The organism is Microbacterium sp. EG9, assembly GCF_059759475.1.
Window position 1 is genome coordinate 1748867 of the sequence record NZ_CM186217.1, and the last position, 55556, is coordinate 1804422.

At 72.2% G+C, this 55556-nt stretch carries 53 protein-coding genes and 1 tRNA gene (1 of these 54 cut by a window edge); 14 read left to right on the plus strand and 40 right to left on the minus strand.

Annotated elements, in window-relative coordinates; translation table 11 throughout:
- Nucleotides 1–14: 14 nt before the first annotated feature.
- A complete protein-coding gene (locus AC6CQV_RS08270) occupies nt 15–800 on the minus strand; it encodes an isoprenyl transferase (RefSeq protein WP_060959232.1) in 786 nt (261 codons plus the stop codon).
- Nucleotides 801–921: 121 nt separating this feature from the next.
- Here AC6CQV_RS08270 and trhA point away from each other — a divergent pair, with 121 nt between their 5' ends.
- Entirely contained in the window at nt 922–1626 is a 705-nt protein-coding gene (gene trhA, locus AC6CQV_RS08275) for a PAQR family membrane homeostasis protein TrhA (protein WP_060959231.1), read from the plus strand.
- 25 nt (nt 1627–1651) lie between these two features.
- Here trhA and AC6CQV_RS08280 read toward each other — a convergent pair whose 3' ends face one another.
- Nucleotides 1652–1966, minus strand: a complete 315-nt coding sequence (locus AC6CQV_RS08280) for a hypothetical protein (RefSeq protein ID WP_498259200.1) — start codon at nt 1964–1966, stop codon at nt 1652–1654.
- A gap of 63 nt (nt 1967–2029) precedes the next feature.
- Here AC6CQV_RS08280 and AC6CQV_RS08285 point away from each other — a divergent pair, with 63 nt between their 5' ends.
- Nucleotides 2030–2434, plus strand: coding sequence for a DUF4307 domain-containing protein (locus tag AC6CQV_RS08285; RefSeq protein ID WP_082734118.1), 405 nt, complete (start codon nt 2030–2032; stop codon nt 2432–2434).
- Between the two features lie 143 nt (nt 2435–2577).
- Nucleotides 2578–3066, plus strand: a complete 489-nt coding sequence (greA, locus tag AC6CQV_RS08290) for a transcription elongation factor GreA (protein WP_060959230.1) — start codon at nt 2578–2580, stop codon at nt 3064–3066.
- A 90-nt stretch (nt 3067–3156) separates the two neighbouring features.
- On the opposite strand, the gene AC6CQV_RS08295 is transcribed toward greA, so the two are convergent.
- The 8 genes from AC6CQV_RS08295 to AC6CQV_RS08330 form a co-directional block, all read right to left on the minus strand.
- The gene (locus tag AC6CQV_RS08295; RefSeq protein WP_498259201.1) at nt 3157–3417 is read right to left on the minus strand and encodes a putative endonuclease domain-containing protein; all 261 of its coding nucleotides are present in this window, start codon (nt 3415–3417) and stop codon (nt 3157–3159) included.
- A complete protein-coding gene (locus AC6CQV_RS08300; protein ID WP_498259202.1) occupies nt 3414–4037 on the minus strand; it encodes a hypothetical protein in 624 nt (207 codons plus the stop codon). The genes AC6CQV_RS08295 and AC6CQV_RS08300 overlap by 4 nt, the downstream gene beginning before the upstream one ends.
- Nucleotides 4038–4183: 146 nt before the next feature.
- Entirely contained in the window at nt 4184–5410 is a 1227-nt protein-coding gene (ilvA, locus tag AC6CQV_RS08305; protein WP_498259203.1) for a threonine ammonia-lyase, read from the minus strand.
- A complete protein-coding gene (locus AC6CQV_RS08310; protein WP_191008354.1) occupies nt 5407–6606 on the minus strand; it encodes an AI-2E family transporter in 1200 nt (399 codons plus the stop codon). Before AC6CQV_RS08310 ends, ilvA begins: the two co-directional genes overlap by 4 nt.
- A 16-nt stretch (nt 6607–6622) precedes the next feature.
- Entirely contained in the window at nt 6623–7510 is an 888-nt protein-coding gene (locus AC6CQV_RS08315) for a M48 family metalloprotease (RefSeq protein WP_060959793.1), read from the minus strand.
- Between the two features lie 13 nt (nt 7511–7523).
- Nucleotides 7524–8090 (minus strand): LemA family protein, encoded by a 567-nt coding sequence (locus AC6CQV_RS08320; protein ID WP_005052555.1) that lies wholly within the window; start codon nt 8088–8090, stop codon nt 7524–7526.
- Between the two features lie 120 nt (nt 8091–8210).
- Nucleotides 8211–9524 (minus strand): D-arabinono-1,4-lactone oxidase, encoded by a 1314-nt coding sequence (locus AC6CQV_RS08325; protein ID WP_498259204.1) that lies wholly within the window; start codon nt 9522–9524, stop codon nt 8211–8213.
- Nucleotides 9521–10753, minus strand: a complete 1233-nt coding sequence (locus tag AC6CQV_RS08330; protein ID WP_498259205.1) for an alanine racemase — start codon at nt 10751–10753, stop codon at nt 9521–9523. The genes AC6CQV_RS08325 and AC6CQV_RS08330 overlap by 4 nt, the downstream gene beginning before the upstream one ends.
- An 88-nt stretch (nt 10754–10841) precedes the next feature.
- Here AC6CQV_RS08330 and AC6CQV_RS08335 point away from each other — a divergent pair, with 88 nt between their 5' ends.
- Nucleotides 10842–11750, plus strand: coding sequence for an alpha/beta hydrolase (locus AC6CQV_RS08335; RefSeq protein ID WP_498259206.1), 909 nt, complete (start codon nt 10842–10844; stop codon nt 11748–11750).
- Between the two features lie 14 nt (nt 11751–11764).
- On the opposite strand, the gene AC6CQV_RS08340 is transcribed toward AC6CQV_RS08335, so the two are convergent.
- The 13 genes from AC6CQV_RS08340 to AC6CQV_RS08400 all read right to left on the minus strand — a co-directional run bounded on the left by AC6CQV_RS08340 (nt 11765) and on the right by AC6CQV_RS08400 (nt 23482).
- Nucleotides 11765–11837: transfer RNA gene (locus AC6CQV_RS08340), tRNA-Leu, on the minus strand.
- Nucleotides 11838–11920: 83 nt separating this feature from the next.
- Nucleotides 11921–13402, minus strand: coding sequence for an NAD(P)/FAD-dependent oxidoreductase (locus tag AC6CQV_RS08345; RefSeq protein WP_101306025.1), 1482 nt, complete (start codon nt 13400–13402; stop codon nt 11921–11923).
- A gap of 19 nt (nt 13403–13421) precedes the next feature.
- Complete coding sequence (locus AC6CQV_RS08350) at nt 13422–14759, minus strand: S8 family serine peptidase (RefSeq protein WP_498259207.1); 1338 nt, start codon at nt 14757–14759, stop codon at nt 13422–13424.
- On the minus strand, nt 14756–15226 hold the full coding sequence (locus AC6CQV_RS08355; RefSeq protein WP_082734169.1) for a DUF501 domain-containing protein: 471 nt from the start codon (nt 15224–15226) through the stop codon (nt 14756–14758). Before AC6CQV_RS08355 ends, AC6CQV_RS08350 begins: the two co-directional genes overlap by 4 nt.
- Before the next feature lie 85 nt (nt 15227–15311).
- Entirely contained in the window at nt 15312–15845 is a 534-nt protein-coding gene (locus AC6CQV_RS08360; RefSeq protein ID WP_060959800.1) for an FtsB family cell division protein, read from the minus strand.
- 64 nt (nt 15846–15909) lie between these two features.
- Entirely contained in the window at nt 15910–17190 is a 1281-nt protein-coding gene (eno, locus tag AC6CQV_RS08365) for a phosphopyruvate hydratase (protein WP_060959801.1), read from the minus strand.
- Nucleotides 17191–17299: 109 nt separating this feature from the next.
- The gene (locus AC6CQV_RS08370; protein ID WP_498259208.1) at nt 17300–17968 is read right to left on the minus strand and encodes an O-methyltransferase; all 669 of its coding nucleotides are present in this window, start codon (nt 17966–17968) and stop codon (nt 17300–17302) included.
- 31 nt (nt 17969–17999) lie between these two features.
- The gene (locus AC6CQV_RS08375) at nt 18000–19004 is read right to left on the minus strand and encodes a DUF1648 domain-containing protein (protein ID WP_498259209.1); all 1005 of its coding nucleotides are present in this window, start codon (nt 19002–19004) and stop codon (nt 18000–18002) included.
- Nucleotides 19001–19366, minus strand: coding sequence for a GntR family transcriptional regulator (locus tag AC6CQV_RS08380; protein WP_498259210.1), 366 nt, complete (start codon nt 19364–19366; stop codon nt 19001–19003). Before AC6CQV_RS08380 ends, AC6CQV_RS08375 begins: the two co-directional genes overlap by 4 nt.
- Before the next feature lie 67 nt (nt 19367–19433).
- Nucleotides 19434–20219, minus strand: a complete 786-nt coding sequence (locus AC6CQV_RS08385; protein WP_492491994.1) for an SGNH/GDSL hydrolase family protein — start codon at nt 20217–20219, stop codon at nt 19434–19436.
- Between the two features lie 101 nt (nt 20220–20320).
- Entirely contained in the window at nt 20321–21592 is a 1272-nt protein-coding gene (hisS, locus tag AC6CQV_RS08390) for a histidine--tRNA ligase (protein WP_232784052.1), read from the minus strand.
- A 31-nt stretch (nt 21593–21623) separates the two neighbouring features.
- Nucleotides 21624–22367: a nucleoside triphosphate pyrophosphohydrolase gene (locus AC6CQV_RS08395; protein ID WP_498259211.1), complete on the minus strand. Its 744-nt coding sequence runs from the start codon at nt 22365–22367 to the stop codon at nt 21624–21626.
- Nucleotides 22331–23482, minus strand: coding sequence for a Na+/H+ antiporter NhaA (locus AC6CQV_RS08400; RefSeq protein ID WP_498259212.1), 1152 nt, complete (start codon nt 23480–23482; stop codon nt 22331–22333). The genes AC6CQV_RS08395 and AC6CQV_RS08400 overlap by 37 nt, the downstream gene beginning before the upstream one ends.
- A gap of 163 nt (nt 23483–23645) precedes the next feature.
- On the opposite strand from AC6CQV_RS08400, the gene AC6CQV_RS08405 reads away from it, so the two are divergent.
- Complete coding sequence (locus AC6CQV_RS08405; RefSeq protein ID WP_498259213.1) at nt 23646–26318, plus strand: phosphoenolpyruvate carboxylase; 2673 nt, start codon at nt 23646–23648, stop codon at nt 26316–26318.
- 30 nt (nt 26319–26348) lie between these two features.
- On the opposite strand, the gene AC6CQV_RS08410 is transcribed toward AC6CQV_RS08405, so the two are convergent.
- Nucleotides 26349–26948: a gamma carbonic anhydrase family protein gene (locus AC6CQV_RS08410; RefSeq protein WP_101306018.1), complete on the minus strand. Its 600-nt coding sequence runs from the start codon at nt 26946–26948 to the stop codon at nt 26349–26351.
- Nucleotides 26949–27064: 116 nt separating this feature from the next.
- On the opposite strand from AC6CQV_RS08410, the gene gdhA reads away from it, so the two are divergent.
- Both gdhA and AC6CQV_RS08420 read left to right on the plus strand, forming a co-directional pair.
- On the plus strand, nt 27065–28423 hold the full coding sequence (gene gdhA, locus AC6CQV_RS08415) for an NADP-specific glutamate dehydrogenase (protein WP_498259214.1): 1359 nt from the start codon (nt 27065–27067) through the stop codon (nt 28421–28423).
- An 80-nt stretch (nt 28424–28503) separates the two neighbouring features.
- Nucleotides 28504–29859 (plus strand): basic amino acid/polyamine antiporter, encoded by a 1356-nt coding sequence (locus tag AC6CQV_RS08420; RefSeq protein WP_498260692.1) that lies wholly within the window; start codon nt 28504–28506, stop codon nt 29857–29859.
- Between the two features lie 11 nt (nt 29860–29870).
- Here AC6CQV_RS08420 and mfd read toward each other — a convergent pair whose 3' ends face one another.
- A complete protein-coding gene (gene mfd / locus AC6CQV_RS08425) occupies nt 29871–33497 on the minus strand; it encodes a transcription-repair coupling factor (protein WP_498259215.1) in 3627 nt (1208 codons plus the stop codon).
- 102 nt (nt 33498–33599) lie between these two features.
- Here mfd and AC6CQV_RS08430 point away from each other — a divergent pair, with 102 nt between their 5' ends.
- Nucleotides 33600–34343 carry a hypothetical protein gene (locus AC6CQV_RS08430; RefSeq protein WP_498259216.1) on the plus strand — a complete coding sequence of 248 codons (744 nt, stop codon included), beginning with the start codon at nt 33600–33602 and terminating at the stop codon, nt 34341–34343.
- A gap of 43 nt (nt 34344–34386) precedes the next feature.
- Here the strand turns inward: AC6CQV_RS08430 and pth are convergent, their stop codons facing one another.
- The 7 genes from pth to AC6CQV_RS08465 form a co-directional block, all read right to left on the minus strand.
- Nucleotides 34387–34971: an aminoacyl-tRNA hydrolase gene (gene pth, locus AC6CQV_RS08435; RefSeq protein ID WP_498259217.1), complete on the minus strand. Its 585-nt coding sequence runs from the start codon at nt 34969–34971 to the stop codon at nt 34387–34389.
- 82 nt (nt 34972–35053) lie between these two features.
- Nucleotides 35054–35677, minus strand: a complete 624-nt coding sequence (locus tag AC6CQV_RS08440) for a 50S ribosomal protein L25/general stress protein Ctc (RefSeq protein ID WP_060959812.1) — start codon at nt 35675–35677, stop codon at nt 35054–35056.
- Between the two features lie 441 nt (nt 35678–36118).
- Nucleotides 36119–36535, minus strand: a complete 417-nt coding sequence (locus tag AC6CQV_RS08445) for a shikimate kinase (protein WP_191008341.1) — start codon at nt 36533–36535, stop codon at nt 36119–36121.
- A 114-nt stretch (nt 36536–36649) separates the two neighbouring features.
- Nucleotides 36650–37156 (minus strand): gluconokinase, encoded by a 507-nt coding sequence (locus tag AC6CQV_RS08450; RefSeq protein ID WP_498259218.1) that lies wholly within the window; start codon nt 37154–37156, stop codon nt 36650–36652.
- A gap of 2 nt (nt 37157–37158) precedes the next feature.
- Nucleotides 37159–38187, minus strand: a complete 1029-nt coding sequence (locus AC6CQV_RS08455; RefSeq protein WP_498259219.1) for a zinc-binding dehydrogenase — start codon at nt 38185–38187, stop codon at nt 37159–37161.
- A gap of 16 nt (nt 38188–38203) precedes the next feature.
- Nucleotides 38204–38971, minus strand: a complete 768-nt coding sequence (locus AC6CQV_RS08460) for an SDR family oxidoreductase (RefSeq protein WP_060959816.1) — start codon at nt 38969–38971, stop codon at nt 38204–38206.
- Nucleotides 38964–40349 carry a GntP family permease gene (locus AC6CQV_RS08465; RefSeq protein WP_060959817.1) on the minus strand — a complete coding sequence of 462 codons (1386 nt, stop codon included), beginning with the start codon at nt 40347–40349 and terminating at the stop codon, nt 38964–38966. The genes AC6CQV_RS08460 and AC6CQV_RS08465 overlap by 8 nt, the downstream gene beginning before the upstream one ends.
- 166 nt (nt 40350–40515) lie before the next feature.
- Between AC6CQV_RS08465 and AC6CQV_RS08470 the strand changes: the two genes are divergently transcribed.
- Nucleotides 40516–41220, plus strand: coding sequence for a FadR/GntR family transcriptional regulator (locus tag AC6CQV_RS08470; RefSeq protein WP_060959818.1), 705 nt, complete (start codon nt 40516–40518; stop codon nt 41218–41220).
- A gap of 14 nt (nt 41221–41234) precedes the next feature.
- On the opposite strand, the gene AC6CQV_RS08475 is transcribed toward AC6CQV_RS08470, so the two are convergent.
- The 4 genes from AC6CQV_RS08475 to AC6CQV_RS08490 all read right to left on the minus strand — a co-directional run bounded on the left by AC6CQV_RS08475 (nt 41235) and on the right by AC6CQV_RS08490 (nt 45505).
- Complete coding sequence (locus AC6CQV_RS08475; protein ID WP_498259220.1) at nt 41235–41969, minus strand: fumarylacetoacetate hydrolase family protein; 735 nt, start codon at nt 41967–41969, stop codon at nt 41235–41237.
- 52 nt (nt 41970–42021) lie between these two features.
- Nucleotides 42022–43443 (minus strand): MFS transporter, encoded by a 1422-nt coding sequence (locus tag AC6CQV_RS08480; RefSeq protein WP_060959820.1) that lies wholly within the window; start codon nt 43441–43443, stop codon nt 42022–42024.
- A 121-nt stretch (nt 43444–43564) separates the two neighbouring features.
- On the minus strand, nt 43565–44362 hold the full coding sequence (locus tag AC6CQV_RS08485) for an IclR family transcriptional regulator (protein ID WP_498259221.1): 798 nt from the start codon (nt 44360–44362) through the stop codon (nt 43565–43567).
- A 39-nt stretch (nt 44363–44401) separates the two neighbouring features.
- Entirely contained in the window at nt 44402–45505 is a 1104-nt protein-coding gene (locus AC6CQV_RS08490; protein ID WP_492491549.1) for a D-2-hydroxyacid dehydrogenase, read from the minus strand.
- A gap of 99 nt (nt 45506–45604) precedes the next feature.
- On the opposite strand from AC6CQV_RS08490, the gene AC6CQV_RS08495 reads away from it, so the two are divergent.
- Together AC6CQV_RS08495 and gnd are read left to right on the plus strand one after the other, a co-directional pair.
- Nucleotides 45605–46534: an NAD(P)-dependent oxidoreductase gene (locus AC6CQV_RS08495; protein WP_498259222.1), complete on the plus strand. Its 930-nt coding sequence runs from the start codon at nt 45605–45607 to the stop codon at nt 46532–46534.
- A gap of 29 nt (nt 46535–46563) precedes the next feature.
- Entirely contained in the window at nt 46564–48057 is a 1494-nt protein-coding gene (gene gnd / locus AC6CQV_RS08500) for an NADP-dependent phosphogluconate dehydrogenase (RefSeq protein WP_498259223.1), read from the plus strand.
- A 108-nt stretch (nt 48058–48165) separates the two neighbouring features.
- Here the strand turns inward: gnd and AC6CQV_RS08505 are convergent, their stop codons facing one another.
- From AC6CQV_RS08505 to AC6CQV_RS08515, 3 genes are read right to left on the minus strand one after another with little or no spacing between them, the layout of a single operon-like run.
- Nucleotides 48166–49179, minus strand: a complete 1014-nt coding sequence (locus AC6CQV_RS08505; protein ID WP_101306010.1) for a magnesium and cobalt transport protein CorA — start codon at nt 49177–49179, stop codon at nt 48166–48168.
- Nucleotides 49180–49216: 37 nt separating this feature from the next.
- Nucleotides 49217–49942, minus strand: coding sequence for an ABC transporter ATP-binding protein (locus tag AC6CQV_RS08510; RefSeq protein ID WP_492491554.1), 726 nt, complete (start codon nt 49940–49942; stop codon nt 49217–49219).
- A 50-nt stretch (nt 49943–49992) separates the two neighbouring features.
- Complete coding sequence (locus AC6CQV_RS08515; RefSeq protein WP_492491556.1) at nt 49993–51489, minus strand: ABC transporter permease; 1497 nt, start codon at nt 51487–51489, stop codon at nt 49993–49995.
- 183 nt (nt 51490–51672) lie between these two features.
- On the opposite strand from AC6CQV_RS08515, the gene AC6CQV_RS08520 reads away from it, so the two are divergent.
- The 3 genes from AC6CQV_RS08520 to AC6CQV_RS08530 all read left to right on the plus strand — a co-directional run bounded on the left by AC6CQV_RS08520 (nt 51673) and on the right by AC6CQV_RS08530 (nt 54499).
- Nucleotides 51673–52407: a response regulator transcription factor gene (locus AC6CQV_RS08520; protein WP_060959825.1), complete on the plus strand. Its 735-nt coding sequence runs from the start codon at nt 51673–51675 to the stop codon at nt 52405–52407.
- A gap of 83 nt (nt 52408–52490) precedes the next feature.
- Nucleotides 52491–53969, plus strand: a complete 1479-nt coding sequence (locus tag AC6CQV_RS08525) for a sensor histidine kinase (RefSeq protein WP_191009669.1) — start codon at nt 52491–52493, stop codon at nt 53967–53969.
- 71 nt (nt 53970–54040) lie between these two features.
- Nucleotides 54041–54499, plus strand: coding sequence for a GNAT family N-acetyltransferase (locus tag AC6CQV_RS08530; RefSeq protein WP_498259224.1), 459 nt, complete (start codon nt 54041–54043; stop codon nt 54497–54499).
- Between the two features lie 60 nt (nt 54500–54559).
- Here the strand turns inward: AC6CQV_RS08530 and AC6CQV_RS08535 are convergent, their stop codons facing one another.
- Nucleotides 54560–55556, minus strand: the 3' portion of a protein-coding gene (locus tag AC6CQV_RS08535; protein WP_498259225.1) for an FAD-dependent oxidoreductase. Its footprint extends 554 nt past the window's final position; the window shows 997 of its 1551 coding nt (coding positions 555–1551); its start codon lies beyond the right edge, outside the window — the gene reads right to left on this strand; the stop codon is at nt 54560–54562.

The following is a 55556-nucleotide window of genomic DNA, read 5'->3' on the forward strand; positions in this document are numbered from 1 at the left end:
GCGGGGCCGGGTGCTCAGCCGCCGTAACGGCGGTCGCGGGTGGCGTAGTCGCGGATGGCGCGGAGGAAGTCGACCTCGCGCAGGTCCGGTCCCAGCGCCTCCACGAAGTAGAACTCCGAGTGGGCCGACTGCCAGAGGAGGAAATCGCTCAGCCGCTGCTCGCCGGAGGTGCGGATGACGAGGTCCGGGTCGGCCTGGCCGCCCGTGTAGAGGTGCTCGCCGATCTGCTCCGGCGTGAGGCTGGCCGCCAGCTCTTCGAGCGAGCCGCCGCGCTCGTGATGCTGCGCGATGATGCTGCGCACCGCATCCACGATCTCCCCGCGCCCGCCGTAGCCGACGGCGAGATTGACGTGCAGCCCGGTGTTGCCGGCGGTCCGCTCCTCCGCCGTCCGCAGCACCCGGGCGAGATCGGCCGGGAGGACCTCGGCGCGCCCGACGTGCTGCACGCGCCAGCCGGGTTCGTGCGACAGCTCGTCGGCCAGTTCGGCGATGATCTCGATGAGGTCGGCGAGCTCCTGCGAGTCGCGCTTGGTGAGGTTGTCCGTCGACAGCAGGTAGAGCGAGACGACGCGGATGCCGAGGTCATCGCACCAGCGCAGGAACTCGTGCATCTTCGCGGCCCCGGCACGGTGGCCGTGGGCGACCGTGGTGAAACCCGCCTGGCGTGCCCAGCGGCGGTTGCCGTCGATCATCATCGCCACGTGGTGCGGAACGGTATCGGGGGTCAACTCACGTCGCAGGCGCGAACTGTAGAGGCGATAGAGGAACCCGCGCCCCTCGCCCGAACCGGTGGGTGTCACGGCGACTACGCTACCGCGCGCACCGCCGTCGTCTCGCGCAGGCGCTATGTGCACGAGCCGGCATACGCGGGCGCGTAGGCTCAGGACCGTGACCCGACACGCAGCCTCCGACGGCGCGGACATGCCTCAGCTTCCCCTCATCGAAGCGGCATCCGTCGGCGCCCAGGTGGAGCTGAAGCCGTCGTGGCGCGGCTGGATCCACGCGGGCACCTTCCCCGTGGCGATCGCCGCGGGTGTCGTGCTCATCGTCCTCGCGCAGGGCGCTCCGGCGAAGTGGGCCGCCGCGGTGTTCATGGCGACCTCGCTGCTCCTGTTCGGGAACTCGGCGCTGTACCACCGCTTCAATTGGGGCCCCACGACGAAGGCCGTCCTCAAGCGCATCGACCACGCGAACATCCTCCTGCTGATCGCCGGCACCTACACGCCGATCGCGGTGCTCGCACTGCCCCCCGGCAAGGGCGCGCTGCTGCTCGTGCTCGTGTGGTCCGGTGCCCTTCTCGGCATCCTGTTCCGCGTCTTCTGGATCCACGCGCCCCGCTGGCTGTACGTCGCGCTCTACCTGCTGCTGGGCTGGGCGGCCGTGATGTACCTCGGCGACCTGATGGCGGCGAACCTGGCGATGATGATCCTCGTCATCGTCGGCGGGCTGCTGTACACCGCGGGAGCCGTCGTCTACGCGCTCAAGAAGCCGAACCCGTGGCCCGGCCACTTCGGCTTCCACGAGATCTTCCACGTGTGCACGGTGCTGGCGTTCCTGTGCCACTGGACGGCGTGCCTGCTGATCGCTCTCGATCCGCTCGCCCCCTCGCTCGGCGCGGCCGGCTGAGCGCCGCCGCGCGCGACGGGCGCGGTCAGCGCGACGGCGGGTCGATGTCCTGGTCGTCGGTGTCGCTCGCCTCGACGGCGGCCCGGGCCTGCGCATCGGAGGCCGCGGCCGCGGCGTCGCGCTCGTGGGAGTCGAGCTCCTCGGCGATCTCGGAGCGGTATCCCGCCCGGCGGATGCGGCGGAGCATGTCGACGATGAGGAAGATGACGACGACCGACAGCAGGGCGATGGCGACGAAGCCCGCGAATCCCGGCGTGACGACATCCGGATCGACCGTCATCGTCGGGGTGGGCGTCGCCTCGGCGGCGACGCTCGCGAGTGCGACCGTCAGTGCGTGCATCGTTCCTCTGTTCCGCGCGGAGCGCTTAGCCTGGAAGTCCAGCCTAGAACCTCGGGAAGTGTCATGACCGCGATGCGCACGCAGCAGGAGCTCGACGACCGCTACGGACGCGGACGCGGCATCCGCGGGCGCCGGTGGGCCTGGATCGGCGTCGGAGCGCTCGCGATCGCCGTGGTCGGCTACTTCGGGTGGAGCACCTACGCGCAGGCCGCGCAGTCCGTGGACATCGACGTGACCGCGTTCCACCTCGACGACGCGCACAGCGTGACGGTCGACTTCCAGCTCACCCTGCCGCGCGGTGCCGCGGTCGACTGCGTGATCGAGGCGCAGGACACCGAGCACGGCATCGTCGGGTGGAAGGTCGTCTCCTACCCCGCCGACGACGCGCACAGCCGGAGCTTCTCGGAGACCGTCGCGACGACGGCCGAGGCGACGACCGGTTTGGTCCCGTCGTGCTGGATCCCGTAGGCTGATCCGACACACGCGCCCTGGCAGCTGCCGGGGCGTTTGGCTTAGGCCCGCACCGACGGCGCTTCTCCTCGAAGCCGCCGTCGCGCCGCGCGGCCGCACCGACAACGGTCAACGACCACGCTCATCGACAAGGAGACGACGTGCCCGAGAACACGGAGACCTTCCTCACCCAGGACGCCTACGACCGGCTCGCCGCCGAGCTCGAGCACCTGTCGACGACGGGTCGCGAAGAGATCGCCAAGCGCATCGAGGCCGCCCGCGAAGAGGGCGACCTCAAGGAGAACGGCGGCTATCACGCCGCCAAGGACGAGCAGGGCAAGCAGGAGGCGCGCATCCGCACCCTCCAGGCCCTCCTGAAGGATGCCGTCGTCGGCGAGGCGCCGGAGTCTGACGGCACCGTCAAGGGCGGCACCGTCGTCACCGCGATCGTCGCCGGCGGCGAAGAGGTGTTCCTGCTCGGCAGCCGCGAGATCGCGGCCGGTTCGGAGCTCGACGTCTACAGCGAGGCGTCGCCCCTCGGCGCGGCCATCCTGGGCCTGTCCGAGGGCGAGAAGACCTCGTACACGGCCCCCAACGGCCGCGAGATCGCCGTCGAGATCGTCAAGGTCGAGACCTACAACGGTCAGTGACGCCGACGTTTCGGGCGCTTCGAGCGTCCGAAACGGCATCCGCGCGCGTTTCGGGCGCGTGAGGCGACCGAAACTCGTCGGCACGGGCCGCTAGCCGCGCCAGCCGCGGCGCTCGAGGTGCGTGCGGACGCGCGCCACCAGCCGCGCCGGATCGCGCAGGTCGCCGGCGTGCGCGCGCTCGACGATGTAGCCCAGGCGCTGCAGCTCCCCGATCCGGGTGAGGTCGCGGCGCCACTGGCGCCGGTCATCGGCATGATGGGCCCCTTCGTACTCCACGACCACGCCCCAGGGCGCGAAGAGCAGGTCGACGCGCGCCACCAGGTCTCGGCCGTCGCGGATCTCGGCGTTCACGAGCGGTCGCGGCAGACCCGCGGTCTCCAGCGAGACCCGGATCTGCGACTCCGGGTACGACTCCGCCCCGGGCACCACGAGCGGCCACGCGGCACGCAGGTGCGCGGCGCCGCGCCCCGCGGCGACAGGTCGAGCGCGACCTGCAGCTCGCGGATGGTGCACGCGTCGAGCTCGGGCAGACACAGCCGATCGGCGACGGCGACGAGCGCCGGAACGGACAGCATCCGCGCGAGATCGACCCACGTCCGTGCGGGCGTCGTGACCCGGATGCCGAGCCGCCAGGTGCAGAGCACCGGATCGATGCCGACGCTGACCCCCACCACACCTTCGCCGCGCGGAGCCCGTCCCGGACGCGGCACCGCGAGGTGCAGAAGTCCGTCGTCGGCGTAGGGCGCGGGCAGGTCGAACGCCCACAGCCGCAGCGCGCTGGGGCCGAACACGAAGACGCCCTCCCCCGCCGCCTCCACGCGGGCCCGGGTCACGTCGACCCACGTCGCGTCGACCGCGGCGCGCAGGCCGCGGAACGGACGCGCCCACTGCGCACGCGAGCGCAGCGCCGACGGCGCGGTCCCCTGGGCGCGCGCGTGAGCGACGGTGAACGCGCGCGGCAGCTCGGACATGACTCGAGGATGCCGCAGCATCCCCCGCCCCATCTCTCCCCGTCCACAGGAGCCGACCGCGACCCGTGTTTCGGTCGCTTCGAGCGCCCGAAACGGCATCCACGCGCGTTTCGGGCGTGTGAGGCGACCGAAACTCGCGGAGAGGCTCAGTCCTGCGCGACGCGGGGGCGGAAGCCCGCTTCCTCGAGCACGCTGATGACGTGGGCGCGGTGCTCCTGACCGCGCGTCTCGACGCTGAGCTGGAGGATCACCTCGCTGATCTGCAGCCCCTGGCCGTGGCGCGTGTGCAGCGCCTCGATCACGTTCGCGCCGGCGATGGCCAGCAGCTCCGACACCCGCGCGAGCTGGCCCGGACGATCCGGCAGCGGCACCTGCAGCGTCATGTACCGACCGGATGCCGCGAGTCCGTGCGCCACGACGCGCTGCAGCAGCAGCGGGTCGATGTTGCCGCCCGACAGGATCACGGCGGTCGGCCCGCTCGCGACGATCTTCCCGGCCAGGATCGCGGCCACGCCGACGGCACCGGCGGGCTCGACGACCTGCTTCGCGCGTTCGAGCAGCACCAGCAGGGCCCGCGCGATGTCGTCGTCGCTGACCGTCACGACCTCGTCGACCAACTCGCTGATCACCTCGAAGGGCACGTCACCGGGGCGCGCGACGGCGATGCCGTCCGCGATCGTCGGGGTCGTGTCGACCGTGAGGGGCACCCCCGCGGCAAGAGAGGACGGGTAGGCGGCGGAGTTCTCCGCCTGCACGCCGATCACCCGGACCGTGCGGCCCTCGAGCGCGGCGCGGGCCTTCACCGCGGCGGCGACGCCCGCGATCAGGCCTCCCCCGCCGATGCCGACCACGACGGTGTCGAGGTCGGGCACGGCATCCCAGACCTCCAGGCCCAGTGTCCCCTGACCGACGATGACATCGCGGTGGTCGTAGGGGTGGATCATCACGGCGCCGGTGCGCTCGGCGAACTCTGCGGCGAGGCGCAGCGGCGTCTCGACCGTCGCCCCCTCCAGCACCACCTCGGCGCCGTAGCCGCGGGTGGCGAGCAGCTTGGGCACCGGGACGCCGAGCGGCATGAAGATCGTCGCCGGGATGCCGAGCTTCTGGGCGGCCAGTGCGACGCCCTGGGCGTGGTTTCCCGCCGAGGCGGCGACGACGCCGCGCGCACGCTCCTCCGCGCTCAGCCGCGACAGACGGTAGGTCGCGCCGCGGATCTTGAACGATCCGGTGCGCTGGAGGTTCTCGAGCTTGAGGTACACCGGCGCACCCAGCACCTCGGTGAGGTGCTCGGAGACGTCGAAGGGGGTCTTCACGATGACGTCGCGGAGGACGGCGGCGGCGTCGTCGAGTTCCGCCAGGGTCGGGAGGGTCACGCGGTCTTCTTCCTGCTGCGGGGAACGGTGCTCCAGATGAGGTCGGCGCTGTCGGGTGGCAGCGCCCCGTTCTCGGTTCGACGCCCCAGATAGACGGCGACGACGTTCACGAAGGCGGCGAGGGGCACCGCGAAGAGGGCGCCCGGGATGCCGGCGATCATGGCTCCCCCGGTGACGACGAGGACCACGGCCAGCGGGTGCACCTTGACGGCGGACCCCATCAGCAGCGGCTGCAGGACGTGTCCCTCCAGCTGCTGGACGGCGAGCACCACCACCAGCATCCACAGCGCGATCCACGGTCCGTTGTAGACGAGGGCGAGGAAGACGGCCAGCGCTCCGGTGACGATCGCTCCGACGAAGGGGACGAAGGCGCCGAGGAAGACGAGGACGCCGATCGGGATCGCCAGCGGAACGCCCAGCAGGAAGGCGCCGAGCGCGATGCCGGTCGCGTCGATGGTCGCGACCAGCAGCTGGGTGCGGGCGTAGGTGACGACCGTCCGCCATCCCGCGCGACCCGCGCCGTCGACCTCGCTGCGCGCGCGGCGCGGGAAGAGCCGCACGACCCACCGCCAGATGCCGGCGCCGTCCGCCAGCGTGCACAGCAGGATGAACAGCGCGAGCACGGCGCCGGTGACCACGTGTCCGACCGTGGAGCCCACGACGAGGGCGCCCGACCACAGCAGCTCCGCCTGCTGCTGCAGGAAGGTCCACGCCTGCGCGAGGAGGTCGTCGATCTGCTGGGCGGTCAGGTGCAGGGGGCCGTCGATCAGGTAGTCGCGGAACTGGCCGATCGCCTCCGTCGTGCGCGTCTGCACGCTCGCCCACTCGCGGGTGATCTGCCAGACGGCGAGCCACAGGAGCCCCCCGATCACGCCGATCGTGCCGATGACAGCGATCACGATCGCGAGCCATCGCGGCACGCCGCGGCGCAGCATCCACGTGAACACGGGCCAGAGCAGCGCCGTGATCAGGATGGAGACGAGCAGCGGGATGACGAGGAGCTTCAGCTGGATGACGAGCCAGATGAGGATGCCGGCGGCCGCCGCGATCACGACGAACCGCCAGGCGTAGGCGGTCGCGACGCGCAGTCCGCGCGGCAGTCCGCGGTCGATGTCCGAGGCGACCGTCCGCTCGCGCAGGGCGTCGAGGAACGACCCGCGCGGTGCGGAGCCGGGTGTGTCGTCGGAACCGCTCATCCCGCCAGTCTAAGACTCAGAACCGTCCGCCCATCTCCTCCAGACGGGCGATGCGATCGGGGATCGGCGGATGCGTCGCGAACATGCGCTGCACCGCTCCGGGGCGCAGCGGGTCGCTGATCCACAGGTGCGCCATCGAGGTGTTCGCCTTGGCGAGCGGCCGCCCGTACTCACCGAGCTTGGCGAGCGCGGACGCGAGCGCGTCGGGGTCGCGGGTGGTCAGCGCGCTCGTCGCGTCGGCCAGATACTCGCGCTGGCGGGAGATCGCCGCCTGCACGAGGGCGGCCAGCAGCGGCGCGACGATGGCGGCCACGACGCCGAAGATCAGGAAGACCAGCTGCGACTGGTTGTTGCCGCCGCGACGGCCGCCCCCGAAGAAGGCGATGCGCAGCAGGATGTCGGCGACGAGGCCGACGGCGACGACGAGGCCGAAGACCACGAGCGACACCCGGATGTCGTAGTTGCGGATGTGGCCGAGCTCGTGGCCGAGCACGCCCTCCAGCTCACGGTCGGTCATGAGCTCGAACAGCCCGGTGGTGACCGTGATCGCGGCCCGATCGGGCGTGCGTCCGGTGGCGAACGCGTTGGGGGCGGGATCCTCCACGACGTACAGCGCCGGCATGGGGGTGCCGGTGGAGATGCAGAGGTTCTCGACGAGGCGGTGGTAGCGGGGGGCCTCCTCCTTCGTCACCGGCTGGGCCCCCGACAGCGCGAGCGCCTCCCGATCGGCGACGAAATACTGCACCGTGGCGTAGCCCGCGGAGCCGAGCAGCACGAAGGCGGTGATCCACCAGTTGTTGCCCGCGAGCCAGCCGGCGGCGAGACCGATGAGTCCGAGCACGACGACGAAGCCGGCCAGGATCAGCCAGGTGTTGCGCTTGTTGCGTGCGATCGCGGAGTACATGCCGCGCGCGCGTTCAGAACTGGATGCGCGGCGGCTCGGCGATGGCGGCGCCGTCGACGACCTCGAAGAACTCCCGCTCGTGGAAGCCGAGGTTCCGGGCGAACATGTTGTTCGGGAACACCTTGATCTTGGTGTTGAGCTCGCGCACACCACCGTTGTAGAACCGGCGCGACGCTTGGATCTTGTCCTCGGTGTCGACGATCGACTGCTGGAGCTGGAGGAAGTTCTGGCTCGCCTGCAGCTGCGGGTAGGCCTCTGCCACGGCGAACAGCGACTTCAGCGCCTGCTGCATGTGCCCCTCGGCGACGCCGGCCTCCGCGGGCGAGCCCGCGGTGAGGGTCTCGGCGCGCGCGCGGGTGACGTTCTCGAAGACCGCCTTCTCATGCGCGGCGTAGCCCTTCACCGTCTCGATGAGGTTCGGGAGCAGGTCGGCGCGACGCTTGAGCTGCACAGTGATGTCGCTCCAGGCCTCGTCGACGCGCACGCCGAGCGCCACCAGCGAGTTGTACGTCGCCCACAGATAGATTCCGGCGATCACCACCAGAGCGACGACGATCAGGACCGGGATCAGCCATTCCATACGACTCCCATCGACTGAGGCTCATCCTATCGGCGTCGCGGCGTCCCGCGTCGGCCCCGACCCCCACTCCCAGGCGTTCCCCACCTCGCGCACCCGCGCGGCGCGCGCGGGTGGACGCGATCAGGCGCCGAGAATCCGGTCCAGGTAGGGGTTGCGGAACATGCGCCCGGGATCGAGTCGCTCGCGCAGGGCGACGAAGTCGTCGAAGCGGGGGTAGCGGCTCCGTAGGGTCGCCGCATCCAGGGTGTGGAGCTTCCCCCAGTGCGGACGTCCGTCGTGATCGAGCATGATCTGCTCGACCGCCTCGAAGTAGGCGCGATGATCGGCCCGCCAGTACCGATGGACCGCGACGTACCCGCTGTCGCGGCCGTGGGCCGTCGACAGCCAGCGGTCGTCGCCGGCGGCGACCCGCACCTCGATCGGGAACTCCACACGCCACCCGCGCGCGTCGACGAGCGCGCGTACGGCGCGGACGGCCGAGCCCAGGTGCTCGATCGGCACCGCGTACTCCATCTCGCGGAAGCGCACGCCGCGGCTCGTCGCGAACACGCGGTGCGAGGCGTCGGAGAACTCGCGGTCTCCCCACACCCGTGCCGACAGCCGATTGATGCCGGGGACGAGGGCCGGGACCGTCCGACCGACGGAGCAGGCCAGCTGGTGCACGCCGTTGCCGACGACCACGTCGTCGATCACCCGCGACACGATCGACAGCGGCGCGGTGGGCGCATCGGCGGCGAGCCGGGTGTTCGTCTTGGTGAGGGCGACGTCGGTGTGCGGGAACCAGTAGAACTCGAAATGGTCGGCGTCGCGCATCCGCGCATCCAGCGCGCCGAGCACCGCGTCGAGGTCCTCGGGGCGCTCCTCGGCGTGCAGGCCGAAGGCGGGCACGCACTGCAGTGTGACGTCGACGAGGATGCCGAGGGCACCCAGACCGAGGGCGACGGCGGGCAGCAGCTCGGGCTCGTGGTCCTGGTCGACGGTGAGCAGCTCGCCGTCGGCGGTGACGAGCGTCGCGGCCACCACCTGGGTGGCGAGCCCGCCGAAGCCCAGACCCGTCCCGTGGGTGCCGGTCGAGACGGCTCCCGCGATGGACTGCCGGTCGATGTCGCCCAGGTTGGCCATCGCGAGTCCGTAGGGCGCGAGAAGGGCGGGGATCCGATGCAGCCGTGTGCCGGCGAGGAGCCGGGCCCTCCCCCGGTCGCGGTCGACGGAGACCAGGCCCGAGAGCTCCGTGAGCTCCAGCAGGGTTCCCGGCGCGACGGCGATGCCGGTGAAGCTGTGTCCCGCGCCCACCGCCTTCACGGCTCGTCCGCGGGCGGCGGCCGAGCGTACCGAGCGTCGGACGGCCTCCACGGTCGTCGGGTACTCGACCAGCTGCGGACGGACCCGTTCGGTGCGCGCCCAGTTCTGCCATGTGCCGCCCGGTCGTGTCACAGGAAGCTCTTCCCTTCGCCGCGGTACGTCGACGCTTCGCCCACGAGGCGATCTCCGAGGGTGAAGTGATAGCGGTCGACGCGCTCGGCGAGCTCGCCGCTCTTGGCGTGTCGGAACCACACGCGATCCCCCACCGCCAGGCCGCGGGCGGCATCGCCCTGCAACGGGGTCTGCACCTCTCCGGCGCCCTCGCGCGCGAGCGTCTTGAGGCCCGGCGGCCACACCGGGAGGGGCTGACGCGAGGCCACGGGCGGTCCCGACGCGATCCACCCGCCGCCGAGCACCACGGCGATGTCCACGGTGGGCTTTCGGACCACCTCGAGGGCGAACGCCGCCGCGGGCGCCGGGTCGAACGCGCGGTATCCGTCGAAGAGGTGCCCGGCGAGCAGGCCGCTGCCGGCCGTCGTCTCGGTGACCGCGAGGTCGGCCGAGGTCGACTCGAGCGAGCCCGTGCCGCCGCCGTTGACGAACTCCAGCGGTGCGATCTCCCGCAGTGCGGCGACGATGGCCCCGCGACGGTCGACGAGCTCGCTGCGCGATCGGCCCTGCATCCATCTGATGACGGCGTCGCCCGAGCCGGTCGCGTCGGGCTGTCCGGCGATCTGGGCCTCGTACATCATCAGCCCGACGAGGCGGAAGCCGGGTCGGCGCGTGATCGCGCGCGCGAGACGGGTGACCTCGGCGGGCTCGTGCACGGGCGAGCGTCGCACACCGATGTGTCCGAGCATCGGAGACCGCCAGGAGGCGTCCGCGTCGATCGCGACGCGCAGCGTCGCGCGGGAGGCGGGCGAGGCCACGGCATCCACCACGTCGAGCTGCCCGAGGTCGTCGACCATCAGCGTGATGCGGGCGGCCGCCTCCTCGTCGTGCACGAGCGCGGCCAGCGCGGCCCGGTCGACGGTCGGGTACCCGAGCACCACGTCGTCGTGGTCGCGGGCGAGCCAGAGCGCTTCCGGCAGGGTGAACGCGAGGACGCCGCGGAAGCCCGCGATCGCGAGCGTTGCGTCGAGCACCTCGCGCACGCGGATCGACTTGCTCGCCACGCGGATGGGAACCCCTCCGGAGCGCACGACGAGGTCCATCGCGTTGAAGCGCAACGCGTCGAGGTCGATCGTCGCCACGGGCCCGGACAGCTCCGCGATCGCCGCGGAGCGTGCCGCCCAGGAGGCCGACGGATCGCGCCGCGCATCGTCGGACTGCGGGCGCAGGCTCAGGAGGTCGAGGCTCATCTGATCGGGGCTCCTTCGCGCGTGAGGGCACCAGCCTAGATGACACGCGGTGTCATCGACAGCGGAACCCGGACGTTAGTCTCGACGCGTGACCCTGCTCATGAAGCTCACCGTCGGCGCGCTGTGGCTCACGTCCGGGCGGACGCGTCGTGACCTCTCCGGTGCAGAGTATCTGTCCCGGGTCGATCCGCAGCGCACCTTCGCCCCTCCGCCGCGGGATGCCGGCGCGTTCGGGCGTCTGACGGAGAGCACGGTCGCGGGTTCGACGGTGCTGCGCTGGCAGCCGCACGATCACGTCGTCGGACGCGAACTGATCTACCTGCCCGGCGGCGGGTTCGTGAGCCCGATGGTCCGCGAGCACTGGTGGATCGTCCAGCGCATCATGACGGCCACGCGCGCCGCCCTCACGATCGCTCCGTATCCGCTCACGCCGGAGCACACCGTCGACGAGGCGGAGGCGTTCATCGACGCGGTCTACGACGAAGTGGCGCACCGCCCCACCACCAGGGCGATCTTCGTGGCGGGCGACTCCGCCGGGGGCAACGTCGCGACGACGTTGGCTCTGCGCGTCCGCGACACCCGCCGGCATCCGCTCGACGGACTGATCCTGTTGGCGCCGTGGGTCGACCCGGCCATGCGCACGGCCGGAGCCTGGCAGCGGGAACGGCGCGACCCCACCCTGCGCTGCACCGGTCTGCGCGCTGCGGCCGGGGCGTGGGCCGGCACGCGCGACCTCGGGGATCCCTCGATCAGCCCGATCGACGACACCCTTGCAGGGCTGGCTCCGACGATCGTCTTCCAGGGCGCCAACGACGTGTTCCACGACGATGCCGTCGCGTTCGTCGCGAAGGCGCGGTCCGCGGGGTCGCCCGCGCGCATCGTCGTGGCCGACGACGGCTTCCACGTCTATCCGGGGGCGCACTGGACCCGCGAGGCACGCGCGGCGTACGAGCTCATCGGCCGTTTCGTGGCCGACCCGCGCCGCGTCGCCGGCTGATCGTCTCCGTCCCGTACCCCCGGTGGGACTCGAACCCACACTGAAGCGATTTTAAGTCGCCTGCCTCTGCCGTTGGGCTACGGGGGCCCGCTCCCAGCGTAGCGACGCCGCACGCAGCGGACCCCCACACCGCGGGGCGGGTGGGGGTCCGGTGCGTGCGAAAGGATGCCTCAGCTGGCGGCGGAAGCCTTCTCCTCGACCTTGGGCTCCGCGGCGGCACTCTTCTCCGCGGCGACCGACTTGGGGTCGATCGCGGGTGCGGCGGGAGCAGCGGCCGGCGCGGCCGGCCGCGGCCGGGAGGCGAACTCCTCGAAGACGTAGCGCGGGTTCTGGACGGTCTGCAGCGAGACGTTGTCGCGACGCAGCCAGAAGTTGTGCCACCAGTCGCCGATCACACGCCACTTGCGCTCCCACGACGGCATTGCGAGACCGTGGTAGCCGCGGTGGGCGCACCAGGCGATGAAGCCCTTGAGGGCGAGGTTGCCCGACTGGAACACGCCGTTGTAGAGGCCGAGGCCGGCGACGGCGCCCAGGTTGTGGTGGATGTACTCGCGCGGCACCTCGTCGCGCAGGACGGCGACGAGGTTCTTCGCGAGCAGCTTCGCCTGACGCACGGCGTGCTGGGCGTTCGGCACGCAGTAGCCGCCGACGCCCTTGCCGGTCAGGTCGGGGACGGCCGACACGTCTCCGGCGGCCCACGCGCCCTCGACGATCTCTTCCGGGGTGCCCACGCGCAGGTCGGCGCGCGTGCGGATGCGGCCGCGCTCCTCCACCGGCAGGTCGCTGCCGCGCACCACCGTGGGGTTCGCCATGACGCCGGCCGTCCAGATGATCAGGTCGGTGGGGATGGTCTCACCCGTGGAGAGCTCGACGTTGCCGTCGACGGCGCCGGTCACCTGCGTGTCGAGGTGGACGTTCGCACCGCGCTTGGCGAGGTCCTTGAGCACCCACTCGCTCGTCTTGAGCGACACCTCGGGCATGATGCGACCCATCGCCTCGATGAGGTGGAAGTGGGTGTCCTCGAAGCGCAGCTGCGGGTAGTCCTTGAGCAGCGAGGACGCCAGCGCACGGGTCTCGGCGAACACCTCGATGCCGGCGAAGCCGCCGCCGACGACGACGACGGTCAGCAGACGGTCGCGCTCGGGGCCCGCGGGCAGGTTCGCGGCGCGGTCGAAGTTGGTGAGGATGCGGTCGCGGACGGCGACGGCCTCCTCGATCGTCTTCAGGCCGATCGCGTTCTCGGCGATGCCGGGGATCGGGAAGGTGCGCGAGACGGCACCCGCGGTCACGACGATCTGGTCGTAGCTCTCCTGCCACGGCTCGCCCTCGGCGGGCGTGATGGTCGCCGTGCGGGTGGCGTGGTCGATGCCGGTGACCTTCGCGGTGACGATGCGCGTCTTCTTCAGGTGACGGCGCAGCCCCACGATGACGTGACGGGCCTCGATCTCACCGGCGGCCACCTCGGGGAGGAAGGGCTGGTACGTCATGTACGGCAGCGGGTCGACGACCGTGACCTCCGCCTCGCCCTTGCGCAGGTGCTTCTCGAGCTTCCAGGCGGTGTAGAAGCCGGCGTAGCCGCCGCCGACGATGAGGATCTTGGGAACGGCCCCGTGTGAGGACGTGGCGGCCGTGCTGGTCTCTGCGTGGGTCACAGGGGAAGTACTCCTTGAATCAACGGCTCGGAGTACGAGGTGCGCGCTCCGATCTGATGCGCCGGGCAGCAGCAGTGACACCGAGCGCGACCAGTATAGCCGTCAGGGTGACCCCCACGAGCGGCACCGTCCCGTAGCGCAGGGTGTCGGCGCTGGGCAGCAGCGGCGAGCGACGCTCGAGCGTCTCCGCCTGCGGGAGCTGTTCGATGACGACCGGCGTCGAGGTGGGGGTGGGCTGGGGCCCGGCGTCGGCGCGGCGGTAGAGCCGCACCCACTCCGCGAGGCTCCCCATGGGGTTGGCGTCGACCTCGGCGACCGACGCACCGACGGCCGCGTTGGCGTCGATGAGTCCGTAGCCGTACTTCTCGTCGGGGACCTTGGTCGACCCGGCCGCGGGACGTGCGGTCTTGATGATGCGGTTGATCACGTTGTCGGCGTTCAGCTCGGGGTGCGCCGAGCGGACGAGCGCGGCGATCCCCGCCACGATGGGCGCCGCGCCGCTCGTGCCGTCCCAGACGACCAGCTGCCCGTCGGCGGAGACGCCGAGAAGCTGCTCGCTCGGTGCCGAGATGCCGATCGTGATCCCCTGGGTCGAGGCGCGCTCGCTCGCGACGCCGGCGCGGTTGACGCCGCCGACGGTCAGCACTCCGGGGATGGTGGCGGGGGCACCGACCTCCTCCGTGCCGCTGCCCTTGTTCCCCGCCGCGACCACGACGACGACGTCGTGGTCGAAGGCGTACTGGAAGGCGTCGTCCCAGGAGGTGTCCCAGGTGAGCGTGTTCGTCGTGAACGACAGGTTGATGATGTCGGCCCCGTGGTCGACGGCCCACACCATCGCGTCGGCCACCTGCTGGACGAACGGCACGGAGGATGCCGCACCGAACCCGATCGACAGGGACAGCAGGTCCGCCTCGGGAGCGACGCCGATCATGCCGGTGTCGGCGCCGGTCCCCCGCGCCGCGGCGAGCGAGGCCACCCAGCTGCCGTGGTTCGCATCGACGGCGCCGACGGGGGTGCGACCGTCCGAGGAACCCGCTCCCGAGAAGTCCGCGCCGCCGACCACGGCGCCGGAGAACTCGACGGGCGACCGCCCGATCCCGGTGTCGATCACGGCGATCGTCGTGCCCTTGCCGCGGGTGGTCTGCCAGGCGGAGCGGATGCCGTACTCGTCCAGCCAGTACTCCGCGGCGCGTGCCGGGTCGGTGACGGCCGGTGTCGACACCGAGGCGGCCGCCGGGGTCCCGACCACGGCGGCGGCCGTGGCCGGGGTCGCCGCACCGGCGGCGGCCCCGTCGATCAGCACGACGAGTGCGAACGCCGCGGCCACGCCCAGCGCCCGATGTGCGCCGCGCGTCACGGGGCGCTCCGCGGCACGACGCACGTGCACCGCGTGGGCGACCAGTCACCGCGGGCGAGGGCGAGGTCGCCGATCGGGTTGACGCCCGGCCCTGCGGCCAGCGCATGACCCGCCAGCGCGTGCAGGCACTTCACGCGCGTCGGCATCCCGCCCGCCGAGATGCCCGCGATCTCGGGGACCTCGCCGTAGACGGCCCGGTCGGCGAGATATGCGGCGTGGGCGGCCGCGTAGGCGGCGGCGACGTCGGGGTCGGTCTCGAGCACGGCGGCCAGCTCCGGCATGACCTGGGTCGCCTCGAGCGCCGACATGGCCGCCGTCGCCCCCGGGTGCGTCAGGTAATAGAACGTGGGGAACGGCGTGCCGTCGGGAAGACGCGGCTCGGTGGCGACGACGGTGGGATTGCCGCACACGCACCGCGCGGCGATGCCGACGACACCGCGCATCGGCCGCCCCAGCTGGGCGCGCATGACCTCGAGGTCGGCGTCGGAGGCAGGAGTCAGGGCGGGGTGCGACACCCGTCCAGGGTACCGGGGCGCGCTGACCGACCGCTGATCAGCCGGCGGGATCGGTCGGCGTCACGGTCGCCGTCTGGGCGAGTCCGGCGCCCGCGATCGAGCGCACGAGCTGCGCCATCCAGTCGGTGCGCGTCTCCTGCACCTGCGCGCTCACCGCGGACTGCTCCTGCGGGATCGCCGTGGCGGGCAGGTCGTTGTCGACGAGGTAGACCACCTCGCCGGGGCGCACGTAGTACAGCCGCTCGCGCGCCTGCGACGTGACGTAGGCGGGGTCGTTCCAGCGGTCCTTCTGCTGCTGCAGCGCCGCGACGTCGGCCTCCGTGACCTGGACGGAGTGCGTGAGCGCGGCGATCTGCTGGCGCTGGCCCAGATAGGTGCCGACCGTCGGCACGAGCGTGAACACGGCGAGCACGACGAGTCCCAGCATGATGACCGTGAAGGCCGAGAAACGGATGCCGCCGGCCCAGGCCCGCACGTCGACGCGCCCCCGCGTCCCGTCGGGCGTCGCGGGGCGGCGTCCGGGACGGGAAGAGGGAGCCGGCGCGTCGCGCACGGCTCCCTCTCTCGTCATGGGGTCCAGCCTACGTGGCGCTCACGCGCCCGCCGTACGCCGCCCCGATCGGTTCAGCGAATCCTCAGCCCTTGAAGCGGGGGAACGCCGCGCGGCCGGCGAAGACCGCGGCGTCGCCGAGCTCCTCCTCGATGCGCAGCAGCTGGTTGTACTTCGCGACGCGCTCGCTGCGGGCGGGCGCACCGGTCTTGATCTGACCCGCGTTCACCGCGACGGCGAGGTCGGCGATGGTCGTGTCCTCGGTCTCACCGGAGCGGTGCGACAGCATCGAGCGGTACCCGTTCTGGGTGGCCAGCGAGATCGCGTCGAGCGTCTCCGAGAGCGTCCCGATCTGGTTCACCTTGACGAGCAGGGCGTTCGCGACGCCGAGGTCGATGCCCTTCTGCAGGCGCACCGGGTTAGTGACGAACAGGTCGTCGCCGACGAGCTGGACCTTCGAGCCGATCGCGTCGGTGAGGTGCTTCCAGGCGTCCCAGTCGTCCTCGGCGAGGGCGTCCTCGATCGTGACGACGGGGTAGTTCGCGACGAGGTCGGCGAAGTAGTCGGTCAGCTTCTCGGCCGACCACGCCTTGCCCTCGACGGTGTACACGCCGTCCTTGTAGAACTCGGTCGCGGCGACGTCCAGACCCACGGCGACGTCCTTGCCGGGGGTGAAGCCGGCCTTCTCGATCGCCTTGATGAGGAAGTCGAGGCCCTCGCGGTTGCTGGGCAGGTCGGGGGCGAAGCCGCCCTCGTCGCCGAGGCCCGTGTTGTAGCCGGCGGCCTTCAGCTCGCCCTTGAGGACGTGGTAGACCTCCGTGCCCCAGCGCAGGGACTCGCCGTAGGTCTCCGCACCGATGGGGGCGAGGAAGTACTCCTGGAAGTCGATGCCGTTGTCGGCGTGCTCGCCCCCGTTGATGACGTTGAACAGCGGAACGGGCAGCACGTGCGCGTTCGGGCCGCCGAGGTAACGGAACAGCGGCAGGTCGGCCGCGTCGGCGGCCGCCTTCGCGACGGCCAGCGACACGCCGAGGATGGCGTTCGCGCCGCAGCGCGACTTGTTCTCGGTGCCGTCGGTGGCGATGAGGATCTCGTCGATGACGCGCTGCTCGCTCGCCTCCACGCCCTCGATCGCGGGGCCGAGCTCGTCGATGACGGCGTTGACGGCCTTCAGCACGCCCTTTCCGCCGTAGCGGCTCTTGTCGCCGTCGCGCAGCTCGTACGCCTCGAAGGCGCCGGTGGATGCGCCCGACGGGACGGCCGCGCGCTGGACGATGCCGTCGTCGAGCAGCACCTCCACCTCGACGGTCGGGTTGCCACGCGAATCCAGGATCTCGCGTGCGCCTACAGCCTCGATCAGTGCCACAGGGGACTCCTTGCTTGTGGAGGGTGAACCTTGGAGCGTCACGGGTGTGTCTCGGCTCCGTCCTTGAGTCTAGTGACCTGGATGGCGGGGCCACATGCGCGGCACCGGATCAAACGACCAGCGCGAGCGCGATCCCGTCCCAGCCCTTCGCGTCCAGCGTCTGCAGGGCCGTGGCCGTGAAGCGCGGGTCGTCGCGGAGCATCTGCAGCCCCGCCCGGACGCCCCGCACTTGAGGGCTGGGATCCTCGGCATCCGCCACCCGTCCCGCCCGCACCACGTTGTCGACCACGATGAGCGTCCCCGGCCGGCCCAGGCGCGCGGCCCAGTCGAGGTAGACGGTGTTGGACTCCTTGTCGGCGTCGATGAAGACGAGGTCGAAGGGAGCCTGATCCTCCAGCGTCGGCAGCACGTCGGCTCCGCGACCGACGCGGATGTCGACGCGCTCCCCCACCCCGGCGCGATCGATGCTGCGCCGTGCGACCTCGGCGTGGCGGGGTTCGGCCTCGATCGTCACGACCCGGCCGTCGTCGGGGATGCCGCGCGCCAGCCAGATGGTCGAGTACCCGCCGAGCGTCCCGATCTCGAGCACACGGCGCGCTCCGCTGAGGCGTGCGAGCAGCCACAGCAGCTTGCCGCCCGTGGGCGCCACTTCGATCGCCGGCATGTCGGCGGCGCGCTGGGCCCGCACGGCCGCGTCGAGGCTGTCGTCGGCGTCGACGAGCGTGTCGACGAGGTAGCGGTCGACCTCATGCGCGGCCGCGAGGGAGAGCTCGGTCATGGCTCCACCCAACCGCCTCGGCGCGGTCGGGTCAACGCCCCGCGGCGCGCTCCGCCTCGGCGGCGAGCAGCGCCGCCCCGGTGCCGGCGTCGTCGACGGTGACCGTGAACACCCGCCGGTCGCGGCGCGTGACGCGTATTCCGGGTCCGGTGCGCAGCACGACGCCGAAGCCGCCGCCCGGGGCCCAGCGCAGCCCCCAGCCGCCGAACTCCCCCATGGGGCTGACCTCGACCACCTCCACGCGGTCGATCTCGGCGAGCGGGAGGTGGATCCGCGGGAAGCCGGTCGCGGAGTTGACGGTCAAGCCCGTCGCATCGACGCGCACGTGGAAGACCGCGGTCGCGGCGATGACCGCGGCCATCAGAACGATCAGCACGATGAGGATCGTCGCGGCCACCGCGCTGCCGCTGACGGCCACGGTGAGGATCGTGACGACGACCAGCAGCGCCAGGGCCGCACCGAGCACGATGAGACCGCCTCGCGCGAGACGGACGCTGCGCAGCCAGACGGCGCGCTCCCCGCTCGACAGGGGCGGGGAGATCGCCGAGGTCGTCGGAGTCGACACGATGCGCTCGTCGGGCTGGAGGAACCAGGCGAGGACGCCGACCGGGACGGCGACGACGGCCGCGACCAGCAGCCAGGGGAGGACGGACGGCCCGGCCGCGGCCTCCGCGACGCCCCGCTGCATCAGCACCGACGACGTGGTCAGGACCGCGGTGAACACGGACGTCGCCCCGGCGAGGGCGCCCATCATCCGGTAGGCGGGGCCGCGGTCGCCGCGGCGCAGCCCGTTGAGCGCGGAGGCCGCGATCAGCAGGGGCACCCCGAGCCCGATCGCCGCGGTGGACAGCACCGCCACCACGAGGGGGCCGTAGCCGTCCGGCCCTCCGTCGACGCCCCAGTGGATGGCGATCGGGTCGGGCAGGGAGGCGCGGGCCCCCAGCTGCAGCAGCACGGCGACGAGGGTGGCGACGACGGGGATCGCGACGGCGACGACGAGGAAGCGGGAGACGGCGCGCGGCCGCGGGGTGGTCATGGTGACTCCTCCGGATCGGATGTGTGGTGGATGAGCGCGGCCAGCGCCTGCGGCGACAGTCCGCGGGAGCGGGCGCGCGCGACGAGGTCGGTGATGTCGGGCTGGAGCTCGGCCAGGCGATCCGCCGCGGCCGTGACGACGGCGCCGCGACCGCGGCGCATCGAGACGAGACCCTCGTCGCGCAGCTGCTGATAGGCGTGCAGCACGGTGTGCAGGTTCACGTCGAGCGCGGCGGCGACCTCGCGCGCCGAGGGCAGGCGGTCCCCCGGGCGGAGACGGAGGGCGAGGGCGTCCGCGCGGACGGATGCCGCGATCTGCGCGAACAGCGGCACATCGCTCGTCGGATCGGTGCGGATCAGCATGCGGCCTCCGCATCCATTCTATGACAACTAGAACAGTTGGGAGGTCCGCGCGGCGACCGCCGCGGTCTCATCCCCGAGCCAACGCCCCCTCGGCGAGCGCGGCGACGATCTCGGGCACGAGCGCGTCCGCCGTGCGCCGATAGCCCAGGGCGCTCGGGTGGAAGCGGTCCAGGCTGAACATGTCGTCCGGGTGCTCGACGAACATCGGGCCCACGGTGCGGCGCAACGAGACGACGCGGGCGCCGGCGCGGCGGGCCGCGGCCGCCTGCGCGTGGGCGAGCTGACGCGAGGCCTGCGCCCCCAGAGCGCGCAGCGGCTGAGGCACCGGACGCAGCGCCCCCAGGTCGGGACAGGTGCCGACGACGACGGCGGCGCCCGTCGCCCGCAGGCGCCGCACCGCCTCCTCGAGATCGGCGGCCGCCCCCGACACCGGCGTGCGGTGGGTCACGTCGTTGCCCCCGACGATGATGACCGCGGCATCCGGCCGGTAGCCGCCCGGGAGACGGTCGAGCTGGCGCGCGAGGTCCTGCGACTGCGCGCCGACCGTCGCGACCGTGCGCAGCTGCACAGGGCGTTGGAGGAACGCGGCGATGCCTTTGGCCAGCCGCGCGCCGAGCACGTCTTTGGCGCGGTCGGCCCCGAGCCCGGCAGCGATCGAGTCGCCGACGACCACCAGCTCGATCGGCTCCCCCGGCAACTTCGAGCGCCAGAGCCGATCGGCATCCAGAGCGATCTCGCCGAGCGGCTTGCCGATGCGGCGGCGCGCGATGGCCGCCTGCCGGGTCAGCACGCTCCGCGTGATCAGGGTCGCCGCCGCTGCCGAGACGACCACGGCGACCGCGGCGGCGCGCATCGCCACACGGCGTCGCGGCGCGCCGCTCCGGCCCGGTCGGGTGTTCACGTCGCCGATTCCACCCCGGCCAGGTGAACGGTCGGTGTCGGCGCGGCGCGCGATCAGCTCAGCGGCTTGACCTCGAGCGCCGCGGCCTCCTGCCCCGCCGCGACGGTCGCGAAGGAGGTGTAGCCGTCGGCGGCGGCCCGCTCCAGAAGCGCCTTGAGGTTCTTCGTGCGCTGCTCGAGACGCACCCGCGCCCCCTCCGCCACGAGTGCGGACTTGAGTGCGACCAGCTCCTCCACCGGCACGTCGCGGTCGTGCACGAGGACGACCGCGGTCGCGCCGCCCTCGTCGGACGCCTCCAACAGATCGACGATGCGTTCGAAGCCGATGGAGAAGCCGACCGCGGGCACCTGCTGGCCGAGGAATCGCCCGATCATCCCGTCGTAGCGACCGCCGCCGCCCAGGGAGTAGTCGACGCTCGGGTGGGCGAGCTCGAAGATCGTGCCGGTGTAGTACCCCATGCCGCGCACGAGGAACGGGTCGAACACCAGTGGGGCGCCCGCCCCGCCCTCGCCGGCGAGCCCCCGTGCGGCCGACACCGCGGAGCCGATCGCCACGAGATCGGCGACCACGTCGTCCGGTGCCCCGTCCGGAAGGGCCCCGCGGATCTGCCCCTCCCCGTACGGGCGGAACTCGCGCGTCTGCGGCCGGCGCAGGAAGGCCTCGAACGCATCGACGGCCGCGGCGGTCACGCCCCGTCCGCGCAGCTCGGCGGCGACACCGTCGGGGCCGATCTTGTCGAGCTTGTCGATCGTGATCAGCACGCCGGCACGCTCGGCGTCGGCGAAGCCGAAGCTGCCGAGCATCCAGTCGAGGACGCGGCGGTCGTTGATGCGGATGCTGCCGCCGACCAGCCCGAGAGCGTCGAGGGTGTCGAGGCTCGCGACCAGCAGCTCGGCCTCGGCGCGCCCGGTCGCGTCGCCGATGATGTCGATGTCGCACTGCACGAACTGGCGGTAGCGCCCCTTCTGGGGACGCTCGGCGCGCCACACCGGTGCCATCTGGATCGAGCGGAAGACCGCCGGCAGCTCCGCGCGATGGGTCGCATAGAAGCGCGCGAGGGGCACCGTCAGGTCGTAGCGCAGGCCCAGGTCGCTGAGGGCGGCCGCATCGTCGGCGCCGGCGCGGACGGCGTCGGCATCCAGGCCCCGCTTGAGGACGTTGAAGGCGAGCTTCTCGTTGTCGCCGCCGATGCCCGCGTGCAGGCGGTCGTAGTCCTCCATGACCGGGGTCTCGATCTCGTCGAACCCGTGCGCACGGTAGCGCTCGCGGATGACGGCGAGCACGCGCTCGCGACGGGCCTTGTCGGCGGGGAGGAAGTCGCGCATGCCGCGCGGCGGGTTCACGGATGCCACGGGATCATTCTTCCAGGTCGGCCCCGGCGCCCCGCGCCTCGACCTGTCGGATGCCGCCCTCCAACGTGCGGACGGCGCCGCGCAACGCTCGCTCGGCGTCCCAGCCCCGTTCCCGCGCGAGCGCGACGAGCCCCAGCAGCGTCGCCCCGAGCTCCTCCTCGCTGCTGGGCGCCACCCCGTCCGCGAGCGGTGCGGACGGCGCATCGGGGAGCGCAGCGGCGCGACCGAGGACCTTCTGGGCCAGCGCGAGGGAGGGCATGTGCGCCGAGACGCCGTCGAGCACCGACCGCCGGTCGCGCTTCTCGGCGGCCTTCGCGGCGTTCCAGTGCACGAGCACCTCCTCGGGCGTGGTGGCCACGGTATCCCCGAAGACGTGGGGGTGGCGGCGCACCATCTTCTCCGCGAGGGCGTCGGCGACGTCGTCGATGTCGAACGGATCGTCCGGGTCTTCGGCGGCGACGGCGGCGTGGAACAGCACCTGCCAGAGCAGATCGCCGAGCTCCTCGCGCAGGTCGGCGCGCGTGCCGGCCTCGACCGCGTCGATCAGCTCGGCCGACTCCTCGACGAGGTAGGGCACGAGGTCGTCGTGGGTGATCTGCCGCGACCACACGCACCGCTCGCGGACGGCGCGCATCACGTCGGCGGCGCGGCGGAGCGCATCGCCCGACGGAGTGGACGACGCCGGGGACGACGCCCGCGATGCCGAAGGTGTCAGGAAGTCGCCGGGACCCGGCGTCGGTGATGCCATGCCCGCCACGATACGAGGATCCCGGCCGCGACGAGCGAGATCGCGGAGCCCGCCAGCACGCCGAGGGTCGCCTGATCGCGGATGCCGGGGTCACCGCCGAACGCCAGCTCGCTCAGCAGCAGCGACACGGTGAACCCGATGCCGCCCAGCGCGCCCGCGGCGAGCAGGTCTCCCGCGGCCAGCCGCTCCGAGGGAGCGACGCGCAGGATCCGCTGCGCGAGGCCGCCGGCGAGGCCGATGCCGATGATCTTGCCGAGGGGCAGCGCGACGAGCACGCCCCAGAACGCCGGCGAGAGCTCTCCCGCCGACACTGCGGGGATGGTCACGAGCGCGGCGCACAGGGCGAACAGCGGGAGGATCAGGCCGTTGACCCACGGCTCGATCGCGTGGCGCGTGCGCATCGCCGGCTGCTGCGCCATCACGAGTCCCAGCACGACGCCGGCGATCGTGGCGTGGACGCCGGACTCGTGCACGGCGTACCACGTGCCGAGCGCCGACACGGCGAGACCCGCGATCGCGATCGGCCGCGCCCGGGTGTCGAGGAGTCGGCTGCAGACGGCGAACACGACGACGAGCACGACCGCGAGCAGCAGCATGGCGGTGTCGACGTCGGAGGTGAACAGCACGGCGATGAACACGATGCCGACGATGTCGTCGAGGATCGCCAGCGCCAGGAGGAAGACCCGTACCGCGGGCGGAAGGCCGCGGCCGAAGACGGCGAGCACACCCAGCGCGAACGCGATGTCGGTGGCCGTCGGGATGGGCCACCCGGCCGATGTCGCCGGCGTCCCGGCGATCGCCAGATACAGCGCGACCGGCACCAGCACGCCGCCGGCCGCGGCGATCGCCGGCAGCACGGCGCGCCGCGCGGAGGCGAGCTGGCCGCTCGTGAGCTCGAACTGCAGCTCCACCGCCGCGACGAAGAAGAACACGGCGAGCAGACCGTCCGAGATCCAGTGACGCACCGAGAGGTCCACGACGCCGGGGATGCCCAGGTGCGCATCGGCCACGGCGAACGCGGCATCGCGCAGCGGCGAGTTGGCCAGCACGAGGCCGGCGGCGGCGGCGAGGAGCAGCAGAACGGCGGGGAAACGCGCGGATCGCAGCAAGGACATGGGCACTCCGAGGGGTCGACGGACGGGAATCGCCGACCAGACTTCCCGGCACACCGGAATGCGGACTCCGAACGGGTCTCAGCCCCGGACTCTGCACGGTTTCACACCAGGCTGAATCATACCCCGTGACAAAGGTGAAACACCGTGCCATTAGCGTGGTGTCATGCGCGAACTCACCCGAACCGAAGCGATCGACCTCGTCGGCCGCGACGAGGCCGAGAACGAACTGCCCGAGCGCCTGCGCGCCGACGTGCGCATGCTCGGTGCGCTGCTCGGTCGCGTCCTGCGCGAGAGCGGCTCCCCCGGCCTGTACGACGACGTCGAGCGCCTGCGGCTCGCGACCATCGCCGCCTACACCGACGAGTCGCCGGAGGCGTTCGAGCGGGCCGCGACGATCGCGGAGTCCTTCTCCGTCGAGCGCGCCGACGAGGTCGCGCGCGCCTTCACGGTCTACTTCCACCTCGTCAACCTCGCGGAGGAGCACCAGCGGGTGCGCGTGCTGCGCGAACGCGACGGCCGTCCGGAGAAGGAGGATGCCGCCGACTCCGTCGCCGCCGCCTTCGTGCGCCTCGCCGCCGAGGTCGGCGACGACACCGCGCTGCAGCGCCTGCAGGACATGCGCTTCCACCCCGTGTTCACGGCGCACCCCACGGAGGCGCGTCGGCGCGCCGTGTCCACCAGCATCCGCCGTCTCGTGACGCTGCTGACCGAGCACGACGCCTCGCTGAACGGTGGCGCCGACGAGCGTCGGGCCGAACGCCGCATGCTCGAGGAGATCGACACGCTCTGGCGCACCGCGCCGCTGCGCGCCGAGAAGCCGACGCCCGTCGACGAGGTCCGCGCCATCATGGCCGTCTTCGACGAGACGCTCTACACCGCCGTCCCGCACGTCTACCGCCGCGTCGACGACGCGCTGCAGGGGCCCGCCGCCGGCGGACGCGCGCCGGTCGTGCGTCCCTTCGTGCGCCTGGGCACCTGGGTCGGCGGCGACCGCGACGGCAACCCCTTCGTCACCGCGGCGGTGACGAAGAAGGCGGCCGCGATCGGCGCCGAGCACATCCTGCTCGGCCTGGAGCGCTCGGCGGATCGCATCGCGAAGACCCTCACCCTCTCCGCCGACACGACACCGCCCAGCGACGAGCTCCTCGCACTCCTGCAGCGCCTCGCCGACGCCGACGAGGACGGCGCCGCGGATGCCGCCAAGCGCGCCGCCGTCGAACCCCACAAGCGTGCGATGCTGCTCATCGCCCGCCGGATCACGGCGACCCGCGGGCGCGACGCCGATCTCGCCTACCGTGACCCCGAGGTGCTCCTGCGGGACCTCCGCATCGTGCAGCAGTCCCTCGTCGAGGCCGGCGCACCCCGGCAGGCCTACGGCCACCTGCAGCAGCTGCTGTGGCAGGTGGAGACGTTCGGATTCCACCTGGCCGAGCTCGAGGTGCGCCAGCACTCCGCCGTCCACGCCAAGGTGCTCGCCGAGGCCGCCGGCGGCGAGCCGCTGAGCACCCAGGCCGAAGAGGTGCTCGAGGTGTTCCGCACGATCGCGCAGATCCAGCACCGGTACGGGCCGCGCGCCGCCGGACGCTACATCGTGTCGTTCACGCAGTCCGCCGGCGACCTCGCCGCCGTCCACGAGCTGGCCCGCCTCGCGGTCGGCCCGGGGGGCACGCCGCCGGTGCTGGACGTGATCCCCCTCTTCGAGACGTTCGCCGACCTGCAGGCCGCCCCCGGCATCATGGCCGAGATCGTGGAGCACCCGCAGTTCGCGGCGCGGCTGGAGGCGACCGGCCGCCGCCTGGAGGTCATGCTCGGCTACTCCGACTCGTCCAAGGACGTCGGCCCGGTCGCGGCGAACCTCGCCCTGTACGAGGCCCAGGCCAAGATCGCCGCGTGGGCGAAGCAGACCGGCATCCACCTCACGCTCTTCCACGGGCGCGGCGGCGCGCTCGGACGCGGCGGCGGACCGGCGAACTCGGCGATCCTCGCCCAGCCCCCGCACTCGGTCGACGGCCGGTTCAAGCTCACCGAGCAGGGCGAGGTGATCTTCGCCCGCTACGGCGACACGAACATCGCGATGCGCCACATCGATCAGGTCGCGGCCGCCGTGCTCCTCGCCTCGGCGCCGTCGATCGAGAAGCGCAACAGCGCCGCCGCCGAGCGCTACGCCGAGGTCGCGGCGACGATGGATGCCGCATCGCGCGAGCGGTTCTTCTCGCTGGTGAAGGCCGACGGCTTCGCCTCCTGGTTCGCGACGGTGACGCCGATGGAGGAGATCGGGCTGCTCGCGCTCGGCTCCCGCCCCGCCCGGCGCGGCCTGTCCGTCGAGTCGCTCGAAGACCTCCGCGCGATCCCGTGGGTGTTCGCCTGGTCGCAGGCGCGCATCAACCTCGCCGGGTGGTTCGGCCTGGGCTCCGCGCTCGAAGCCGTCGGCGACGTCGAGCTCCTGCGCCGTGCCTACGCGGAGTGGCCGCTGCTGCGCACCGTCATCGACAACGTCGGCATGAGCCTCGCGAAGGCCGACGGGCGCATCGCCCGCCGCTACCTCGACCTGGGCGACCGTCCCGACCTCGCCGCCCTCGTCGTCGACGAGCTGCAGCTGACCGGCGACTGGGTGGTCCGCATCGTCGGCGGGGACGAGCTGCTCGCCAACAAGCCGGTGCTGCAGCGGGCCGTCAAGATGCGCAGCCCGTACGTCAACGCGCTCTCGCTGCTGCAGTTGCGCGCCCTGCGCACGTTGCGCACCGGCGAGCACGACGAGGCGGATCTGCCGCAGTGGCAGCGACTGCTGCTGCTCAGCGTCTCCGGCGTCTCGGCCGGACTGCAGAACACGGGGTGAGCCGCCCCGCGCCCGTGACGCCGCGCGGGCTCAGTCCGCGCGGCGATCGTCGGCGTGGCGCGCGAGCGCCGCGCCGTAGCGCTCGGTGAGCTGGATCATCAGATCGGGCGTGTCGCGGTCCAGGCCGAAGACGAAGCCGGGGAAGTCCAGCTCCTTCTGCAGGGCCCAGATCTCCTCGTGACGGTCGGGCGACAGCATCCGTGCGGGATCGCCCACCGCCACCCACCCGATCGGCACGACCGACTCCGGGGGCAGCGCGGTGCGCACGTGCACGATGGCGCCGATGCGCACCTCCGACCGGTCGCCGATGCGCGCGCCGTTGAACACGCGCGTGCCGGTGGCGAGGAACACCTCGTCGCCCACGGTCGCCCCCGAGATGCTGGCGGTCGGCCCGACCAGGACGTGGGAGCCGATGTGGACGGGGTGCACTGCGCTGGCGCGGATCAGCGCGTTCTCCATGACGATCACGTGCGTGCCGAGCGTGATCGGGCCGCCCTCGGCGGTCAGCACGGCGCCGTGGAGGATCTGGCATCCCGCGCCGATCTCCACGTCCCCCGAGATCACCGCCGTCGGGGCGACCACGGCGTCGGGGTGGATGCGGGGCCGGGCCCCGAGGTGTTCGAACTGCATGATCGACCTCCCGACCTCACCCTAGGGCGCCGCCGCCGAGCCGTCGAGGCTCTGTCGGAGCCCCATTAGGGTGGGACAGGCCGAACCACCCGGGACTGCGGCCGGAAAGCTCCACCGTGACAGAAACCCTCACCTCCCTGCCCTCTTCCGTCGCCGCCGTCTTCGACGCCGTGGTCGACCGCAACCCGAACGAGCCCGAGTTCCAGCAGGCCGTGCACGAGGTCGTGAACTCGATCGCGCCGGTCATCGAGAGCCGCCCGGAGTTCGCCGCGGCCGGAGTCCTCGAGCGCATGGTCGAGCCGGAGCGACAGATCATGTTCCGTGTGCCCTGGGTCGACGACCAGGGGCGAGTCCGCGTGAATCGCGGCTTCCGCGTGCAGTTCTCCTCGGTGCTGGGCCCCTACAAGGGCGGCCTGCGGTTCCACCCGAGCGTGAACCTGTCGATCGTCAAGTTCCTCGGCTTCGAGCAGATCTTCAAGAACGCGCTCACCGGTCAGGGCATCGGCGGCGCCAAGGGCGGCAGCGACTTCGATCCCCGCGGGCGCTCGGATGCCGAGATCATGCGGTTCTGCCAGGCCTTCATGAACGAGTTGTACCGGCATCTCGGCGAGCACACCGACGTCCCCGCCGGCGACATCGGCGTCGGGGGCCGCGAGATCGGCTACCTGTTCGGGCAGTACCGCAAGATCACCAACCGTCACGAGTCGGGCATGTTCACCGGCAAGGGCGTGCAGTGGGGCGGGGCGGAGGTGCGCACGGAGGCCACCGGCTACGGCGCCGTCTTCTTCGCGGAGGAGATGCTCGCGGTGCGCGGACGGTCGATGTCGGGTCGCCGGGTCGGTGTCTCCGGCTCGGGCAACGTCGCGATCTATGCGATCGAGAAGGCGCATCAGCTCGGGGCGATTCCGGTGACGGCGTCCGACTCGTCGGGGTATGTGGTCGACGACGAGGGCATCGACGTGGGCCTGCTCCGTCAGGTGAAGGAGGTCGAGCGGGCACGGATCTCGACGTACGCCGACCGCCGCGCCTCCGCGCGCTTCGTCGAGGGCGCCCGCCCGTGGGAGGTCGCCGTCGACATCGCGATCCCCGCCGCGACGCAGAACGAGCTCGACGAGACGGACGCGCGGGCGCTGCTGGGAAACGGCGTCGGCGCCGTGTCGGAGGGCGCGAACATGCCCTGCACGCCCGCGGCCGTCACCGCCTTCCAGTCGGCCGGTGTGCTCTTCGGCCCGGGCAAGGCGGCCAACGCCGGGGGTGTCGCGACCTCGGCGCTCGAGATGAGCCAGAACGCCGCGCGACAGCGCTGGAGCTTCGAGGACAGTGAGCGGAAGCTCCGCGCCATCGTCCGCGACATCCACCGCGCCGCGTTCGACGCCGCCGAGCGACACGGGCGCGACGGGGACTACGTCGCGGGCGCCAACATCGCCGGGTTCGAACGCGTCGCCCAGGCGATGCTGGCGCAGGGAGTGATCTGACGGCCGTGTCCTCCGGAGCCGGCTCCCCCGCCCCCGCCACCGTCTCGACGCTGACCCTGTCGACGTTCGTCGTCGGCTCGATGGTCGGCGCCGGGGTCTTCTCGCTGCCGGGCACCTTCGCGGCGCAGACGGGGGTGGTGGGCTCCCTCGTCGCGTGGGCGGTGGCGGGCACCGGCATGCTCATGCTGGCGCTCGTCTTCCAGCGGCTGGCCGCGCGCCGGCCGGAGTTGGATGCCGGCGTGTACTCGTACGCGCGGGCCGGGTTCGGCCGCTACCTCGGCTTCCTGTCCGCGTACGGCTACTGGGCGAGCGCCTGCGCGGGGAACGTCTTCTACTGGGTGTTCATCATGTCGACGGTGGGCGCGGTGCTGCCCGCCGTCGCCGGGGGCGACACGCCCGTGGCCGTCGCGGTGTCGTCCGCGGGATTGTGGACCTTCTTCCTGCTCGTGCGTCGCGGTACGCGTGAGGCGGCCGCGGTCAACCGCATCGTCAGCGTCGCGAAGGTGCTGCCGATCGTGGTGTTCGTGTTCCTGTGTCTGTTCGCGTTCGATCCGGCGGTGTTCGCCGCGAACCTGTCCGGCCCCGGCGACGTCCCGCTCTACGATCAGGTGCGCGGCACCCTGCTCGTCACGGTGTTCGCCTTCATCGGCGTCGAGGGCGCGAGCGCGTACTCGCGGCACGCACGCCGCCGCCGCGACATCGGGCGCGCGACCGTGCTCGGATTCCTCAGCGTGCTCGCGATCTTCCTGTCGGTGACGATCGTGTCCTTCGGCATCCTCCCGCGCGAGCGCATCGCGCAGCTGGCCCAGCCGTCGATGGCCGGGGTGCTCGCCGAGGTCGTCGGACCGTGGGGTGCGGGCTTCGTCGGCGTGGCGCTCATCGTGGCGGTGCTCGGGGCGTACCTGTCGTGGACGCTGATGGCGGCGGAGGTGCTGCTGGTCGCGGCGCGCGACGGCGACCTGCCCCCGGTGTTCGCCCGCACCAACGCCCGCGACGTGCCGGTCGGAGCCCTCACGATGTCGACGCTGCTCGTGCAGGCACTGCTGATCGTGGTGCTCTTCTCCACGAACGCGTTCGACGTCGCGCTCAGCCTGACCAGCGCGTTCGCGCTCATCCCCTACGTCCTCACGGCGGGGTACGGGCTGCGTGTGGCTCTCGCCGATGCCCGCTCCGACGGCTCGCGCGCGGTCGCCGGCGCCCTCGTCGTGGCCGCCTGCGCCACCGCCTACACCCTGTTCCTGCTCGCCGCGGCGGGAGGCCAGTACCTGCTGCTCGCGATGCTGGTCCTCGTGCCCGGCACGCTGCTGTTCGCCCTCGCGCGGCGCCGTCGCGGCGACCGCGTCTTCCAGCGCGGCGAGTGGGTCGTCTTCGCCGTCGCCGTCGCCGCGGCTCTCGCGGCGGCCGTCCTGCTGGCCGTGGGGGCGATCGAGATCTGAGCGCCCCGGGCTCAGGCCTCGACGGCCTCGGCGACCGGCAGCGGGTAGAGCTGGTCGATGAGCTGGCCGACCCAGGCGATCAGATCACCGTCGGCCAGTGGCTCCCCCGCCGCCGTCGGCAGCGGCACGACCATCGCCTCGCCGCCGGCGAGGACCTTCGACTTCGGGTAGAGGCGCTGCAGCCGCACCCGCAGCGAGTCGGATGCCGGCGCCGGCACGACCCGCAGGTTCGGCCCCATCGCGACGACGTCGCTGAGGCCCGCGACGGCGGCACGGCGGCGCAGCCGGGCGATCGCGACGAGACCGTCGACCTCGCGCGGCGGCGTGCCGTAGCGGTCGGTGAGCTCCTCGATCACGAGATCGATGGGGTCGCTGGAGGCTCCGGCATCCCCGCCGCGCGTACGGGCGTCGGGCGAGGCGGCGGCCGAGAGCTTCTGGTAGGCCTCCAGGCGCAGACGCTCGCTGTCGATGTAGCTCTCCGGCAGGCGGGCGTCGATGGGAAGCTCCAGGCGCAGCTCGGTCGGCCCCTCCACGTCGTCGCCGCGGAACGTCGCGACGGCCTCGCCGATCATGCGCAGGTACAGGTCGAAACCGACGCCGGCGATGTGGCCGGCCTGCTCGGCGCCGAGGAGATTGCCCGCGCCGCGCAGCTCCAGGTCTTTGAGGGCGACCTGCATGCCGCTGCCCAGATCGTTGTTCACCGCGATGGTCTCGAGCCGATCGGCCGCGGTCTCCGAGAGAGGCTTCATCTCGTCGTAGAGGAAGTAGGCGTAGGCGCGCTCGCGTCCGCGACCGACGCGTCCGCGCAGCTGATGCAGCTGGCTGAGGCCGTACTTGTCGGCGCGGTCGATGACGATCGTGTTCGCGTTGGAGATGTCCAGACCGGTCTCGATGATGGTCGTCGACACGAGCACGTCGAACCGGCGCTCCCAGAAGCCGTCGACGACCTCCTCCAGGGCGTGCTCGCCCATCTGCCCGTGGGCGACCGCGATGCGCGCCTCCGGCACGAGCTCGGCGAGGTGGGCGGCGACCCGCTGGATCGACTGCACGCGGTTGTGCACGTAGAAGACCTGGCCTTCGCGCAGGAGCTCGCGACGGATCGCGGCGGCGATCTGCTTGTCGCTGCGCGGACCGACGTAGGACAGGATCGGATGCCGGTCCTCCGGCGGGGTCTGCAGCGTCGACATCTCGCGGATGCCGGTCACCGCCATCTCGAGCGTCCGCGGAATCGGCGTCGCGCTCATCGCCAGGATGTCGACGTTGGTCTTGAGCTTCTTCAGCGCATCCTTGTGCTCGACGCCGAAGCGCTGCTCCTCGTCGATGATCATGAGGCCGAGGTCTTTGAAGACGACCTTCTCGGTGAGGATGCGGTGGGTGCCGATGACCATGTCGATGCTGCCCTCGGTGAGCCCCGCGAGGATCTCGCGCGCCTCCTTGTCGGTCTGGAAGCGCGACAGCGCCCGCACCTTCACGGGGAAACCCGCGAACCGCTCGGTGAACGTGTCGAGGTGCTGCTTGACGAGCAGCGTCGTCGGCACGAGCATCGCGACCTGCTTGCCGTCTTGGATGGCCTTGAACGCCGCGCGGACCGCGACCTCGGTCTTGCCGAAGCCGACATCGCCGGACAGCAGGCGGTCCATCGGGATCGGCCGCTCCATGTCGGCCTTGATCTCCTCGATCGTCTGCAGCTGATCGGGGGTCTCGGCGAAGGGGAACGCCTCCTCCAGCTCGCGCTGCCAGGGGGTGTCGGGACCGAACGCGTAGCCCTTGGCCGCCATCCGGGCGGAGTACAGCTTGACCAGCTCCACGGCGATGTCGCGGACGGCCTTGCGCGCCTTGCCCTTCGCGGCGGCCCAGTCGCTGCCGCCCATCTTCGACAGCGTGGGCGTCTCGCCGCCGACGTACTTGCTGAGCAGGTCGAGCTGGTCGGTGGGGACGAAGAGCTTGTCGCCGGGATGACCGCGCTTGGAGGGCGCGTACTCGAGCACGAGGTACTCGCGCGTCGTCTTCACGGCGTTGCGGCCGCCGCTGGACACCTCGCGCTGCACGAGCTCGACGAAGCGGCCGATGCCGTGGGTGGCGTGCACGACGATGTCGCCCGCCTTCAGCTGCAGCGGGTCGACGACGTTGCGGCGCCGCGATGCGAGCTTCTTGACGACGCGACTGTCGGCACCGATGGTGCGCCCGTAGAACTCCGCCTCGGTGAGCACCGCCAGTCGGGCGTCGGGCTGCTCGAATCCGCTCTCGAGCGCCCCGAGCACGGCGACGGCCACGCCCGGCTCGGGGGCTTCGGCCAGCGCGTCGACCGTGCGCGCCGCGATGCCGCGCTCGGCCAGCACGTCGCGCGCACGGTCGACGAGCCCGGCGCCGGAGGCCGCGATCACGACGCGCCAGCCGTCGGCGAGCAGGTCGCCCACGTGCGCCGTGGCGCCGTCGACGTTGCCCTGGAACGACGGCACCGCGGAGGCGGGGACGCGCACGACATCGGCCCGGTGCCCGCCGTCGATGCCCGCGAGGTCGGCCGCGGCGTCGGCGTCGCCCGAGTCGAACCCACTCAGCGTCCACCACACACCGCCGCGCGCCGAGGTCGCCGCGCGCAGCTCGGGCAGGGCGAGGAAGTCGCCCGAGCCGAGATCGATCGGGGTGTCGGCGCCGGCGACGGCGGCGCTCCAGGCCGCCTCGAGGAACTCGCGGTTGGTCTCCCCCAGCGTCATCGCCCGACCCACCGCGCGCTCGGGATCGACCAGGGCCACCGCCGTCGCGGCGGGGAGATAGTCCACGAGCGGCACGACGGCGTCCGCGAGGGCCGGAAGGAGCGATTCCATCCCTTCGACCGGGATGCCTTCGCTCATCTTCTCGAGCATGCCGCGCAGGCCCGGGAACCGGTCGCGAAGACCCGCTGCGCGCTCGCGCACGGCCGGCGTCAGCAGCAGCTCACGGCTGGGCAGCAAGGTGACGGCCGCCACCTCGCCGGGCAACGAGCGCTGATCGGCGACCGAGAACGCGCGGATCTGGTCGACCTCGTCGCCGAAGAACTCGACGCGGTACGGGTGGTCGGCGGCGGGCGGGAACACGTCGAGGATGCCGCCGCGCACGGCGAACTCACCGCGCCGCGACACCATATCGACCCGGTGGTACGCGAGGTCGACAAGCCGGCGCGTCACGCCGTCGAGGTCGTAGCCGCGACCCCCCGCCGACAGCTCGATCACGCCGGCGTCGGTCAGCCCTGCCGCGATCGGCTGCAGCGCGCTGCGCACCGAGGCGGTCACGATGAGGGGGTGGGAGCCGTCCCAGTGGTCGACGGCGCGCAGCACGGCGAGACGCCGCCCGACGGTCTCCGGCGACGGGCTCAGCCGTTCGTGCGGCAGGGTCTCCCAGGCGGGGAAGTGCAGCACCTCGGCATCCGGCAGGACGCTCGACAGCGCCGCGCCGAGCGCTTCGGCCCGCCGGCCGGTCGGCGCCACGGCGAGCAGGGCCGCCGGGTGTCCGGCGCGGCGGCGGCGCTCGACGAGTGCCGCGAGGACGGGCGCGTCGAGTCCCGCGACGAGCGAGAAGTCGGTGTCGGCGAGCGCGGACTCGACGGCTTCGCGGACCGTGTCCGCCTGGATGAGGGCGCGAACGATCCCGGAAACTGTCACCGGAAGAGTCTACGGCGCACCGCCGACACCGGACGCTGCGCGCCGCTCGCCGCGACGCCGCTCCGACGCGCGCCGAGCGGCGGCTCTGCCTAGGATGAGCACGTGAGCGACAACCCGCAGCCCGCTGCGCCCCTCGAGCCCACCGCGCCGGCGGCCCCCTCCACGAGCGGCGGCTACGTCCAGCCCGCTCCCGGGGCGCCTCCCGTCTACGTCCCCCCGGCGGCCGTGCCCCACCCCGCGGCGCCCCCTCAGGCCGCCCCGTCTCCCGTCACCGCTGCGGGCGCGCCCGCGCCGAGCTCCGCGCCGGCACCCGCGCCGACGTACGGCGCCGCCCCGACTCACGGCGCCGCCCCGACTCACGGCGCCGCCCCGACCTACGGCGCCGCCCCGACCTATGGCACCGCACCCGGGTATCCGGGCGCGGCGGCACCCGCCGCGTCGCCGTCACGCGCCCTCGGCACGATCGCGCTCATCGTCGCGATCGTCGCCGTCGTCCTCGCGACGGTGCTGAGCACCGTCACCGCGTTCGCCGCCGCCAGCGGGGCGGTCGCGCACGCGGGCGTGTCTTCGACCGCGGCGCTGGAGAACCTCTCCGACGACCAGGTGCTGGCACTGCTCAGCCCCGTGCGCGGCCTCGTGCTCTGGGCCGAGATCGGCTTCTGGGCGGGGACCGTCCTGGGCCTGTGGGCCCTCGTGCAGGGCATCGTCGCGATCGCGACGCGGCGCGGGCGCGGGCAGGGCATCGCCGCCGTCATCGTGGCCGCGGCCGGCCCGATCCTCTACGGCGTCGCCGTCACGGCCGGGGTCATCGTCGGTATCGTCGCCGCGACGCCCGTGTACTACTGAGCCGCCCCGGTCCGAGAACGGACGCCCGGCCTCGCCCGCGAGCTCAGGAGCGCGGTGCGTGGTGCTTCTGCTGCGCCGCGAGGAGGCCGTCCTCGACGAGCAGCTCCACCGCGTCGGCGGCGTCGGAGACGAGCACCGGCAGCGCGGCGCGCTCCGCGCTCGAGAACGGGTCGAGCACCCAGTCCGCGGGATCCTGTCTGCCGGGCGGGCGACCTATCCCCACCCGCACCCGCGGGAAGTCCGGCGTGCCGAGAGCCTTCGCGACGTCGCGGATGCCGTTGTGACCGCCGTGACCGCCTCCCGTCTTCAGCTTCACGGTGTCGAAGGGGATGTCGAGCTCGTCGTGGACGAGGACGATCCGCTCCGCCGGGATGTCGTAGAACCGTGCCAGCTGGGAGACGGGACCGCCGGAGACGTTCATGAAGGAGTTCGGCGCCGCGAGCACGAGCTTCGCGCCGCCGGGGCGCAGCCAGGTCTCCGCGACCCGGGCCTGGGCCTTGTGCGCGCGCAGCGTCTCGGACCGGCGGGCGGCGAGCTCGGCGATCACCATCTGCCCGACGTTGTGCCGGGTGCACTCGTACCGTGCGCCGGGGTTTCCCAGGCCGACCACGAGCCAGGTCTCGGGCATGTCCTCTCCTCCACTGATCGCGGGACGACGAAGCCCGCCCCACCAGTATCGGTGGCGGCGGGCTCCGGTCATGACGCGTCGATTACTCGGCGGCCTCTTCCGACTGCTCCTCGGCGACGGCCTCGTCGGCCGCCTCGATCTCGTCGGCCTCGGCGTTGGTCGCAGCCGGCACCGAGATGGCGACGATGAGCGTCTCCGGCTCGGTCACCAGCGACGCGCCCGCGGGCAGCTTCAGGTCGGCGGCGGTGATGTGGGTGCCGTCCTCGAGTCCCTCGACGTCGACCTCGACGTTCTCGGGGATGTGGGTGGCCTCGACCTCGAGCGACACCGTCGCGTTGTCGAGGTTGACGATCGTGCCCGCGAAGGGCTCGCCCAGCACGACGACGGGAACGTCGACCTGGACCTTCTCGCCCTTCTTCACGACGAGCAGGTCGATGTGCTCGATGATCTGGTGCACGGGGTCCTTCTGGACGTCCTTGACCAGCGTGAGCTGCTGCGTGCCGTTCACGTCGAGCTCGAGCACCGCGTTGGCGCGGCGGATGAGCAGCGCGACCTGGTGGCCGGGCAGGGCGACGTGCACCGGGTCGGTGCCGTGGCCGTAGATGACGGCGGGGATCTGGCCGGCGGCGCGCAGGCGGCGGGCGAAGCCCTTGCCGAAGTTCTCGCGAAGCTCGGCGATGACCTTGGTGTCGGTCTCGGTCGACATGATGGATTCTCCTTGCGGGCTGTGGCGCCCTGGTCTGGGTCTGGGTCTCGACTCGAACGTGTGCACGTGAGGAGAGCCCGCCCGGACTGTCGTCCGAGTCGCGTGGGCCCGCAACACCGCGTCGATCACGGATGCCGGTGCGAGTACGCGCGGCATCCCTCGCCGAGGGAGGACATCAGTCTATCAGCGACCCCGCTAGCATGGAGACGGTGCCCGGATCGGGCGCGCTCGCGCGGCCGCGGCCCCGCTCACCCGTCTCTCACTCCGGAGGAACCCATGGACTACGGCTGGATGTCGCACGCACTCCTGTGGATCATCGGCCTGATGTCGGTGGGGGCGACGGTCGCCGTCATCGGGGCCCTCTTCACACTCGGCCGCTCCGGCTACCGCAAGGACTGATCCGGTACCGCCGCGCCGCACCTCCGCCCGGGGCGGCGCACCTCACGGCGCCGTGAGCAGATCGGCGACCCGATCGACCACCGCCTGCAGATCGGTGCCCGCCGCCAGGCGGAAGCCCGCCTCGTCCTGGGTGAGGGGCTCGCCGACGCTCTGGCGGCCGACCAGTTCGACGAAGACGACGTCGCGCACGCGCGCGCGCACGGCGTCTCGGGCGACGCGGGTGAGGGGGCCCGTCGTCACCACGACCGCAGACGCCTCCACGAGGACGAGGCGAAGCGCATCCAGCCAGATCTCGGCATCCGACACCGCCGGCGTCGGTTCCCCGCGGCGACGCCGCCGGCGCGCGGGCGGCCGCAACTCGTCGCCGTCGATGTAGCGGGCACGCAGGCGCGCGGCGAGCGCTGCTCCGGTGAGTTCGACCGCGGCATCCGTCGACCCCATCAGTACGATCCGCGCCATCTCGACCTCCGTTCGGCATCCCTCGGCCCGCCGCCCCGTGCCCCGACGCGCCTCGATTCGAGCGTATCGGGGCGACGGCCGGTGCACGCTCCCCCGCCGGGGCGCGTCGGCCGGCTACGGGTGCGGCGCCGCGTCCAGCAGCCCGCGGGCGCGGCCGGCCACCTCGATGATGCCCCCGACGTTGTCGACGGCGACGCCGTCCTCGTCGGCCTCCAGATGCTCGAGGGTCGCGAGCTGCGACTCCAGCAGCGCCACCGGCATGAAGTGCTGACGCGACCGCATGCGCCGATCCAGCTCCGCCCGCGACACCCGTAGCTCCACGAAACGGACGTCGGGCGCAGCCGCGCGGATGCGGTCGCGGTAGCGACGGGCCAGAGCGGAGCAGGCGACCACCAGTCCCGGCGACGCGGCCAGCCGCGCGCCCACGACATCGAGCCACGGCATCCGGTCGTCGTCGTCGAGGGGCACGCCCGACTCCATCTTGGCGACGTTCGCCGGCGGGTGCAGATCGTCGGCGTCCACGAAATCGACGCCGAAATCGACGGCCAGGGCCGCGCCGACGGCGGTCTTGCCCGACCCGCTCGGCCCCATGACCACGATGCGCGCTGCGCGGTGCGCCATCGTCATCCCTCCGTCGCCCCGGCGCCCGTGAAGGCGACGACGACCTTCGCGCTCACAGCCGATCGGCGGGCGGTCTCGAACGCGGCGACCGCCTCGCGCGGCGAGAACTCGTGCGTGATCACGCTCTCGACGGCCGGCTGCGCGTCCAGCAGCCCGATCGCCTCCTCCATCTCGTCCAGGAAGCGGAACGCCCCGCGCAGCGTCGCCTCCTTCGCCACGAGCGGGGCGAGGTTCACGGGGCGGGGCTCGTTCGGCAGCATCCCGATCTGCACGACCGTGCCGCGTCGGCGCACCGCCGCGATCGCCGTGCTCACCGCGGCGGCGGCCCCGGAGCACTCCAGGACCACGTCGTAGGCGTCGTCGGGGATCGCGTCGACGCCGACCCGCCAGACGCGATCCGCACCGACCGCGCTCGCGCGCTCCAGCGCCTCGGGGAGGAGATCCGACACCTCGACGCTCGCGGCCCCGCGGGCGCGAGCCGCCACCGCCGCCAGCAGGCCGATCGGCCCCGCGCCGCACACCAGCACGCGCGCGCCGGTCATCTCCCCCGCCCGGGAGGCCCCGTGGAGCGCCACGGCCAACGGTTCGGCCAGGACCGCGCGACGCACGGGAAGCGTGTCCGGGAGCGGGCGCACCATCGACGCCTCGACAGTGACGTACGCGGCCATCGCCCCCTGGGTGTGCGGCGTCGTCGAGGCGCTGCCCAGGTACGAGCCGCCGGGCCAGAGATGCGGCGCCTCCGCGAGCGCGGGAGTGCGCTGCCCGAAGCGCGCGGGATGCACCGTCACCGGCGCCCCCTCGGCCAGCGCCCCCGACGGGTCGTGGGCGACCCAGCCCGACACCTCGTGCCCGGGAACGAGCGGCTCGGTCACGACGAACGCGCCGTTCGCGCCGTCGAAGTAGTAGTGCAGGTCCGATCCGCAGATCCCGACGTACCCCACGCGCAGCAGCACCTGTCCGGGCGCGCAGGCGGGCAGCGGGCGGTCCTCGACCGTCAGCGCCTCGCGCCCGCTGATGACAACAGCATCCATCGTTCTCTTCTCTCGATCACACGACCGCGGTCATGCCGCCGTCGACGAACAGGTTCTGCCCGCTCACGAAGTCGCTCGCCGCGGAGGCCAGGAACACGAGCGGACCGCGCAGCTCCGACACCCGGCCCCAGCGCCCCGCCGGCGTGCGCTGCGACACCCAGGCCGTGAACTCGGCGTCGGCCACGAGCGCCGCGTTCATCTCGGTCGCGAAGTAGCCGGGCGACAGCGTGTTGACCTGGATGCCGTGGCCGGCGAGGTCGGCGGCCATGCCCCGGGTGAGCTGGGCGATCCCGCCCTTGCTGGCCGAGTACGGGGCGATCGTCCGCCGGGCCAGGGCCGACTGCACGGAGGCGATGTTGATGATCTTGCCCGAGCCGCGCGCGATCATGCCGGGAGCCACGAAACGCGAGACGTAGAACGCGCTCGAGAGGTTCGTGGCGATCACGTCGTCCCAGTCCGACACCGAGAACTCGGCGAACGGGGCGCGGCGCTGGATGCCGGCGTTGTTGACCAGGATGTCGGGGACGCCGACGCGCGCCGTCAGCTCGGCGATCGCCGCTTCGACGGCCGCGGCATCCGTCACGTCGAAGACGACCGTCTCCGCGCGCGCGCCGGTCCGCTCGGCCAGCAGGTCGGCGCTGGCGTCGACCGTCGCGCGATCGCGGCCGTGCACCACGACCCGCGCCCCGGCATCGGCCAGGCCTGCGGCGAGACTCTGTCCGAGGCCGCGCGACGACCCGGTGACGAGGGCGAGCCGGCCGGTGAGGTCGAAGAGCTCAGACAAGGGACACCGCCCCGAAGATCACGAGGACGAAGGCGAAGCCGACGACCGATTCCAGCGCCTGCTGCACGGTCCAGGTCTTCAGCGTCGTCTTCACGTCCATGCCCATCAGCCTCCCGACGAGCCAGAAGCCCGAGTCGTTGACGTGGCCGGCGAAGACCGATCCGGCGGCCGTCGCCAGGACGACGCAGGCGACCTGCAGGGGGCTGAAGCCGGCGGCGAGGACCGCGGGCGAGACCAGGCCCGCGGCCGTGACCAGGGCCACCGTCGCCGAGCCCTGGGCGACGCGCAGGACGACCGCGATGAGGTAGGCGGCGAAGATGACCGGGATGCCGATCGAGGCGAGCGAGTCGGACAGCGCGGTGCCGATGCCGGAGGCCCGCAGCACACCGCCGAACATGCCGCCGGCGCCGGTGATGAGCACGACCGAGCAGATGGGCCCGAGGGCGGAGTCGACGATCTTCTCGAGCGCCGTCCCGTGCACACCCCGGCGGGTGCCGAGCACGAACAGGGCGACGAGCACGGAGATGAGCAGGGCGATCTGGCTGGTGCCGATCAGGCGCAGCGCCTGCACCCAGACGAGCGTGCCGTCCACGACCCCGGCGGACACGAGCGCCGACATGCCCGTGTTGAGCAGGATCAGCACGAGCGGGATCGCGAGCACCCCGATGACGGTGCCGGCCTTGGGCGGGTTGGTCGGCTCGACGTCGCGGCCGCCGAAGAGGTCGACGATCGCCAGCGGGATGCGCTTGTCGGTGAACTTGGCCCACAGGTAGCCGGTGAGGTACCACGTCGGCAGCGCGACGACGAGACCGATGAGGAGGACGAGCCCGAGATTCGCTCCGTACGTCTCACTGGCCGTGATGGGCCCCGGGTGCGGCGGCACGAAGACGTGCATGACCGAGAACGCGGCGGCGGCGCTGATGCCGTAGAGCAGCATGTGCTTGCCGCCGATGCGTCGTCCGACGGCGAAGATCACCGGGAGCATCACGATGAGTCCCGCGTCGAAGAACATCGGGAATCCCATGATGAGCGAGGCCACGCCGAGGGCGAACGCGGCCCGTTTCTCACCGAAGACGGACACCATCTTCTCGGCCAGCACGCGCGCACCGCCCGACGTCTCCACGAGGGCGCCCAGCATGGCGCCGAGACCCACGAGCAGCGCCACGGCGCCGACGGTGCCGCTGAAGCTGTCGATGAGGACCTTGCCCACGCTGTCGATCGGGATGCCGGTGACGAGCGCCGTGAGCAGCGAGACGAGCACGAGCACGAGGAAGGCGTGCATCCTCGCTCCGATGATGAGGACGAGGATCAGGGCGATCGCGCCGGCCGCGATGAGCAGCAGGGGCACGGCGCCCAGGGTCTGTGTCCAGTCTTGCATGGGGCTTCTCCGATGAATCGTCCATGCGCCGGGGTCGTTCCCGGCGGCGTCACCACGCTGACACAAAAGTAGTACTTATTGCAACCTATTGATCATACTTTTCCCGGCGCCCCCTCCTCCGAGGAGCACCCGCACCGGTAGCGTGGGCCGGGACAGAAGGACACCGATGCCCCCCACGACCCCGACCGCGTCGCACGCGCACATCGTCGAGACCCTCGGCCGCCGTATCGCCGGCGGCGAGCTCAGCCCCGGCACCGGCATGACCGTCGCGGCGCTGGAGCAGGAGTTCGCGGCCTCCCGTACCGTCGTGCGGGAAGCGGTCCGCGTGCTCGAGGCCCACGGGTTCCTGCGCTCCCGACGCCGGGTCGGCCTGGTCGTGCGCCCGCGGGAGGAATGGGACAGTCTCGATGCGAACGTCATCGAGTGGAGCCTCGACGGCCCGCGCCGCCGCGACGTGCTGGTCGAGCTGACCGAGCTGCGCATCGCCGTGGAGCCGATCGCCGCCCGGGTGGCGGCGGAGCGCGGCAGCGATGCCGACCGCGCGCGGCTCCTGGAGCTGGCCGTGCGATTGAGCGAGCTCGGCGCCGAGGGACTCGGAGACTCCGACGAGTACCTCGAGGTCGACATCGCCTACCACTCGCTGCTGCTGCAGGCCGGCGGCAATCCGCTGTTCGGCAAGCTCAGCGCGCCGATCGCCGAGATCCTGCGCGGACGCGCCGTGCGCGGCCTCACCCCCGGCATGCCGCGCGTGGGGACGCTGGAAGCGCACGTGGCGACGGCCCGGGCGATCACCCTCCGCGACGGGGCGACGGCCGAGGCCTCGGCGCGCGAGCACCTCACGCTCGTCTCCCGCGAGGTCGCCCACCTCTGACCGGGACGCCGCCCTCACGCGGTCGGCGTCGTGAGGCGCACCGCGCCCACCACGACGTCCATCCGCTGACCCGGCCTCACCTCACCGGCACTGAACGGCGCCCCCATCATCACGACGTCGCCGGGGCCGAGCGGCGTCCACGACGCCACGTAGGCCAGGCAGTCGCGGATCGGGACCGGCAGGGCCGCGGCATCCGTCTCGGCGACCGCCGCGCCGCCGATCTCGAGACGCAGCGCGACGCGGTCGATGTCGGCCGCGGTGTCGATCCACGGCCCGAGCGGCGTGTAGCCGATGCCCGACTTGGACTCGAAGTTGCGCACGTCCACCGTCGCACGATCGGGACTGGACAGATCGTTCACGGCGGTCACGCCCAGCACATAGCGCCCCGCCGTCTGCGCGGTGAGACCGGCGGTGTCGCGGCCGATCACGACCGCGATCTCGCCTTCCGCGACCGTGCGGCCCGCGTCACGGCGCAGGCGGACCGCGACGCCGGAGGCGACCACCGTGCGAGGGCTCTTCAGCCACGCCTGGACGGGCGCGACGTGATCGGGACCGTTCTGCGCGATGCCGACGAGCACCCCCGGGTCGGCCGGGGCCAGCAGCACGGCGTCCCCTCGCGGCGCGCCGGTGTCGACCGGGAGCGTCCCCGACGCGAAGGCCGCGAACGGCGGGCCGATCGGGACCGGACCGTCGGGACTCCACCGCACATCGACGATCTCCCCTCCGATGCGGGCGCGACCGATCAGCACGGGAACTCCGCCGCGGACTCCCCCGCGAACTCCGACGGGCGCGCGGACCGCGTCACCAGCGGACCGTCCGGATCGTCACGGTCGTGGAGGACACGCCCTCCCCCGACTCGTCGCGCGACACCTTCACGGCGTCGTCCAGGCGCGTGAGGTCTCGCCGCAGCGTCTCGGGGACGAGGAAGGTGGAGGCCGTGGTGATGAGGGCCAGCGTGGCCATGTAGATGCCGAGGAGCACCCAGTTGCCGCCGCTGACGGCGATCAGGTAGGCACCCAGCACGCCGGCCAGACCGCCCGCGAGCACCGCGGACAGCTCGCGCGCCATCGCGACGCCGAGGTAGCGGTGGCGGTTGCCGAACAGCTCGGGCAGCATCGCGCACTGCGGTCCGAGCATGACGTTCACCCCGAAGCCGATGCCGACGGCGATCACCGCGATGGCGATCGCGTGGTTGCCGAGGGTGAGCAGCCACCAGGCGGGGAAGGCGTACGCGAGCAGGAACAGCGAGCCCATCCGGTAGACGGTGCGCCGTCCCATCCGATCCGACAGGGCGCCCGACAGCGGGACGGTGAAGATGCCGATGAGCGAGCCCAGCGTGACGCCCCAGGTCAGCAGGCTCTTGTCGGCGTTGTGCCCGGCGACGGCGACGAAGAAGGTGAGCGCGAGGGTGTTGAACATGTACGAGCCGCCGTTCTCGGCCATCCGCAGACCGATGCCGACGATCACGCCCGGCAGGCCGTGGCCGAAGATCTCCCGCACCGGACGGTCGTTGATCTGCTCATGCTTCTCCAGCTCGACGAACGTCGGCGTCTCGCGAAGGCGCATGCGGATGAAGAGAGCGACGAGGATGAGGGCGAACGAGCACAGGAACGGGACGCGCCACCCCCACGTGAGCAGCTGGTCATCGGGCAGGAGGGTGATCAGGCTGAAGACCACGGCGGCCAGCAGCGTGCCGGCCTGGATGCCGATGAACGGCAGCGCCGAGAAGAAGCCGCGTCGGCGCACCGGGGCGTACTCCGCCATGAGCACGGTCGCGCCCGCCTGCTCGGCGCCGGCGCCGAAGCCCTGCAGAAGGCGCATGAGCACGAGGAGGGCCGGGGCCCACAGGCCGATCTGCGCATAGGTGGGCAGCAGGCCGATGGCGGTGGAGGCTCCGCCCATCAGGAGGATCGTGATGACGAGGACCCACTTGCGCCCGAGGCGGTCGCCGAGCACGCCGAAGAACAGGCCGCCGAACGGGCGGGCGACGAAGCCGACGCCGAAGGTCGCGAACGCCGCCACCGTCGCCATCGCCGGGTCGTCCTGCGAGAAGAAGAGCACGTTGAAGATCAGCGCGGTCGACAGCCCGTAGAGGGCGAAGTCGAAGTACTCGAGCGCGCTGCCGATGCTGGAGGCCAGCGTGGCCCGGCGAAGGTTCGCCGCGTACTCGGGGTCGTCGGCCGCACTCGCGGTGACGGGGGGTCGAAGCTCTGTCACTGCCATCTCCTTTGATCGGCACGGCTGGGCCGCGTGTGCGATCAGAGTATCAACCCAGTGGACATAGTTCAATATGTTGAACGCAATCGGCGCGCAGAAGACCGCTTCCCGGGCCGGCGCGAGGTCGTCAGCCGCGACGTGCGGCCGCGCTGAACGGGTTCGTCAGCTGGCGCGCGACCTCACGGAGAGCCGCGGCGACGGCGTCGACGTGCTCCGGCGTCGCCTCGGCGACGGGGATGCCGACACCGATCGCGAGCTGCGGGTCGCCCGGCGCCCACCCCTCGAGCGGGACGGCCACGCCCACGATGCCCGGGAACGACTCCTCGGCGTCGAGTGCCCACCCGCGCTCGCGCGCCTCGACGAGCCGGCTCAGCAGCCCCGCCAGATCGCGCGTCGAGTTCTGCGTCACCGGGGGGAAGACCGCGTCCCGACCGACGAGGGCCGTCACCTCGGCATCCGTCAGCGTGGAGAGCATCGCCCGCCCCGTCGCGCTGAGGGCCGCGGGCAGCCGCGAGCCCAACGGGGTCCCGATGCGCAGCGACCGCGACCCCTCGTGCCGGGCGATGTAGAGGGCGTCGGCACCGTCGAGGATCGCGATCTGCACGAGCTCGCCGGCGAGCACCGGCGAGGCGTCGCAGATGTCGTAGAACTCCCGCACCTGGTTGAACTGCGCGGCGAAGGCGCCGCCCAGCTCGGCGGTGCGCAGTCCGAGGCGGTACCCCTGGGCACCGCGCTCGATCATGCGCGCCGCCTCCAGCGCGAGGCAGAGGTTCGCGGTCGACGATTTCGCCAGCCCCAGCCCCCCGGCGATCTCGGTGAGGTTGAGCGGTCGGCGCGCCTCGGCCAGAAGCTCCAGCAGGCGGATGCTGCGGGTCACGGCGGGCGCAGGGTCGCGTCCGGCGCGGTCATCGAGGTCGTCGCTCATGGTCCTCCTTCGCGCGGAGTCCGCCGGCACGCGCGGACGTCAGTAGAACTCGACCGTATCGACAACCGCGTGCATCGGCGCGCCATCGAGCAGCCGCGTCGCATCCGACGCGAACCGCCGCGCGATGCGCTCCTCCTCGCGACGGCTCAGTGCCGCCGTGTGGGGGCTCACCAGCACGCGCGGGTGCGACCAGAGCGGGGACTCGCGCGGAAGGGGCTCGACCTCGAACACGTCGAGAGCCGCGAAGGCGACCGTGCCGTCATCGAGCGCTGCGAGCAGCGCACGCTCGTCGATGACGCTGCCGCGCCCGACGCTGGCCAGGAGGAGTCCGGGGCGCGCCGCGGCGAAGATGCGCGCGTCGATGAGGTGGTGCGTCTGCTCCGTTCCGGGAAGGGTGACGACGACGGCATCCGCCTGCGCCACCGCGTCGGCGAGCTCGTCGAGCGGCACGAGCCGATCGACGCCGGCGACGGGCTCTCCCGAGCGCGTCGTCCCCCAGACACGCGCACCGAGCGCGTGGAAGCGCTCCGCGCAGGCGGAGCCGATGCCCCCCAGCCCGACGACGAGCACGGTGAGCTCGTCCAGGTGGCGCATCTCCCAGCGCGCCGACGGCCATTCCCGCGCGGCCTGATCGCGCTGCAGCCGCGGCAGGTCCTTCGCCCCGGCGAGGATGCCGAAGACGGCGAACTCGGCCAGCGCCGCACCGTGGACGCCCGCGGTGGTGCTGAAGACGATCCGCTCCAGCGCCTCGGGCGCCAGCTGCGCCGCGCGCACCTGCGCACCGCCGCCGGCGGCGGTGGTCATCACCCAGCGCAGACGCGGATTGGCGGCGACGGTGCGCGCCAGGGCCGCCGGCTCGACGTCGGGGATGCCGAACAGCGCGTCGGCCGAGTCCACCATGCGCTCGTAGCGCTCCTGCTGGGCCGGCGTGCGCCGGAAGGACGGATCGCCCGACCAGTCGGCCGGACCGCGCATCGGGGGGACCAGCTCGTGATCGCGCACCAGCTGCACGCGCGGCTCGAGCGCTTCGATGAGGCGGCAGAGCTCCTCCCGCAGCGGCACGGCGGCGACGGCGCGCAGCGACGGGGCCGTCGGGGACCCCGCATCGGGGGACGGGGTGATCTCCATCGACGTGTCCGACATGCGTGATCCCTTCATCGGGTGGGCGTGATCACCACTCTATCGCACGTCCACTTTGTTGAACATTGTCCATCCTGTTGGACAGCCGCTATCGTGGCCTCCATGACCCTTCCTCTCGATGACGAGAACGTCCGCCTCGGCGTGATCGGTGTGGGCGCGATGGGAGCGCCGATGGCGCGTCGCCTGCTGCACGCCCGCGGATCCCTGAGCGTGTTCACGCGATCCCCGCGCCCCGACCTCGAGGCCGGCGGTGCCACGCTCGTCGCGACACCGCGCGAGCTCGCGGCCCGCAGCGACGCGATCCTCGTGATGCTCCCCGACCTCCCCGAGCTGGAAGCCGTCCTGGACGGCGAGGACGGGCTGCTCGCCGGCGCGGACGCCCTGCTGCTGATGATCGGCTCGACCTCGTCGCCCACCGGCGTGCGCGCGCTCGCCGAGCGTCTCCATCGGACCAGCGGCGGGGCGATCCGGGTCGTGGACTGTCCCGTCTCCGGCGGGGCGGACGGCGCGGAAGACGGCACCCTGTCCATCATGATCGGCGGCGCCGGCGACGACGCGGCCCGCGCGGCGGCGCTCCTGGCTCCCTGCGGGCGCGCCGTGCATCTCGGACCGCTGGGCGCCGGCGAGGTCGCCAAGGCGTGCAACCAGCTCGTCGTCGCGGCGACCATCACGGCCCTCGGCGAGGCGACCGAGCTCGCCGCGCGGTCGGGGCTGGATCTGGACGCCCTGTGGGCGCTCCTGTCCGGCGGCTACGCGGGCTCGAACCTCCTCACCAGCCGGCGGCACCGACTGGTCTCCGGCGACGACTCCCCCTCCGGCGCCGCCAAATACATGGTGAAGGATCTCGGCTTCGCCGCCGACGTGGCCGGGGCCACCGGCATCCACCCCGCTCTGCTGCCCGCCCTGCGCGACATCTTCGACGAGATCGTCGCGGAGGGACTCGGCGACCGGGACATCTCGGTGACGCGTCGGCTCACCGCCCGTCGTCATGCTGCGCCGACGACCCCCGCGGCGGACTACGCTGACTTGTGAATCCCCGACTGATCCCTGAGGAGTTCGACGTGCCCGAACAGACCGCTGCCGAGACCACCACGCCCGTGTCGCCCACGGCCAACATCGGAGTCGTCGGGCTCGCGGTGATGGGCTCGAACCTCGCCCGCAACCTCGCCTCGCGCGAGGGCAACACCGTCGCCGTCTTCAACCGGTCGCGTTCCAAGACCGATGAGCTCGTCGCCGAGCACCCCGAAGCCGGCTTCGTGCCCGCCTTCTCCTACGAGGAGTTCGCCGCCAGCCTGCAGAAGCCGCGCACGGCGCTGATCATGGTCAAGGCCGGCGGCCCGACCGATGCGGTCATCAACGAGCTCATAAACGTCTTCGAGCCCGGCGACATCATCATCGACGGCGGCAACGCCCTGTTCACCGACACCATCCGTCGCGAGAAGGCCGTGCGCGAGCGCGGGTTCAACTTCGTCGGCATGGGCGTCTCGGGCGGTGAGGAGGGCGCCCTCCTCGGCCCGTCGCTCATGCCCGGCGGTCCCGACGAGGCGTGGGTCACGCTCGGCCCCATCCTCCGCTCCATCGCGGCGGTCGCCGAGGGCGAGCCGTGCGTCACCCACATCGGTCACGACGGCGCCGGCCACTTCGTGAAGATGGTGCACAACGGCATCGAGTACGCCGACATGCAGCTCATCGCCGAGGCCTACGACCTCATCCGTCGCGCGACCGGCAAGACCCCCGCCGAGATCGCCGACGTGTTCGCGCAGTGGAACACCGGCGAGCTCGAGAGCTACCTCATCGAGATCACGGCCGAGGTGCTGCGCCAGGTGGATGCCGAGACCGGTGCGCCGCTGGTGGATGTCATCCTCGACCAGGCCGGCGCCAAGGGCACCGGCGGCTGGACCGTGCAGACGGCGATCGACCTCGGTGTGCCCGTCTCGGGCATCGCCGAGGCGGTGTTCGCCCGGTCGCTGTCGAGCCACCCCGAGCAGCGCTCGATCTCCGGAGGCCTTCCGGGGCCGGACGACGACGGCGCCGCGCCCCTGAGCGGCGCGGAGGCCGACGCGTTCATCGAGCAGGTGCGCCTGGCCCTCTACGCCTCGAAGATCGTCGCCTACTCGCAGGGCTTCGACGAGATCCGCGCCGGCGCCGCGCACTACGACTGGTCGATCGACCTCGGCGCGGTCAGCAAGATCTGGCGCGCCGGCTGCATCATCCGCGCCCAGTTCCTCAACCGCATCGCCGACGCCTACGCCGCCGAGCCCGACCTCGCGGTGCTCCTGACGGCGCCGTACTTCGTCGACGCGCTCACGCGTGCGCAGGATGCCTGGCGCACCATCGTGGCGCGGGCCGCCGCCGCCGGCATCCCGGCGCCCGCGTTCTCGTCGTCGCTCGCGTACTACGACGGCCTGCGCGCACAGCGTCTGCCGGCGGCGCTCATCCAGGGTCAGCGCGACTTCTTCGGAGCGCACACCTACAAGCGCATCGACAAGCCCGGCACCTTCCACACGCTGTGGTCCGGCGACCGCACCGAGATCGAGGCCGAAGACACCCACTGAGGCGGGCGACGCGGCTGAGCGGGGCGTTTCGACCCGCTGCGCGCGCTCAACGACCGGGACGGCAACCACCGGTCGTCGAGCGCGCGGCGCAGCCGTGAGCCGAGACGCCTAGAGCCAGTCCTTCTTCTTGAAGACCACGTAGAGCCCCGCGCTCACGGCCGCCATCAGCCCGAGGGCGAACGGATACCCCCAGGGCCACGCCAGCTCCGGCATGTGCTGGAAGTTCATGCCGTAGATGCCGGCGACGAGCGTCGGCGCGAAGCCGATCGCCGCCCACGACGAGATCTTCTTGACTTGGTCGTTCTGCTCGATGCTCCGGCGCGTCATCTCGCTCATCTGATCGTTGCGACGCTGGTCGACGAGCGTCGCGTGGATCGTCAGCGCGTTGTCGAGGGTCTCGCGGAACGCCGCGACCCGCGCGTCGATGTACCGGGCCCGGTCGGCGAGCTCGCGGTAGCCGGGTGCCTCGCCATTCGGCGTCCGGAGGGCGACGTAGTGCTCGAGCCTGTCCATGATGGCCGGCAGCGGCGCCGTCGCGTGTCGCAGGTCGATCACCTCGCGCTGCAGGGCGAAGATGCGCCGGGACACGCCCTCGTCCTCGCCGAACAGCTCCTCCTCGATCTCGTCGATGTCGTGCTCGATGCCGTCCATCACGTCGCGGTAGCCCCGGGTGACGTACTCGAAGGTCCCCCAGAGCACGCCCAGCGGGCCGCGCGCGGCGATGTCGGGATGCTCGTCGAGCAGCGCGCGCAGCCGGTCGACGTCGACCGCGCCGTCGCCGGAGATCACGACGAAGAAGTCGGCGCCCACGAAGAGGTCCACCTCTCGGCACTGCACCGTCTCGGTGGTGTCGTCGTACTGGGAGGGCTGGACGACGACGTACAGGTGGTCGCCGAAGCGCTCCAGCTTCGACCGCTGATGCGTGCGGAGGGCCGTGGCGACGCCGAGGCGCTCCAGGTGGAGCACCTCGGCGAGCTCGTGCACGTCGTCGTCGGTCGGTGCGGTCAGCCCGATCCACAGCATCCCCCCGCGCCGGCGCGCCTCGGCGAGCGCCTCGGCCGGGGAGGCATCGATCGGGTGGGCGATGCCGCCGTCGTAGACGACGCACTGGGGCTGGGCCATGAGAGCCACCCTAGGCCCCGCCCCGGTGCGTCGCGCGTCAGCGGCTGATGTCGCGGACGGTCCCCTTCTCCAGGCGCAACCGACGGCGTGCGCGCTTCGCGACCGCGGAGTCGTGCGTCACCATGACCAGCGTCAGCCCCTCCGCATTGAGCTGCTCGAGCACCACGAGGATCTCGTCGCGCATGTGCTCGTCGAGATTGCCCGTGGGCTCGTCCGCGAGCAGCACGCGGGGGCGCTTCGCGATGGCGCGCGCGATCGCGACGCGCTGCTGCTGACCGCCGGACAGCTCACCCGGGCGGTGGGCGCCGCGGTCGGACAGCCCCACGTGGGCGAGCGCCTCGGCGACCCGCACGTCGCGCTCGGCCCGGTCGAGTCCGAGCGGTTCGAGGCCCATCGCGACGTTCTCCGCCGCGGTCAGCGTCGGGATGAGGTTGAACGCCTGGAACACGAAGCCGATCTCGTGCGCGCGCAGGCGCTCCAGGTCCGCGCCGGATGCCGAGGCCAGGTCGGTCTCGCCGATGACGACGCTCCCGGTGGTCGGCGTGTCGAGCGCCCCCAGCAGCTGCAGGAGGGTCGACTTCCCGCCCCCGGTCGGGCCCTGGATGGTCACGAACTCGCCGACGGGGATCTCGAGGTCGACGCCCCGGAGCGCCTGGACCTCGCGCCCCTTCTGTCGGTAGGTCTTCGTGACGGCGGTCAGCCGGTAGGCGGGCGCGCCGGCGGGGTCGGCGGCGCTCCCGACGGTCGGGTCGATGAGGGTCATGTCGGAGCTCTCTTCGTTACGGGGGTCGGTGGGGTGGGAGGCGGTGGCGTTCACGAGACGGCTCGCAGTGCCTCGGCGGGGCTCAGGCGGGCCGCGCGCCATCCGCCGAAGGCACCGGCGACGAGGCCGCCGGCCACGGCGAGGCCGAGCGCGAGCGCGATGATCCAGACCGAGAGGGGCGCGTGCAGGACGATGTCGGTGGCGGTCTGTGCGAGCTGACCGAACCCGCCCTGGCCTCCTCCCGGGGCCTGTCCCATGCCGCCGGGGCCTCGCCCGCCCGTCGTCGTCGCGGGCGTGGAGGAGATCGTGGGCGCGATGACGTTGATGATGACCACGCCGATCAGGCCGAGCACGACACCGGCGATACCGCCGATCAGCGCCTGCACCATCGACTCCCCCGCGACCTGGCCGACGACGCGCGAGTTGGACCAGCCGATCGCCTTGAGCGTTCCCAGCTCACGCGTACGACGCGAGATGCCGGAGATCGTGAACAGCACGGCCAGGGCGACGGCGACGGCGAGCACGATGATCGACAGCCACGTCCCGAGGCTCGTGATGAGCGAGCTCGCGCTCGAGAGGGAGCCGGAGACGGTCGAGGCGAGCTCGGACTGCGAGCTCACGGTCGCGTCCGGCAGCACGGCGGCCAGAGCCGTCTGCACGTCGGCGATGCGATCGCTGGAGGTCGCCTGGACGTACACGGTCGACACCACGTCGCCCGCGCCGGACAGCGTCTGGGCCACGTCGAGGGGGATGTAGACGTTCGCCGCCGTGTCGGCCGACGAGGAGGCGGACGCCACGATGCCGACGACCTCGAAGCTCGTGCCGCCGATGTCGATCGTGCCGCCGACGGCGACGTCCGCGGTCGCGGCGTAGGTGGCATCCAGCACGGCGACGTCGGAGCCGGCGTCGCTGGAGTCGAGGGCACGCCCGTCGCTCAGCGAGACCGCCGAGAGCGGTCCGACCGCCGTCGCGGACGGGTCGATGCCGAGCACCGTGAAGGAATCGACGCCGAACGACCCGCCGCCGAAGCCGCCGCCGCCCTGGCCACCCTGGCCGCCCTGCCCCTGCTCGGGCATCGTCCCGGTGCCGTCACCGGTGCCGGCGTCGGAGGGCGCCTGCGGCAGCTCGCCGCTGAAGGTCATGTTCGTCAGGCTGAGCGCACCCGTGGCGGCCGACACCCCGTCGACATCCGCCACCGTCTCCAGCACCGAGGCGTCCAGCGTGCTGCGTCCGAAGTCGGTGACCAGTCGCGACTGGCTGAGGGTCGTCGTGCCGTCGGTCCCGGTCTGACCGCCGCCCTCGCCGAAGTCGAAGCGGCCGCCGCTGCCGGGGCCGCCCGAGCCCGGCTCGGCCTGGGCGCCCGTGACGGTGAGGTCGGTGCCGACGCCGTACACCGACTGCAGCGCTTCGGCCTGCGCGTCCCGGATGCCCGCCGACAGCGCGTTGACCATGATCACCAGTGCGACGGCGACGGCGAGGCCGATGGCCACGATCGTCGTCTGCTTCTTCCGGCCGGACAGCTCGCGGCGCAGATATGTCCAATACATCGAGTCCCCTTCTGGCGCCCGCTGCGGTGTGCGCGGCCACGCCGACGCCTCGACGGTAAGAGGGGCGTCGATGTGCCGTCTCGGTCCGGGTTAGGCAGGAGCTATGAGTGCGGGCCGGCGATACACAGCAGGCTCATAGTGCTCGGCATAGGTTCCTCACAGGAGGGGCACGAGAATAAACCCATGACCGCTCTCGCCGCCGCTCCCACCCTCCACCGTCCCGACGGTTCGGCCCTCCGCGTGCTCGTCGTCGACGACGAGCAGATGCTCACCGACCTGCTGTCGATGGCGCTGCGGATGGAGGGCTGGGACGTCCGTACCGCCGGTTCCGGCTACGACGCACTCTCCCAGGCACGCGAGTTCGACCCCGACGCTATGGTGCTCGACATCATGATGCCCGACCTGGACGGCATGTCGGTGCTGCAGCGGCTGCGGCACGCGGGCAACGACGTGCCCGTGCTCTTCCTCACCGCGAAGGATGCCGTGGCGGACCGCGTCGCGGGCCTCACCGCGGGCGGCGACGACTACGTGACAAAGCCCTTCAGCCTCGAAGAGGTGGTCGCACGTCTGCGCGGCCTCATGCGGCGAGCCGGCACGGCGACCGCCGGCACGGCCGACCCGATCCTCCGGGTGGGCGAGCTGACGCTCAACGAGGACTCGCACGAGGTCATGCGCGGCGACGCGGAGATCGAGCTGACCGCCACGGAGTTCGAGCTCCTGCGCTTCCTCATGCGCAACCAGCGTCGCGTCGTGTCGAAGGCGCAGATCCTCGACCGCGTCTGGAACTACGACTTCGGCGGTCGCTCGTCGGTCGTCGAGCTCTACATCTCCTACCTCCGCAAGAAGATCGACGCCGGACGCGAGCCGCTCATCCACACCGTCCGCGGCGTCGGCTACATGATCAAAGCCCCTCAGTGAGCGCCACGACCCCCTCATCCCCCGGGCGTCACGTGCGCCGGCGCTGGAGCCTGCAGACCCGCCTGATCACGGCCGTCGTCGGCATGGTGACCCTCATCCTGGCGATGATCGGCCTGGCCACGAGCGCGCTGCTCGGCAACATCCTGTCCGGTCAGCTCGACACCCAGGTGCGCGACGCCGCCGGCAGTGTGAGTGCGCAGCTGGTCGGTCCGCACTCCGACTACGGCTCGGTCGAGACGGCGCTGAGCGTCCTCCAGGACGCCCGCGTGCGCACCCCCGGCGTCCTGCTGGTCGTGCGCTCCCCCACTGCCCTCGACGGGGCCTACCTCGACGGCAACACCGTCAACCAGCTCACCGACGCCCAGGTGCAGCAGATCGTGACCGCCTTCGACACCTCTCCCGCGACGACCGCCACCGTCGACGACCTCGGCGCCTACCGTCTGTTCACGACCCGCGCCGGCAACAACTACGTCATCGCCGTCGGGCTGCCGCTGTCGTCCATCAGCTCGACGATCGCCCAGATCCTCACGACCGTCGCCCTGGTCACGACGGGCGGCCTGCTCCTGCTGGCGGCGGTCATCGCGATCGTGATCCGACACTCGCTGCGACCGCTGCGCGCCGTCGCGGCGACCGCCACCCGGGTGGCGGCCCAGCGACTGGACTCGGGCGACGTGACCATCACGGAGCGCGTCCCGGCGACCGAGGCCGATGCGAGCGACGAGATCGGTCGGGTCGGCGCGGCGTTGAACTCGCTGCTCGATCACGTCGATGTCTCGCTGACCGCGCGCCAGCGCAACGAGGAGCGCATGCGCGCCTTCGTCGCCGACGCGAGCCATGAGCTGCGCACCCCGCTCGCCGCCATCCGCGGGTACTCCGAGCTGTCGCTGCGCTCTCTGCGGACGGTCCAGGCGGCCGGCGACGCCGCGACCGCGACGCAGGTCGCCGTCAGCGCCGAACAGTCGGAGCACAGCCTGGAGCGCATCCAGTCGGCGTCTCTGCGGATGACGGCCCTGGTCGAGGATCTCCTGCTGCTCGCGCGCCTGGACGAGGGCAAGGAGCTCGTCTACGGCGCGGTCGATCTGACACGTGTCGTGCTGGACGGCGTCGCCGACGCGCAGGTGGCCGGCCCCGAGCACCAGTGGCAGCTCGATGCCACGGAGGAACCCGTGGTCGTCGCCGGCGACGCCATGCGCCTGCACCAGGTGATCGCGAACCTCCTGACCAACGCGCGCGTCCACACCCCCGCCGGCACCACCGTCACCGCATCCATCGCGCTCGTCGACGGCGAGGCCGTCGTGCAGGTCGCCGACGACGGCCCCGGCATCGCCCCGGAGATCGCGGGAGAGCTGTTCGAGAGGTTCTCGCGCGCCGACACCTCACGCGCCCGGCAGACGGGCGGGACGGGGCTGGGACTCTCGATCGCGCAGGCGATCGTGACGGCCCATCACGGCACGATCACGGTCGACAGCGTGCCGGGCCGGACGGTGTTCGAGGTGCGCCTGCCGGCGCGGCCCGCCACCCCCGGGGCGGAGGGCGCCTCGACCGCCGTCGACGCCGCCTGACGGCGACATCCGCGAGCGGCGCCCGGCATCCCGGTTCGCCTCCTCACGGTCACGACTGGTTGACTTAGTGCGTGGATCTCGAGCGGTGCCGTGCGGCTGATGTCGGGGCGCTGACGGCCTTCCTCACAGCGGTGGACCTCACGCTGAGCGGACTGGACGCACCGAGCGTGCGATTGTGGCTCGAACGCGACGGGACGGGTGCGATCGTCGGCAGCGTCGGCTACGAGATCAGCGGCGACGGCCGTCATGCACTGATCCGCAGCGTCGCCGTCGGCCCGACGCGGCGTTCCCGTGGTCGCGGCACCGCGCTGGCGCGCTTCGCGCTCGAGCGTGCCGTCGCGGAGGGCGCCCGGAGGGCGTGGCTCTTCAGCCGCCGGTCGGGCCCGTTCTGGCAGAGCCTGGGCTTCGAGCCGGCCGACCGCGACGAGCTCGTCGCGACGTTCGCGGACACCCATCAGGTGCGTATGTTCCAGCAGACCGGACGGCTGAGCCGAGAGGTCGCCTGGTCGCGCCCGCTCGCCGCGAGCTGACCCGCGCGCGGGCGGCTCACGTACCCGCCCGAGACGGGGCGGCCGGCTCGCGGCCGGGGCTCAGTAGCCGGAGAAGGCGTCCGTCGTCAGGGAGCGCGCCTTCTCGAGCGCGGGCGCGAGATCGGCGATGAGACGCGGCGGCCCCGAGATGTAGGCATGGCGCGCAGCGAGGTCGGGAACCACCTCGAGCAGGCCGTCGGCGTCGAGTCGGACGCCGCGGGCCCAGCGCCAGTGCGGCGGCAGGGTGGAGGGCTCGTTGCGCGTGAAGACGATCACGGGGATGCCGGCGTCCTCCAGGTCGCTGCGGAACGCGAGCTCCTCGGCATCCGAGGCGACGTAGACGAAGACGACGTCACGGTCCTCGCCGGACAGGCGCAGGTGACGCAGCTGGGACACGAACGGCGTCACGCCGATGCCCGCGGCGACCATCAGGACGGGGGCGGACGGCCGCGCCGGCAGGACGAAATCGCCCCAGACGCCGGTGACGGCGAGCCTCTGGCCGGGCTCGACGAGGGCGAGCGCCTTCTTGTAGCTGGACTGCGATCCCTCCCGCAGTGCGATGCGCACCTCCGGGAGCTCTTCGGGGGCCGAGACGATGCTGAACTCCCGCCGCGTGCCGCGCGCGTCGGGGCGCGGGTGCGGCACCTCGAGCTCGAGGTACTGCCCCGACACGAAGCGGAAGCGCCGCTCGGCACGGAACGAGAGCTCGCGCACCGTCGGCGTCAGCGCCACGCGGTCCTGGAACGTGAGGCGGACGGCCGTGCGGGCGGCGAAGGCGAACGCGAGGAGGTTGCCGATGAGCAGCGCGCGCTCCTGGCCGAGGCTGACGTCGCCGATGTCGATGGGCCAGCCGGCCAGCACGCCCACGAGCGCCGCCACGGCGAACTGCTGCCAGCGGCGGGGCGGGAGGGTGAGCGGCTCGGACAGCATGAAGGCGCCGAGGAACAGGAACGGCGACGACCACAGGATGTTCCAGAAGACGGTGCCGGTGTCGAGCGCGAGTCCCGCCTGCTGGTACTGCACCGATGTGCGCACGAACGCGACCGCGACCGCGATC

Excerpts from the sequence above, each read along its gene's own strand:
- AC6CQV_RS08445 (WP_191008341.1), bottom strand. The coding sequence starts at position 36,535 with ATGGCGCGGATCGTACTGATGGGGTCGACGGATGCCGCGGTCGAACTC.
- AC6CQV_RS08400 (WP_498259212.1), bottom strand. The coding sequence starts at position 23,482 with ATGTCCTTGCTGCGATCCGCGCGTTTCCCCGCCGTTCTGCTGCTCCTC.
- AC6CQV_RS08285 (WP_082734118.1), top strand. The coding sequence starts at position 2,030 with ATGACCGCGATGCGCACGCAGCAGGAGCTCGACGACCGCTACGGACGC.
- AC6CQV_RS08450 (WP_498259218.1), bottom strand. The coding sequence starts at position 37,156 with ATGGCGCACCGCGCAGCGCGCATCGTGGTCATGGGGCCGAGCGGGTCG.
- AC6CQV_RS08330 (WP_498259205.1), bottom strand. The coding sequence starts at position 10,753 with ATGAGCCTCGACCTCCTGAGCCTGCGCCCGCAGTCCGACGATGCGCGG.
- AC6CQV_RS08485 (WP_498259221.1), bottom strand. The coding sequence starts at position 44,362 with ATGAGCGACGACCTCGATGACCGCGCCGGACGCGACCCTGCGCCCGCC.
- AC6CQV_RS08505 (WP_101306010.1), bottom strand. The coding sequence starts at position 49,179 with ATGGCCCAGCCCCAGTGCGTCGTCTACGACGGCGGCATCGCCCACCCG.
- pth (WP_498259217.1), bottom strand. The coding sequence starts at position 34,971 with ATGCCCGAGACCTGGCTCGTGGTCGGCCTGGGAAACCCCGGCGCACGG.
- AC6CQV_RS08515 (WP_492491556.1), bottom strand. The coding sequence starts at position 51,489 with ATGTATTGGACATATCTGCGCCGCGAGCTGTCCGGCCGGAAGAAGCAG.
- AC6CQV_RS08455 (WP_498259219.1), bottom strand. The coding sequence starts at position 38,187 with ATGGATGCTGTTGTCATCAGCGGGCGCGAGGCGCTGACGGTCGAGGAC.
- hisS (WP_232784052.1), bottom strand. The coding sequence starts at position 21,592 with ATGCGCGACTTCCTCCCCGCCGACAAGGCCCGTCGCGAGCGCGTGCTC.
- AC6CQV_RS08375 (WP_498259209.1), bottom strand. The coding sequence starts at position 19,004 with ATGACCACCCCGCGGCCGCGCGCCGTCTCCCGCTTCCTCGTCGTCGCC.
- AC6CQV_RS08480 (WP_060959820.1), bottom strand. The coding sequence starts at position 43,443 with ATGGCAGTGACAGAGCTTCGACCCCCCGTCACCGCGAGTGCGGCCGAC.
- AC6CQV_RS08385 (WP_492491994.1), bottom strand. The coding sequence starts at position 20,219 with ATGCGCGCCGCCGCGGTCGCCGTGGTCGTCTCGGCAGCGGCGGCGACC.
- AC6CQV_RS08520 (WP_060959825.1), top strand. The coding sequence starts at position 51,673 with ATGACCGCTCTCGCCGCCGCTCCCACCCTCCACCGTCCCGACGGTTCG.
- AC6CQV_RS08280 (WP_498259200.1), bottom strand. The coding sequence starts at position 1,966 with ATGCACGCACTGACGGTCGCACTCGCGAGCGTCGCCGCCGAGGCGACG.
- AC6CQV_RS08315 (WP_060959793.1), bottom strand. The coding sequence starts at position 7,510 with ATGTACTCCGCGATCGCACGCAACAAGCGCAACACCTGGCTGATCCTG.
- AC6CQV_RS08395 (WP_498259211.1), bottom strand. The coding sequence starts at position 22,367 with ATGGCATCACCGACGCCGGGTCCCGGCGACTTCCTGACACCTTCGGCA.
- AC6CQV_RS08495 (WP_498259222.1), top strand. The coding sequence starts at position 45,605 with ATGACCCTTCCTCTCGATGACGAGAACGTCCGCCTCGGCGTGATCGGT.
- AC6CQV_RS08440 (WP_060959812.1), bottom strand. The coding sequence starts at position 35,677 with ATGTCGACCGAGACCGACACCAAGGTCATCGCCGAGCTTCGCGAGAAC.
- AC6CQV_RS08410 (WP_101306018.1), bottom strand. The coding sequence starts at position 26,948 with ATGCAGTTCGAACACCTCGGGGCCCGGCCCCGCATCCACCCCGACGCC.
- AC6CQV_RS08310 (WP_191008354.1), bottom strand. The coding sequence starts at position 6,606 with ATGAGCGGTTCCGACGACACACCCGGCTCCGCACCGCGCGGGTCGTTC.
- AC6CQV_RS08420 (WP_498260692.1), top strand. The coding sequence starts at position 28,504 with ATGGTCGGCGCCGGGGTCTTCTCGCTGCCGGGCACCTTCGCGGCGCAG.
- AC6CQV_RS08465 (WP_060959817.1), bottom strand. The coding sequence starts at position 40,349 with ATGCAAGACTGGACACAGACCCTGGGCGCCGTGCCCCTGCTGCTCATC.
- AC6CQV_RS08380 (WP_498259210.1), bottom strand. The coding sequence starts at position 19,366 with ATGCTGATCCGCACCGATCCGACGAGCGATGTGCCGCTGTTCGCGCAG.
- AC6CQV_RS08355 (WP_082734169.1), bottom strand. The coding sequence starts at position 15,226 with ATGCGCGCCCAGCTGGGGCGGCCGATGCGCGGTGTCGTCGGCATCGCC.
- AC6CQV_RS08370 (WP_498259208.1), bottom strand. The coding sequence starts at position 17,968 with ATGACCGAGCTCTCCCTCGCGGCCGCGCATGAGGTCGACCGCTACCTC.
- AC6CQV_RS08470 (WP_060959818.1), top strand. The coding sequence starts at position 40,516 with ATGCCCCCCACGACCCCGACCGCGTCGCACGCGCACATCGTCGAGACC.
- AC6CQV_RS08360 (WP_060959800.1), bottom strand. The coding sequence starts at position 15,845 with ATGACGAGAGAGGGAGCCGTGCGCGACGCGCCGGCTCCCTCTTCCCGT.
- AC6CQV_RS08490 (WP_492491549.1), bottom strand. The coding sequence starts at position 45,505 with ATGTCGGACACGTCGATGGAGATCACCCCGTCCCCCGATGCGGGGTCC.
- AC6CQV_RS08525 (WP_191009669.1), top strand. The coding sequence starts at position 52,491 with ATGGTGACCCTCATCCTGGCGATGATCGGCCTGGCCACGAGCGCGCTG.
- AC6CQV_RS08510 (WP_492491554.1), bottom strand. The coding sequence starts at position 49,942 with ATGACCCTCATCGACCCGACCGTCGGGAGCGCCGCCGACCCCGCCGGC.
- AC6CQV_RS08405 (WP_498259213.1), top strand. The coding sequence starts at position 23,646 with ATGCGCGAACTCACCCGAACCGAAGCGATCGACCTCGTCGGCCGCGAC.
- AC6CQV_RS08320 (WP_005052555.1), bottom strand. The coding sequence starts at position 8,090 with ATGGAATGGCTGATCCCGGTCCTGATCGTCGTCGCTCTGGTGGTGATC.
- AC6CQV_RS08300 (WP_498259202.1), bottom strand. The coding sequence starts at position 4,037 with ATGTCCGAGCTGCCGCGCGCGTTCACCGTCGCTCACGCGCGCGCCCAG.
- trhA (WP_060959231.1), top strand. The coding sequence starts at position 922 with ATGCCTCAGCTTCCCCTCATCGAAGCGGCATCCGTCGGCGCCCAGGTG.